Source organism: Rhodopirellula europaea 6C (assembly GCF_000338295.1).
GTDB classification, from domain to species: domain Bacteria; phylum Planctomycetota; class Planctomycetia; order Pirellulales; family Pirellulaceae; genus Rhodopirellula; species Rhodopirellula europaea.
Window position 1 is genome coordinate 1 of record NZ_ANMO01000130.1, and the last position, 53,496, is coordinate 53,496.

38 protein-coding genes and 1 pseudogene are annotated in these 53,496 nt (G+C 55.3%); 20 read left to right on the forward strand and 19 right to left on the reverse strand.

The window, feature by feature from the left end; all coding sequences use genetic code 11:
• Positions 1–185 precede the first annotated feature (185 nt).
• The 4 genes from RE6C_RS14510 to RE6C_RS14530 all read right to left on the reverse strand — a co-directional run bounded on the left by RE6C_RS14510 (position 186) and on the right by RE6C_RS14530 (position 5,409).
• On the reverse strand, positions 186–1,877 hold the full coding sequence (locus tag RE6C_RS14510) for a Kelch repeat-containing protein (RefSeq protein ID WP_008657689.1): 1,692 nt from the start codon (positions 1,875–1,877) through the stop codon (positions 186–188).
• Between the two features lie 117 nt (positions 1,878–1,994).
• Positions 1,995–2,477, reverse strand: a complete 483-nt coding sequence (locus tag RE6C_RS14515; protein ID WP_008657690.1) for a hypothetical protein — start codon at positions 2,475–2,477, stop codon at positions 1,995–1,997.
• The gene (locus RE6C_RS14520; RefSeq protein WP_008657691.1) at positions 2,474–3,454 is read right to left on the reverse strand and encodes a DUF1559 domain-containing protein; all 981 of its coding nucleotides are present in this window, start codon (positions 3,452–3,454) and stop codon (positions 2,474–2,476) included. The genes RE6C_RS14515 and RE6C_RS14520 overlap by 4 nt, the downstream gene beginning before the upstream one ends.
• Before the next feature lie 1,058 nt (positions 3,455–4,512).
• Positions 4,513–5,409 carry a fumarylacetoacetate hydrolase family protein gene (locus tag RE6C_RS14530; protein ID WP_008657693.1) on the reverse strand — a complete coding sequence of 299 codons (897 nt, stop codon included), beginning with the start codon at positions 5,407–5,409 and terminating at the stop codon, positions 4,513–4,515.
• A 259-nt stretch (positions 5,410–5,668) separates the two neighbouring features.
• Here RE6C_RS14530 and RE6C_RS14535 point away from each other — a divergent pair, with 259 nt between their 5' ends.
• Positions 5,669–6,487 carry a sugar phosphate isomerase/epimerase family protein gene (locus RE6C_RS14535; RefSeq protein WP_008657694.1) on the forward strand — a complete coding sequence of 273 codons (819 nt, stop codon included), beginning with the start codon at positions 5,669–5,671 and terminating at the stop codon, positions 6,485–6,487.
• A 70-nt stretch (positions 6,488–6,557) separates the two neighbouring features.
• Here the strand turns inward: RE6C_RS14535 and hemQ are convergent, their stop codons facing one another.
• The 3 genes from hemQ to RE6C_RS14550 all read right to left on the reverse strand — a co-directional run bounded on the left by hemQ (position 6,558) and on the right by RE6C_RS14550 (position 8,541).
• Complete coding sequence (gene hemQ / locus RE6C_RS14540) at positions 6,558–7,451, reverse strand: hydrogen peroxide-dependent heme synthase (protein ID WP_008657695.1); 894 nt, start codon at positions 7,449–7,451, stop codon at positions 6,558–6,560.
• 120 nt (positions 7,452–7,571) lie between these two features.
• A complete protein-coding gene (locus RE6C_RS14545) occupies positions 7,572–8,291 on the reverse strand; it encodes a hypothetical protein (protein WP_008657696.1) in 720 nt (239 codons plus the stop codon).
• A 52-nt stretch (positions 8,292–8,343) separates the two neighbouring features.
• Positions 8,344–8,541 carry a hypothetical protein gene (locus RE6C_RS14550; protein WP_008657698.1) on the reverse strand — a complete coding sequence of 66 codons (198 nt, stop codon included), beginning with the start codon at positions 8,539–8,541 and terminating at the stop codon, positions 8,344–8,346.
• Between RE6C_RS14550 and RE6C_RS14555 the strand changes: the two genes are divergently transcribed.
• Together RE6C_RS14555 and RE6C_RS14560 are read left to right on the forward strand one after the other, a co-directional pair.
• Positions 8,540–10,582, forward strand: coding sequence for an ABC transporter ATP-binding protein (locus tag RE6C_RS14555; protein WP_008657697.1), 2,043 nt, complete (start codon positions 8,540–8,542; stop codon positions 10,580–10,582). The genes RE6C_RS14550 and RE6C_RS14555 overlap by 2 nt on opposite strands.
• Positions 10,583–10,672: 90 nt before the next feature.
• Positions 10,673–12,739 carry a S46 family peptidase gene (locus RE6C_RS14560; protein WP_236618218.1) on the forward strand — a complete coding sequence of 689 codons (2,067 nt, stop codon included), beginning with the start codon at positions 10,673–10,675 and terminating at the stop codon, positions 12,737–12,739.
• 70 nt (positions 12,740–12,809) lie between these two features.
• Here the strand turns inward: RE6C_RS14560 and RE6C_RS14565 are convergent, their stop codons facing one another.
• On the reverse strand, positions 12,810–13,076 hold the full coding sequence (locus RE6C_RS14565) for a hypothetical protein (RefSeq protein WP_008657700.1): 267 nt from the start codon (positions 13,074–13,076) through the stop codon (positions 12,810–12,812).
• Between the two features lie 172 nt (positions 13,077–13,248).
• Positions 13,249–14,598: an anti-sigma factor gene (locus tag RE6C_RS14570; RefSeq protein WP_236618219.1), complete on the reverse strand. Its 1,350-nt coding sequence runs from the start codon at positions 14,596–14,598 to the stop codon at positions 13,249–13,251.
• Positions 14,599–14,836: 238 nt separating this feature from the next.
• Between RE6C_RS14570 and RE6C_RS14575 the strand changes: the two genes are divergently transcribed.
• The 3 genes from RE6C_RS14575 (at position 14,837) to RE6C_RS14585 (ending at position 18,588) form a co-directional block, all read left to right on the forward strand.
• A complete protein-coding gene (locus RE6C_RS14575; protein ID WP_008668594.1) occupies positions 14,837–15,658 on the forward strand; it encodes a class I SAM-dependent methyltransferase in 822 nt (273 codons plus the stop codon).
• Positions 15,659–15,728: 70 nt separating this feature from the next.
• Entirely contained in the window at positions 15,729–16,178 is a 450-nt protein-coding gene (locus RE6C_RS14580) for a PEGA domain-containing protein (protein WP_236615868.1), read from the forward strand.
• Positions 16,156–18,588, forward strand: a complete 2,433-nt coding sequence (locus RE6C_RS14585) for a glycosyltransferase family protein (protein WP_008657704.1) — start codon at positions 16,156–16,158, stop codon at positions 18,586–18,588. Before RE6C_RS14580 ends, RE6C_RS14585 begins: the two co-directional genes overlap by 23 nt.
• A gap of 17 nt (positions 18,589–18,605) precedes the next feature.
• On the opposite strand, the gene RE6C_RS14590 is transcribed toward RE6C_RS14585, so the two are convergent.
• Entirely contained in the window at positions 18,606–19,820 is a 1,215-nt protein-coding gene (locus RE6C_RS14590) for an HD-GYP domain-containing protein (protein ID WP_236618220.1), read from the reverse strand.
• A 247-nt stretch (positions 19,821–20,067) separates the two neighbouring features.
• Between RE6C_RS14590 and lhgO the strand changes: the two genes are divergently transcribed.
• The gene (lhgO, locus tag RE6C_RS14595; RefSeq protein WP_008657708.1) at positions 20,068–21,339 is read left to right on the forward strand and encodes an L-2-hydroxyglutarate oxidase; all 1,272 of its coding nucleotides are present in this window, start codon (positions 20,068–20,070) and stop codon (positions 21,337–21,339) included.
• Positions 21,340–21,363: 24 nt separating this feature from the next.
• Here lhgO and RE6C_RS14600 read toward each other — a convergent pair whose 3' ends face one another.
• Both RE6C_RS14600 and RE6C_RS14605 read right to left on the reverse strand, forming a co-directional pair.
• Entirely contained in the window at positions 21,364–22,470 is a 1,107-nt protein-coding gene (locus tag RE6C_RS14600) for a cobalamin synthesis protein/P47K family protein (RefSeq protein ID WP_008657709.1), read from the reverse strand.
• 150 nt (positions 22,471–22,620) lie between these two features.
• Positions 22,621–22,953 (reverse strand): ArsR/SmtB family transcription factor, encoded by a 333-nt coding sequence (locus RE6C_RS14605; protein WP_008657710.1) that lies wholly within the window; start codon positions 22,951–22,953, stop codon positions 22,621–22,623.
• A 142-nt stretch (positions 22,954–23,095) separates the two neighbouring features.
• On the opposite strand from RE6C_RS14605, the gene RE6C_RS14610 reads away from it, so the two are divergent.
• On the forward strand, positions 23,096–24,487 hold the full coding sequence (locus tag RE6C_RS14610) for an O-antigen ligase family protein (RefSeq protein ID WP_236618221.1): 1,392 nt from the start codon (positions 23,096–23,098) through the stop codon (positions 24,485–24,487).
• Here the strand turns inward: RE6C_RS14610 and RE6C_RS14615 are convergent.
• The 3 genes from RE6C_RS14615 to RE6C_RS14625 form a co-directional block, all read right to left on the reverse strand.
• Positions 24,477–25,967 carry a DUF1501 domain-containing protein gene (locus tag RE6C_RS14615; protein WP_008657712.1) on the reverse strand — a complete coding sequence of 497 codons (1,491 nt, stop codon included), beginning with the start codon at positions 25,965–25,967 and terminating at the stop codon, positions 24,477–24,479. The genes RE6C_RS14610 and RE6C_RS14615 overlap by 11 nt on opposite strands.
• A gap of 64 nt (positions 25,968–26,031) precedes the next feature.
• Positions 26,032–29,664: a PSD1 and planctomycete cytochrome C domain-containing protein gene (locus RE6C_RS14620; RefSeq protein ID WP_008657713.1), complete on the reverse strand. Its 3,633-nt coding sequence runs from the start codon at positions 29,662–29,664 to the stop codon at positions 26,032–26,034.
• Positions 29,661–30,239, reverse strand: coding sequence for a sigma-70 family RNA polymerase sigma factor (locus RE6C_RS14625; RefSeq protein WP_008657714.1), 579 nt, complete (start codon positions 30,237–30,239; stop codon positions 29,661–29,663). The genes RE6C_RS14620 and RE6C_RS14625 overlap by 4 nt, the downstream gene beginning before the upstream one ends.
• 188 nt (positions 30,240–30,427) lie before the next feature.
• On the opposite strand from RE6C_RS14625, the gene RE6C_RS14630 reads away from it, so the two are divergent.
• The 5 genes from RE6C_RS14630 to RE6C_RS14650 all read left to right on the forward strand — a co-directional run bounded on the left by RE6C_RS14630 (position 30,428) and on the right by RE6C_RS14650 (position 36,569).
• Positions 30,428–31,957 (forward strand): sialate O-acetylesterase, encoded by a 1,530-nt coding sequence (locus RE6C_RS14630; protein ID WP_039962112.1) that lies wholly within the window; start codon positions 30,428–30,430, stop codon positions 31,955–31,957.
• Between the two features lie 424 nt (positions 31,958–32,381).
• Positions 32,382–33,632 (forward strand): DUF1559 domain-containing protein, encoded by a 1,251-nt coding sequence (locus RE6C_RS14635; RefSeq protein ID WP_081605657.1) that lies wholly within the window; start codon positions 32,382–32,384, stop codon positions 33,630–33,632.
• A gap of 145 nt (positions 33,633–33,777) precedes the next feature.
• A complete protein-coding gene (locus tag RE6C_RS14640; RefSeq protein WP_008657717.1) occupies positions 33,778–33,963 on the forward strand; it encodes a hypothetical protein in 186 nt (61 codons plus the stop codon).
• Positions 33,964–33,982: 19 nt separating this feature from the next.
• Positions 33,983–35,167 (forward strand): multiheme c-type cytochrome, encoded by a 1,185-nt coding sequence (locus tag RE6C_RS14645; protein WP_039962121.1) that lies wholly within the window; start codon positions 33,983–33,985, stop codon positions 35,165–35,167.
• A complete protein-coding gene (locus RE6C_RS14650; protein WP_008657719.1) occupies positions 35,160–36,569 on the forward strand; it encodes a tetratricopeptide repeat protein in 1,410 nt (469 codons plus the stop codon). Before RE6C_RS14645 ends, RE6C_RS14650 begins: the two co-directional genes overlap by 8 nt.
• Here the strand turns inward: RE6C_RS14650 and RE6C_RS14655 are convergent.
• The 3 genes from RE6C_RS14655 to RE6C_RS14665 all read right to left on the reverse strand — a co-directional run bounded on the left by RE6C_RS14655 (position 36,470) and on the right by RE6C_RS14665 (position 40,456).
• Positions 36,470–37,972 (reverse strand): hypothetical protein, encoded by a 1,503-nt coding sequence (locus RE6C_RS14655; protein WP_008657720.1) that lies wholly within the window; start codon positions 37,970–37,972, stop codon positions 36,470–36,472. The two genes, RE6C_RS14650 and RE6C_RS14655, sit on opposite strands and share 100 nt — an antisense overlap.
• 97 nt (positions 37,973–38,069) lie before the next feature.
• Positions 38,070–38,822 (reverse strand): bacillithiol biosynthesis deacetylase BshB1, encoded by a 753-nt coding sequence (gene bshB1, locus RE6C_RS14660; protein WP_008657721.1) that lies wholly within the window; start codon positions 38,820–38,822, stop codon positions 38,070–38,072.
• A complete protein-coding gene (locus RE6C_RS14665) occupies positions 38,819–40,456 on the reverse strand; it encodes an outer membrane protein assembly factor BamB (protein WP_008657722.1) in 1,638 nt (545 codons plus the stop codon). Before RE6C_RS14665 ends, bshB1 begins: the two co-directional genes overlap by 4 nt.
• A gap of 182 nt (positions 40,457–40,638) precedes the next feature.
• Here RE6C_RS14665 and RE6C_RS14670 point away from each other — a divergent pair, with 182 nt between their 5' ends.
• The 6 genes from RE6C_RS14670 to RE6C_RS14695 all read left to right on the forward strand — a co-directional run bounded on the left by RE6C_RS14670 (position 40,639) and on the right by RE6C_RS14695 (position 51,448).
• Positions 40,639–41,493: a metallophosphoesterase gene (locus tag RE6C_RS14670; RefSeq protein ID WP_008657723.1), complete on the forward strand. Its 855-nt coding sequence runs from the start codon at positions 40,639–40,641 to the stop codon at positions 41,491–41,493.
• A 247-nt stretch (positions 41,494–41,740) separates the two neighbouring features.
• Positions 41,741–43,300 carry a circularly permuted type 2 ATP-grasp protein gene (locus RE6C_RS14675; RefSeq protein WP_008657724.1) on the forward strand — a complete coding sequence of 520 codons (1,560 nt, stop codon included), beginning with the start codon at positions 41,741–41,743 and terminating at the stop codon, positions 43,298–43,300.
• Between the two features lie 111 nt (positions 43,301–43,411).
• Positions 43,412–44,362 (forward strand): alpha-E domain-containing protein, encoded by a 951-nt coding sequence (locus RE6C_RS14680; RefSeq protein WP_037252367.1) that lies wholly within the window; start codon positions 43,412–43,414, stop codon positions 44,360–44,362.
• Positions 44,359–47,706: a transglutaminase family protein gene (locus RE6C_RS14685; RefSeq protein WP_008657726.1), complete on the forward strand. Its 3,348-nt coding sequence runs from the start codon at positions 44,359–44,361 to the stop codon at positions 47,704–47,706. Before RE6C_RS14680 ends, RE6C_RS14685 begins: the two co-directional genes overlap by 4 nt.
• Before the next feature lie 158 nt (positions 47,707–47,864).
• Positions 47,865–50,522: a circularly permuted type 2 ATP-grasp protein gene (locus RE6C_RS14690; protein WP_008657727.1), complete on the forward strand. Its 2,658-nt coding sequence runs from the start codon at positions 47,865–47,867 to the stop codon at positions 50,520–50,522.
• A 5-nt stretch (positions 50,523–50,527) separates the two neighbouring features.
• A complete protein-coding gene (locus RE6C_RS14695; protein WP_039962114.1) occupies positions 50,528–51,448 on the forward strand; it encodes a transglutaminase family protein in 921 nt (306 codons plus the stop codon).
• Between the two features lie 759 nt (positions 51,449–52,207).
• Here the strand turns inward: RE6C_RS14695 and RE6C_RS14700 are convergent.
• Entirely contained in the window at positions 52,208–52,585 is a 378-nt protein-coding gene (locus RE6C_RS14700; protein ID WP_008657729.1) for a hypothetical protein, read from the reverse strand.
• A gap of 150 nt (positions 52,586–52,735) precedes the next feature.
• Between RE6C_RS14700 and RE6C_RS33715 the strand changes: the two are divergent.
• A pseudogene (locus tag RE6C_RS33715) lies at positions 52,736–52,925 on the forward strand (IS91 family transposase); the annotation flags it as partial.
• Positions 52,926–53,496 lie beyond the last annotated feature (571 nt).

Consider the following 53,496-nt stretch of genomic DNA (forward strand, 5'->3'; position numbering starts at 1 on the left):
CCGAGCATGGGAAACGGCGTGCACTGCCCTCCCCGGAATTCTCGCTGAACGCTCGAATCCCGACCCTCCCCAACTGCGTTCAGGAGGGTGATTTCAACCTCGCGAGCACGGCTCTTGAAAACTGCACGACCTCGGTTGAGAACTGGGATGGCGGAGGTGTTTGAGCCGATCGTTGGTCGCTCAGGTCACTTCGAATCGCCGATTTGAATGGCGTCGATGGAGGTGAATTTACCCTCCTGCATGTTGGCTCCACCGAGCATCACCAAACGGTCGTCTGCGGTTGGCAGCATGCGGTGAAAGAACCGGGCCGGTTCGACTTGGGCGACCGTTTCCCAGGCCTCTCCATCGGCTGCCAATCGGTGAACAAATCCGTCCAAGGTGGTGACGTACAGACGACCGCCAGCGGCGAAAGCGGAGGATCCAAATCCGGCCATTCCGGATCCGGGAAGGGCGGGGCCGAGTGCCCAGGTTTTGGCCGACGGGTCGTAGACATCGACTCGGGTGGTCGGGCCACCTTCGGATCGCATGCCACCAACCACGAACAGTTTGCCGTCGTGAGCGGCGACGCTGATCGCACGTCGTTGGAAGGGCGGCGTGGCGACGGATTGCCATCCCGAATCGGGGTCGGCCAGGTCCAGCGACCATGCGGTTTGATGCCAAGTGCTGTCTTCGCTTTCGCCGTTCAGTCTCCATCCACCGAAGACATAAACGGTGTCACCGAGGACCGCCGCGTCCAATGAGGAACGACCTTCGGGCAGAGCGGGAAGATCGGTCCAGGATTTTGTCTTGGGATCAAAGCTGGCGACGGCGGGTTGCGATCGCAGGTCGTGCTCTTCACCGATGTCGTTGACGGCCGCGAAGCCACCGATCCGAATCAGTCGGTCGCCATGTGCGACCAAAGCCAAACCTTGCAAACGCGGACCGGTCGCAACCGTTTCCCATTTCGCGTCGGGGTCGGTGGTGTCCAACGCCCATAGTCGGTTGGATTGTTCTTCGGTCGAATAGGAGTGAGCGCTGCCGGTGTGTCCGCCGTAGGCGTAGATGGTTCCGTCGACGAAGGCGGCACCAAAACTGGTCAGCTCCTCAGGCAGATCGGCGAGACCAGATGGTTGGATCGACACGTCGCTGTCGGCGATCACCTTCGGAGACTCGGTTTGCTTTTTGGGCTGAGCTGCGTCCGATGAGATTCGGAACGATGCGGTCAGGTAGTCGGCGGTGCTGGAGTACGCTTCGCCGCCGAGTTCCCCTTTGGCGTTCTTGTCGGTGATGCCAGCCATGACCGAGTTGAGTCCGGGCTCGATGATGTCCGACGAAAACGACACGCGGCCGTTGCTGTTGGTCGTTTCCGTTCCGGCTTCGTGGCCGTCTTCGCAGAATAATTTGACTTCCGTTTCGGGCAGAGGTTGCCCGTTACGCAACAACTGAACTTCGATGTCGCCATTCTTTGCCGATGTGATCACGGTTTGCAAAGCAGCCCCGGGCCGAGGATCGCTGGGCCAAGCTTTCGCGTCATCCTGTGGCAAGTGTTCGACGTGGTAGGTCAGCTTCATTCCGTGGTACAGACCGTAGGTGACCGAGCCAGCGATCTCGTCTCCTTCCGGAATCGGTTGCGGACTCTGGATGCCAACCAAGTCCTTTGTTTCGACCGGTTTCATGTCAATCGTTTTGCCAGCCGCCGATGCGTTGGTGCTGTGCAACTGAATTTGCTGAACCGCTTCGGGCATGGGGTAAGTGCGATCGTCGGTTGATTCACCGAACCACATGACCGCGTGCCCGTCGGAATCGGAGGCGAGCCAAGGGAAGTGAGCTGAGGCAGAAGAGGTTCCGCCAATGAACAGAGCCAAAGCGAGCAGTTGTCGTCTCTTAGAAATTTTCATGATGATGAATTGCTACGGAGGGATTTGATTTGTCTGGGAAAGAGTCGCTCGGTAGGGCGACTCGACAGTTGGCGTGGATGACGCGGCCGAAATCGGCACGCGTCGTTGTTCACGTTTTCAACGTTTGGTCAGTTCGAACGTCAACGGTTGAACGTTGGCTGCGTTAATCGTTGCTCTCAGTTGACCGGTGCTTCGATAGCGAGCCGGAATGGTTCGAGCGTTCAGTGGATCTCGATCACCGTTCTGCATGGCAGCCAACGCTTCGTTCATTTCAGGTTCCAAGGGAGTGACAATCACGTGATGTTCACCCGGCGAGGGACCGTTGGTCGAATCGAAAGCAAAGCGTCCCTCTGAAATCATGGTAACGCTGTCGTGAAGCCCCGGTTCGGTTTTGACGGGCGTGAACCGGATCATCGCACTGGGCAGCGGTTTGCCGCCGAGTGTGACTTCGCCTGCGACGGCCACGTGTTCTGATTCAGGTGCCTGAGAACATCCAGCCGAAAGAATCACGATCAATGCAACGCTGAACGACCACGGTGTTTTCAGTCCACTCGTGATTGTTCGAATCGACTTGGAAACATCAGCGTGAAGCATGATCATGGAGCTGCCTCAACAACTTCACGACCGTTGCGGGTGGCCAACGCGTTCAGCAATTCGCGATCGAGAGATTCCGACGTGAATCGAACACTGCCGTCTCCGAACAAAAAGTAGACACCGCCTTTGTGCATGCTTTGGAATCCGCCATTGTTGGCGGCGTTGTGAACGTTGAGTTCCTTTTGGCTGGTCCCGAGCGAAACCTTCGGGTAGCCAAGCACCCAACGGGCCGTTCCCCACTTCACCGTTCCTGCAACACTGGCCGGGCTGGTCCACAAATAGTCGGCCATGTCATAGGTCGTTTCGCCGTACGCGATCGTGTTGCTGCTGCCATCGATTAAGTCGCGAAAACCGGTGGCTGGGTTGTCGTATCCGTAGGCGGTCCAGTTCAAACCAAACATCCCATCGGCTTTGGGCATGTAAGCGGCGGTGCCTTCGCACGCGAGATAGCTAGACGGTCCACCGGTCTCGTTCAGGTCTCTGTCCGGAACGCTTCGAGGCAGGACCATCGATGGGCACAGGTACGTCGCGATCGTTTGTGCGGCGACTTCTTGGTTGATGGGATCGGAATACGAACGGCTGAAGTCAAATTGCTGATACGTGTTGGCTTCTTCCAGAAACGGCAGGGCGGCAGTCAATGGTCCAAGGAAGTTGCTCAGCCGCGAACCTTCGGGGAACTTTTTGAAAGTGCCGTGGTAGTTGTGCAGCGCCAATCCAATCTGCTTGAGATTGTTACTGCAGCTCATCCGACGAGCGGCGGCACGGGCCGATTGAACGGCGGGCAACAACAATCCGACCAACACACCGATGATGGCGATGACCACCAAAAGTTCGACCAACGTGAATGCTCGTCGCCGCGAGCTTTGGGCGGGCGAGATTGTTGGGACTGATCCGCCAAGATCAGTGGAAGGGGATGCAAACGCGGAAGTACGGGCGCGGAAGCGCGCAGAAATAGGCATGGTTTTCTCCAGCCAGAAAGTCACGGAACGGGAAACGTCCCGGGTGCGGGACGGATCGAGCGTGGCTGGCTAGAGAGCGAAAAAGCTCGTCGCTTGCTGCGTCGTCGATGCTGATATTGCGAATCAGTTGCAATAATTATGCTCGTTCTAACGGTTGTTGCAACCGTGGTTGAGGAGAAAAGTCGTTTGAACCCTCCTGAAGAAGGGTTTGTTGATGTAGTGGCAGCCCACTTGGGTGGTTATTTAGTTTGGGCGGCGACGGTGCTGCATTCATGCACGACCCCAGTTCAGGGGGTTCTGCGAGTGGTTCAGTGCAGGGTGCTTGGTCCCCGGAGGCCGCCTCCTGGAGGCAGTTTGACCCGGAGTCCCGAGGCGGTACGAGTCGTAAGTCGTTAAATACAAATCATTTATCGTCGAAAACCCGACGGGGAGGTCGAGCCAGGCGGTGCAGTTTTCCGATACCACTTTTCAGCAGATTTCCACATGGCGTAGCTCTCCCGGACCGAAGTTGGGGGAGAGGGTGAGCGACGCCGTTCAGGCGTACGCGAGGGTGAGTGCCGGGCATGGGATCTTGCACACAACCTTTCCCGGCGTGTGGATGTTGCCTCTCATGGAAATCCGATGCGTCAGCGAGGATTGAGTCAAGTGCGTTCCCTCGCTGACGCGTTTTGAAGTTGCGCTTTTGCATTCGGTTTTGTTGGCCAACGGCCATCCTCATCGAAGCCAGGGGCATCGCCCCTGGGATTGAGAACCAAGAGGACTGGTTGGCCAACGGCCAACATCAACCCACACGTTTTGAATTGAATTTGGCCGTTGGCCAAAATGGGGCCGTGTTTTTCTGCTCCAGGGGCGATGCCCCTGGCTATGTTGAACGAGGCCGTTGGCCATTAGAGGAAAAAGCGCATCTTCAAAACTGACGCGTGGGGGTTACCAAAACCAATCACCTTCCCAAAGGGAAGGTGAAGTAAAACTGCACGGCCTCCGGGATGGTCGAGCATCGGATCCAGCGCCTAACCCTCCCCGTACCGAAGCGGGCCGACCCTTCCAGAGGGAAGGTGTAGAAAACTCTCGGTCCTTCAATATCAGGCTTCAGCTTGGCAGGTGTTTTCCAGGCGACCGATGCCGTCGATTTCGACCACGCAGCGATCACCGGGGGCCAGATATCGTTGCGGTGTTCGTGCATCACCCACTCCTGATGGAGTTCCCGTGAAAATCAGGTCGCCGGGCTTCAGCGTCATGAATTTCGATAGGTGTGTGATCAACGCGGGGATGTCGAAGATCAGTTGATCCGTTTTGCTCTCCTGCAGTGTTTCACCATTGATGTGCAAGCGAATCGGGAGATCGCCTGGATCAGAGATCTCGTCGGCGGTGACGACGGCGGGGCCGAGTGGAGCAAACGTGTCAAATGATTTCCCCACCAACCATTGCCCGCCGGGACGCCCCTTTTGCCAATCTCGCGAAGATACGTCGTGGCCGACCGCGTATCCAAAGACCGCGTCCATCGCTTCGCTGGCATCCACGTGACGCGTGGTTTTCCCGATGACCACGACCAATTCGGCTTCGTAGTCAACTTTGTCGCTGATCTTGGGCAGCACGATGTCTTGTCCGTGTCCGACCAGTGCTGAATTGAATTTGCTGAACACGACCGGCAGCGATGGTTTCTCGGCTCCCGTTTCAATCGCGTGATCGAGATAGTTCAAACCGATGCAAAGAATTTTTTCAGGGCAGGCAACCGGCGGAAGCAATTGCTCAGGAGCATCGGTCCACTGCGATTCGGTGGGCGTGGGGAGTTGATCGAAGTCTGATTTGCCGAGCGAAAAAAGGGTGTTGCCTTGCAACCATTTTTGTTCGACCCCCGCACCCATCAAATCGCCAATGGGACAAACCTTGGGACGCGGAGCCAGTTGGGTTTCAGGTTCTTTTCGAATCGCCAAACGTGTGGCACCGGAAGAATCAACGTAACGGCAAAAAGCGACCATGAGGGGAACCAATCGAAATGGCAGTGAGGCGGGGACAGTGGACTCGAGAAGTCAAAACAGACGACCGGATGAATCGTTGATTTGCTAGCAAATCTTTTCTTTTGCAAGCAATAACATAACGATCCACTCAATTGTTGGGGGAAGCCAGCAGAGGCCCAAACGAATCTTTACACTGCGACCACGCGTCGGCATACTCCGATCCCCGCGGCTGCGTTGGAGCTCCAGCGGGCGAGTTCGATCCTCTCTTTTCCCACCGTCTATGAACACCTTGGCGATCAACCAATTGTCGACTCTTCGATGGGAATTCGAGCAAGACGCTCAAGCGTATTCCGACCGAGGTTTCGAAGGCATTGGCTTGTTTCGACCGAAGCTTGATGACCTGGGAATCGATCGAGCCGTGGAGTTGCTGGCCGAAACGAACTTGCGAGTCACTTCGCTCAGTTGGGTCGGTGGATTCACCGGCAGCGATGGTCGAGGATTTGACGACGCCGTTCGCGATGCGATGAGCGCCGTTCGTGACGCCGCGGAATTGCGAGCCGAAACGCTGATCGTGTTGGCTGGTGGTCGCAACAATCACATTCGCAAGCATGCTCGCCGGACGCTTTGCGATGCCTTGTCTCACCTCGCGATCATCGCCGAGGAGTTTGGCGTGAAGCTTTCTTTGGAACCGATTCACGCCGGATGTGGCATGGAATGGTCCTTCGTCAATGATTTGGAATCGACCCTCGAGATTCTCGATATGGTCGACAGTCCCAACCTAGGAATCGTGCTGGATACCTATCACGTCGGCATGGATGACCGAGTGCTCGATATGTTGCCGCACGTCGTTCCTTTCATGCATTTGATGCAGTTGGGCGACGGTCGACACAGTCCACTCGGCGAGATGAATCGTTGCCTTCTGGGTGAAGGCTGCGTGCCGATTCAGTCGCTGGTTCACCGAGTCTTGGAACTGGGATACTCCGGACCGATCGAAGTGGAGTTGATCGGCGAAGACGTCGAACCGCTCAGCTACGAATCCGTGCTTGATCACACGCGATCGTACCTGGACCAATACGTTGGTCCTGTGAAATCAAGCTGATCCATCCACCGGAATGCTCACGCATCTCGTTGGAGAATGGGGCCTCAATGACGGTTTCTGATTTTCTGAATCACAGCAAACGGCAATGGTCCAAAATCGCGTCGGCATCCGCTTTGTAGCCGACGTAGAAGGGCCCGAACTCGGCGTACTTCGCGCTCGCTTGATCGAATCGCATCTTGTAGACGATGTCTTTGAGATACTGAGGGTTGCGACCCCACAAGGTCACCATCCATTCCCAATCATCCAGTCCAACGCCGACTGAGATCAACTGGCTGACCTTGCCCGCGAAAGCCATTCCGCTTTGGGCGTGTTCGGCCATCATTTGGTTACGAGCACTGAATGGTTCCATGAACCAGTTGGCACCCGGCACTCGGCTCTTGTTCATCGGATAGAAACACGCCGACGGCCAATCAGGAATCTCAGGTTGCAAGCGATTGCGATTCATCATCGGCAAACGTCGTTCGTAGGCAGCCACTTTCGCGGCCAACTCGGGTGAGTCTGGCGTGTTGCCTTCTTTGATCAATCGTTGACGATACTCTTCGATCGAAGGAACGTATTCGCTCACTTCGCTGACGGAGACGAACGACCACGCGGGTTCAATCAACCGACCAATTCCCGGTGCCATGATCGCTTGGTGGATGCCATCGACTTTGGCGGGATCGGGATCCATCACCATGATGCCGAAGTCGCAATCGTGGCCGCTGATCCAATACGACGCCAAGCGTTCGGGAACCGCATCGCCGGTGGGGTTCAGGGCCGCGAGGAATTGTTCGCGATGATTTGGTGCAATCGATCCATCAAACATTTCACGACGGAATCGATAGAAGTAGTGGCCGCAGTGCCAACCTTCTTCTGGAACGACACTTGGTTCGGGCAAAGGAGCATGCCCGGGCCGGCCGACTCCTGGAGGAGGACCGCCAGCAGAGGGTGCGGATGGACGTGACTGCGATGGATCAGATGTCATGGAGGTCGATCGAGTGGGTGTTTTTTTGGAGGACGTCGAGACGAAGCGGCGGGTTCAGAATCAGAACCTTCCATCCTCGAGCCACCCAGTGTAGATCTCGATCGTTGATTTTGCAGCGCGTTATCGCAGCGACCACTGCAAAGAACGGTCTTGGTAACCGTGTTGCCGGGACCAATGTCGTTTTCCTTCGGCACCAAAATAGCCATACGAATAGGGCGTTTTCCAGCGAGGTTGGACGGTGGCGGCGGGAATGGTTGGGCGCGTCTGAGGATTTTTGACCCAGTGTTCACCGACGCCCAGTCGACCCGGGCCCTTCGCACCGGGATCGTTTTCGACTCCGGGAGGATGGGTCAAAGGAGCCATCGTTGCTTTGGCTTTTTGGTGAGCGTGCTGCAGGTGAGGGTGCACGGATCCGGCGGATTGTTGGTGCCCGTGTTGTGAGTGACCGGAAGATCGATTCGGGGCGTAGCCATTTGCTGGCACGGAACCGTGGTTTCGAGCGTTTTTCGGTGCCGCGGGGGCCTGGATGATCACGTGAGGAACCTGGGCCGGCGGATTGAAACCAGGCACTCCGTCCCAATAGTCCGCCAAACCAACTTCTTGGTGAGGAGCTCCATCGACGTAAGTCTCGGAAGACACAATGGTTTCGCCGCTCTGAAGAGGCAACTGAACTGGCTGAGGCAGCTGTGCCCGAGCCGAATTCGCCATCAACGCGAACATTCCTGCCAGGAGCAGGGTTTTCGGCGTTGCGAGCCATGCCGAGGCTTGTTCCCCACGGAGCGATTGGTTCGAAGCATGAAAATTCCCGCCAAGCAGTCGGCGAATCGGGTGGTTCAACATGAGATGGCAGGTGTTGGAGGGACCGATGGGCGGGGACGGACATGTCCGCTTATCACAGAGCCGAATTGGCTGGCTCTAGCGAGAAACCTTCGACGGTATCCGCTACCAAACTCAAACCGCCAATCACAAGAGGCGAATCACCCTGGCGAGAAAATCGAGCGGCTTGGTACAAGCGATCTTTGGTAGCCGTCAATCGTTTGCTGCCGTGAGTCCAGAAGACCCATTTTCCGCTCGCTTGATTTACTTCCATGAAGAGTTTTCGCCGAGTTCTGCGATTATCGCTGCGACGTCGTATGTCCTTGCTGGGCATCTTGTTGTCGTCGTTGGTGATTGCTGCTTTGTGGGGCGCGAACATCGGCACGCTGTACCCGATGGTGGAGGTCGTTTTCAAAGGAGACGATCTGCCGTCATATGTCGATGAACGACTGGCCGAGGCACGCGTCACGGTCGAAGAACAACGCGTCGAACTCATTCAGCTGAATGACGAGCTCGACGAGCTTCAACAACGAGCGAAGACAGCAACCGACGCCGACACCCAGGCTGCGTTGCAACAAGAAATCAATACAACGACGTTTGAAATTTCCTCCGCCGAGTTGGCACAAACTGCGACCAAGAAATCTGCGGAGTGGTTGTCTTGGGCCCAGCCTTGGATTGACCAATCGGCTCCACGAGGTGCGTTTCCGACTTTGGTATTCATCGTCGTGATGTTGGTTGGTGGGACCGCGATCAAGTTGGTCGCCCTGACCATCAACCTGATGCTCGTTCAATACGTCGCCGAAGGCACGGTGATGGAACTGCGAGAAAAGTACTTTCGCAAATCCTTGCACTTGGACCTCGATCACTTTGGCCAAAACGGCTCTGCCAATCTGACCAGTCGGCTCACCAACGATGTCGCTCACATCGCCGTTGGAGTCAGCACGCTGCTCGGGCGACTGATTCGCGAACCTCTGAAGATGGCGGTTTGTTTGTTTGGAGCCGCGACGGTTTGCTGGCGTTTGTTGTTGTTGGTGATGATCGTTTCGCCACTGATGGCGTTTGTGATGCAACACCTCAGCCGAGCGATTCGTCGTGCCAGCCGCCGAGCGATGGAAGAGATGAGCAGCCTTTATGGAATGCTCAATGACGCCTTCGGTGGTATTCACGTCGTCAAATCATTCAACACACAAGCCTACGAACGAGCCCGTTTTCGCGCTCGCGTGCAGGCCTATTTTCGCCGCTCGATGAAGGTGGCTTTGTACAACACACTCGCTCGCAGCAGCAGCGAATTGCTAGGTCTGACGATGGTCGGACTGGCAATCTTGGCGGGTGGTTATTTGGTGATCAACCAACAAACTCACTTGCTGGGCATTCGCATGAGCGCACGTCCGCTGGATGTTGGCCAAGTCCTGTTGTTCTTTGGTTTGTTGATTGGTGCATCTGATCCAGCTCGCAAGTTGTCCGATGTTTGGACGTCGCTTCAGCGTGGTATCGCCGCATCGAATCGCGTTTACGAAATCATCGACGAACCGATTCGAGTGACCGAGCCAACCAACCCGGTTCACCTAGATCGTCCTCATCGATCGATCGAGTTCAAGGGTGTCCACTTCCAGTATCCCTCCGGACCGATGGTGCTGCGTGGTATTGATCTCACCATTCAACATGGCGAGACGATCGCGTTGATCGGTCCCAACGGTTGCGGCAAAAGCACCTTGATCAACTTGTTGTGTCGTTTCGACGATCCACACCAGGGCGAAGTCTGCTTTGACGATGTGGCGATCAATCGTCTGCCCACGCGTGATCTGCGGCGACGCATTGCATTGGTCAATCAACGGACGGTGCTGTTCGATGACACGATCGAAAACAATATTCGCTACGGCAGTCCCAGCGCCGATGCTCACGACGTCGTTCGCGCCGCCAAGCTGGCTTTCGCAGATGACTTCATTCGCCGGAAAACACCCGACGGCTATCAAACGCTGCTCGGATCCGGTGGCGTTCGATTGTCCGGCGGACAGATGCAACGAATCGCACTCGCACGAGCTTTCTTGCGGGATCCCGACATCCTGATTCTGGATGAAGCGACCAGTCAAATCGATATCGAAAGTGAACAGCTGATTCACCGCGCCTTGGAAACGTTCCTGGAAGATCGCACGGGAATCATGATCACCCACCGAGCCAGCACGCTCGCGATGGCCGATCGAGTCGCGGTTTTGGATCTTGGACAAGTTGCCGATGTGGGAACGCATCACCAATTGCTTGCTAGCAATTCATTCTATCGCAGCCTCTGTCACAGTGATCTGACCGACGCGGCTTGATCAGGCCCGACGACCGGTTGCATGCGACCGTCGCAACGGCTGAACTGGAGATTCAGGATTCTGTCCCTTCGTGTTTCTGGTTTATCCATCATGTTTGCACACGTGCGCCGTTGGTTCTTGTCGGGAAGTTGCATGGTTTTCGCTTTGGCTGGTCTGTCCAGCAATTCGCATGCTGATGAAGGCATGTATTTGTTCAACGATGTTCCTCGCGAATTGCTGCGAGACCGACATCAGTTCGAACCGTCCGAAGAATGGCTGAAGCATCTGCAGCTCTCTTCGGTTCGGTTTAACTCCGGTGGTTCCGGATCGTTTGTGTCCTCCAACGGTTTGGTGCTGACCAACCACCATGTCGCCAGCGACACGTTGGCCAAACTCAGTTCCAAAGAACGCAATCTGATCGACGATGGGTTCTTGGCGAAAAGCTTTGACGAGGAACTCAAGGCACCTGATCTAGAACTGAATCAACTGATCTCGATCGAAGACGTGACCGATCGAGTCAACGAGCAGATCACCGAAGCCGCGGACGCCGAGGAAGCCGCCAAACAACGGCAGGCCGTGATCGCGACGATCGAGAAAGAATCGCTCGATGAAACCGGTTTGCGAAGCGATGTGGTGACACTGTTTGGTGGAGCGAAGTATCACCTGTATCGCTACAAGAAATACACCGATGTGCGATTGGTATGGGCTCCCGAGACCGCTGCCGCATTCTTCGGTGGCGACGCGGACAACTTTGAATACCCTCGCTACAACCTCGACGCGACGTTGATGCGTGTCTACGAGGATGGCGAACCTGCCAAGCTGGAACATTTCCTGAAATGGAACGATCAACCTGCCAAGGATGGAGACTTGGTCTTTGTCAGCGGTCATCCTGGTCGCACGCAGCGGATCTTTACTGTCGAGGCGCTGGAGTACCTTCGCGACAAACGATTGCCTCATGTGTTGGATTTGCTTCGTCGCAAAGAGGTGCTGCTACAGCAATATCGCTTGGAAGGCAAAGAAGCGGCTCGCCGTGGACGCGACGAGTTGTTTGGAATCCAAAACGCTCGCAAGGCTTACTCAGGCATGTTGGCTGGACTTCAGGACCCGCAAACGTTTGTGTCCAAAAGAGGGCGCCAGGATCGTCTGCTGACTGCACTTTCGAAGTCGCCGGAGCATTCGGGGCTGGCGGACGCTTGGAAAGAAGTCGCGGAAGTGCAGAAGGAAAAGGCTGAGTTGCTCGACCACTCGGTATCGCTTCGCAGTGAGCTTTTCCAGCTCGCTCTTCGAATTCTGATTTTGTCAGAAGAAGATCGCAAACCCAATGAAGAACGTTTGCCCGGATACACCGATTCGGGACGCGAATCGCTGATGGCTCAATTGCTTTCACCGGCGCCGATCTACGACGATTTGGAAATGGTGAAGTTGGCCGACGAGATCGCTTTGTTGCTCGAAAGCCGCGGCATGAACGACTCGATCGTTCAGGAAGTCCTGGCGGGACGTTCGCCCAAACAAGTCGCCAGCGAACTGGTGTCCGGGACGAAAATCAAAGACGTTGAGACGCGCAAGGCGTTGATCGAGGGTGGGTTGGACGCCGTCTTGGCGTCGAAAGATCCGATGATCCGAATGGCTCGAGTGATCGCACCTGAGTATCGTCGAATCGACAAGATGAACGAACAACTCAGCGAACGTGAAAAGCAGGCTTACGCGGAGATCACCGAAGCGACGACTGTAATCGAAGGCACCGGAGGCTATCCCGATGCAACGTTCACACTACGTTTGGCGTTCGGTGTGGTTTCTGGTTACGAAGAACGCGGCGAACAGATTGAGCCGACCACGAATTTCGCAGGTGCGTTCACCCACGCGAAGGAACATGAAGGGCAAGAAGATTTTGACCTTCCTGAATCTTGGATGTCCGCGAAAGACAAGATCGACTTGGATACCCAGCTCAACTTTGTCTGCACCGCTGACATCATCGGTGGAAACAGTGGTTCACCGGTGGTCGATCGAGATGGAGCCTTGGTGGGACTGATCTTTGATGGAAATATCCAAAGCCTGACCAGCGACTACCTTTACACCGACGTCCTGAGCCGAGCGGTGAGTGTGTCCGGCGTCGCGATTCCCGAAGCCTTGCGTTCGATCTACCAAGCCAATGACTTGGCCGATCAACTCGGGAACTGAGCCGTTTCGGCCAAAAGATTTTCGACTGGTGGACAGAAGATCCACCAGTCACTCAATGGTCGGTTCTCAATCAGTCCGTTTTGGCTTCGATCAAGTCACCGGTTTGCTCAGCGACTTCGCCGGCTGCTTCGCGAATCTCCTCATTCTGATCTTCGAGCTCTTCCAATTCGTCGGACGAGATCGCACCGTCAACCTGAGCTTCGTTGAGCTCTTCTCGGCCTTCTTGCACTTCTTCGTTGTAGTTGTCGACCGACATATCGTACTGGGCTTCGTCGCATCCGATTGCGGTCAAGCAAGTAGCGAAAGCGGCGGTCAATGCGAATGATTTCCAAGGCATGATGAACCTCTCTGAGTGGGAGCGTGAGAATTGAATGACGCGCTCGATGAATCAAACCATCGACATTGACGCGTCAGACTCTTCCACGGTCGCACATTTCATGCCAGAAATTTGACGCCTCAAACAGGCACCTGCAGGCGTTTCGTTGTTTCCGCTTTGAAAACCAAGCGTCTCAGCGAACGATGACCAGGACTTCGGTGATGAAATCGCTGCCAGTGCTGGCGGCTTCGGGTGTACCCAGAGCAAAATCAATTCGATTGGTGAATGATTCGGCTTCGACGGGCATGAAGTCGCGGTTGCTCAGTGCCATGCCGAGTCGTTGCAAAGAACGCTTGTCTTTGGCATTCAAGTCATAAGCAACGGCACTCGAAGGAGCCACGTCTTCATCTTGTTGCCACGCGATGCCGGAGACTGCATTGCCCATCGCCATCGACATACCGACGGATTCAATCGAGTCTTCGTCAGCGAGCAGTTCGAGGAACAAGCGATCCAATTGTTTCGCTGGACCTCGTAGCAACAGGATTTGGTAACGAGTATTTTCGTCGAGGGTGACGGATTCACGCGTCGCTTCGATCAAACGTTCACTGACGAGTTGTTTGCTCGATGCCGCTAAACCAGCCGTCGTCATCGCTTTACGAACTGGATCGCTATCCAATGCAAAGTGGTTACGGGCACCAGGATCACGGACCTCTGGTTTCAGCTGAACGTCGTAGATCAACACCGCACCGGAGAGCGACTGAACTTTGCTGTTATTTCCAGCAGCTACGGTCGCCGACATGTCGACGGGAGCAGCGTTCAGCTTGGGCGTTGTTTCGGTATTCGTTGCCGAAGCAATGGAGTTTGGCTCGGGACGGTTCGGTCCGTTGTTGGTGGATGCCTCCAGGTCTGCGACCGAATTCGTGGTCGCTGATGTGTCTTCAGCGAGCATATTGCCAACGGGCAAATTGTCGGCAGATTGGTCCGTCGAACTATCATTCGCCGCGATGGTATCCACGGCGGGAGCACTCCGCGAATCCAAGTCATTGACTGGATCGACTTCAACATTGGCCGGATCGGCTTGCGCGACCACGGTGGAAGGATCACCAATTGGAGTGTTCGGATCGGTATCGCTCAAACGGTTCTGCAGCGAGGCAACCAACAATCCTGCTGCGGCCAAGCCGGCGATCGCAGCCACCCAAGTTCTTCGGCCATTGCGACTGGATTGAGGAATCACCGATTCGACGGGAACCGAAACGGGAAGTTTTCGCAGCGGGTGATCGGACGACAAATCATCGTCGATGGCTCGTTGCTGCGCCGCAGCGACAACGCGGGACGCGAAATCGGATGGCAAGCTCGATGAGGTGCTTGTGCTTTCGTGCAACGACCGCAACATTTGACGATCGAATTCCGCATCGGTGAGTCGCTGGGCTAAGTCAGCGTCCATGCGCAACTGCTCGGCGAGCCATTGCGATTGATCATCGCTCAAACGACCATCCAAATGGTCGCTGATCAGCTGATCGATCTGTTCGGGTTTTAAAGACATGATGCTGTTCTTTTGCAGCGAAAGCGAGGTTTGAAACGTATCGAACCAACGCGACGCGTCCATGCGTAGGGGTACAGTGTGAACAAGCCGGCCGCCAGAGCGGTGCATCGGGTTGTCAAGGTGTCAGATGGCGGATGAACTCACAAAGTTCCCAAATTAGCTTGAAAACGTTCCGTCTGGGGTACCCACCATCGATCGCGAGACCATTTTAGGTGCCAATCGCAAGGCTTATCAGCGAATGACGGCCGCCGGATCTCCGCTGTGCCAGATCGTTTCGGACGAGGAATTAGCCAATCCTTTGCAGACGGTCGACGCTGCAGGTTGGCTGGGCGGGGACATTTCTGGGAAAAAAGTTTTGTGTCTCGCCGCGGGTGGGGGTCGGCAGAGCTGCTTGTACGCGGCTGCTGGAGCCCGTGTCACGGTGGTGGATCTCTCACCTGCCATGCTGGAACAGGACCGCATTGCGGCTCGCCAGCGGGGTCACCAGGTCGAACTGATCGAGGGTTCGATGGATGATTTGTCGATGTTGCCCGCCGGGGGTTTTGACATCGTGATCCATCCCGTCAGCACCTGTTATGTGCCCTCGGTGATGGTCGTTTACGCCCAAGTCGCTCGGGTGATTCGTGGCGGTGGTATCTATATCAGTCAGCACAAATCGCCGGTGAGCCTGCAAACGTCGACCCAGCCACGGGCTGCTGCGAACGGTTCGCCTCGATACACGGTGGAACATGCGTACTACCGCAACGGTTCATCGTCCAAGTCTGGTCCGAACACTCCCGTGCCTCCGCCCGCCGCGAATCCGGTGGCCGCTCGATTGAGAGAACCCGGTGCGGTGGAGTTCTTGCATCGGTGGGAAGAATTGATCGGCGGGATGTGCCGCTCCGGATTTGTGATCGAGGAGCTGGCCGAACCAATGCATGCGAAACCTGACGCCGAACCAGGCAGCTTTGCCGAGCGAGCTCGCTTCATCCCGCCTTATGTCCGGATCAAAGCCCGTCGACGAAACGACCAAACGGCAACCGCCGCGACGACTCAGCGACTTTGGATTCCCGAAAACTGATCTAGCCGAGTCGCCACGGCAATTGATAGTTCCAAAGCTTCCCATTTCTTTGAGTTTGGAAACCATTCAGTTGCACGCTTTGGCAAACCGCATCGAGCCGTTCTGTTCGCAGGCGAAAATGTTGGCGATGATCACGCTGCTGATTCTCGTCTGCTCGGGCTGTGTGCGTCGCCGAATGACGGTGCGGACCAGCCCTCCGGGCGCAACGGTCTCGATCGACAACCAATTGATTGGAACCTCTCCAGCATCAACTGATTTCATTTACTATGGCACGCGTGAGGTTCGTGTAGAACGCGAGGGCTATCGCACAGAAGTCGTGCTACGGAGAATGAAGCCGCCGTGGTATCAATTGCCGGTTTTGGACTTTGTGAGCGAAACGCTTTGGCCAGGTGAAATTCGCGACGAGCGGATCATCGATATCGAATTGGTGCCTCAAGTGATCGAACCCTCCGAGGATGTCCTGAATCGTGCCGAAGCCCTCCGCAATCAATCGCGAAGTGGCATCATCCCTGCAGGCTGATTCGACCGATCCTTCGTGGATGAAGTGGGGCGGGCCTTTCATCGGTCCAATTTGCATCGTGGTTCTGATGGCCACGGTTTGGACGGGCCGCGACCGTCTCGCTTTTCGCGACGTCAGTCATTTCTACACGCCGCTGTATCAATACGTCGGCGAGCGATGTGCTGAGCGACCGCTGACGTATTTCTGGTCCGCGATGTGGAACCCACTGGACCAAACGGGAATGCCGTTGGCCGGCGAGACAACGACCGCGGTCTACTACCCGGTTCGGCATTTGGTTTACCTGATCGCGTCATTGGTCGATCACTCACCGACCGAATTGGCATCGCCCAACGAGTTGCCTGAAGATGCTTCATTGGCATTGGCTTGGTATGTGACGCTGCATTTGGTCTTGGCATCTTTGGCAGCCTACTGGGCCGCCCGGCGACTTGGATCGCAACCGGCGTTCTCCGCCATCGCCTCGCTGGTGTACCCGTTGTCCGGCAGCGTGTTGTTTCTCACGACCAACCCGCCGTTTCTGGTCGGCGCCGCATGGTTGCCGTTTGCTCTGCTGCCGTTGGTTCATGCCAAGGAGCATGGTTGGAAGCTTCCGTCGTTTGCCTTGGCCTTGATGGTTTTGGGCGGTGATCCTCAGACCGCACTTCATGTCGGAATCATTGCCGGACTGTGGTTGATCTTCGACGTGATTCGAAAATTGCGTGACCGCGATGCAGGGCAATCCTTCTGGTCGCGTTCGCTTCGTATGGTGGGCATCGCGGCGATGGCTGCTGCTTTAGCGGCACCTCAGATTGTCGCTTCGATCAATTGGGCCCGTCACAGCGGTCGCGTTTGGTCGAAACTGGATGCATCGCAATCGTTCGCTTTTTCGGTCGCTCCGTGGCGATGGTTGGAGTTGGCGATGCCATCCTTGTTTGGTTCGCCATGGCCGGTGAACCATCGTTGGGATCGTCCGGTGTTTGCTGGCGGAACGGTCAGTCCCATTGATGCGTTATGGACGCCCAGTCTGTACATCGGCATGTCGACGTTGGTCCTGGTCTCGATCGGCTTGGTCGGAAGATACCGCGGTCACATTCGCGGCACCGGTTTGTGGTGTTGCGTGCTGCTGGCATCCGGATTGGCCGCGATGGGTTGGTACGGACCATGGCACGCACCGTATCAGTGGCTGATCGATTGGGTACCGGGTTACGACGCGTTTCGGTATCCGGCGAAGTGGTTGCCTTTTGTCTCACTCGCTTTGGCGATGTTGGCGGCACAGGGTGGACAACATCTCTTTCGTGGATGGTTTCGCGAATCGTCCGATTTGAATGAGTCGTTGAACGGTCCGCGAACAAAGCGTCGAGCAGTCCAGGTTTGGTTGTTGATGACATTTGGATTAGCGGTTGCCAGTGTCGCCGTTTGGTTCGCGATGGCATCGATGAGTTCAGCCCCGGTGGACGTGGTGTGGGGACCGTTCCAAACCGAGGTCGCTTGGTACAGATGGTTGGGCAGTACCGCTCATGTTTGGATTCTCGTCACGATCATTCTCGCGATGAGCGTCGCGTGGAAACGCCCGGTCGATCAGCAGAAACTGGCTTGGGCATGGGTCGCTTTGATCGCGTGTGACTTGATGGTCGCTCATTGGAATTTGGTCCCGACCATCAACCGGAAAGCTGAACGTGTCGCCTGGCACGAACTCGATCATTCCCCATCCAACGCACTCGATTCAACTCGTTGGATTCGAACGGCGGGCGAAGGTGAATATCCCGCGAAGTGGGCGACCACATCAGACCAGCAACGATTGTTGGACATGGAAGTTCATGATCGCCGACGTTGGTATGGTCGTTGGCACATGGTCGAGGACGAGGCGGTATTCAACAGCGTCGTCTCGATCCGGCCTTGGGCGATCGATCAGTTTTGGGACGCGGCCGGCCAGCAGTCCACACCAATCAATTGGCAACAAACGGCGTCATGGTTAGGCGTGGGTGGATCGCGAACTTCGAAAGGGCGGAGTCATCGCTGGCCGACTCGTGGTCTGCGATATCATCGCCACGATCAAGTTATGACGGAGGCCGAAATTTCTTGGCCGAAGCGAATCGAGATGGCATCGGAGGCTGGAGACCAAGTCGGCGTGATCTCGGTTGGCTCGTTGGCCATGGCCGAAGGAAGGCCAGAAGACACCTTTGTGTCGCGACGGGTTTACCAGGACGGTGGCTGGCGAGCGGAATTGCGGTCGCAAGATTCCGCGATCGAACCAGTGCCACTGACGGTGTTTTCAGCCGATGGTGTGGCGCAAGGCGTGTGGTGTCCGCCCGGAACTTGGACGATTCGTTGGATCTACGAACCCCGGGGGCACAGGGGTGCGGTGATCGTTTGGATGTCGGGATGGTTGATGTTGCTGGCGGTCTCGATTTGGTCGGTTACTCGAACGAAGTGAATGACCGAATCCACGGTTCATTCTTCGTCGAAGAACAATTCGTCAGCCGGATTCCAGCGGATGTTTTTCATCGCGTCGATTGAAAGTCGGCCTTGATTGCGTTGAGGGTCGCAAGTTGGCTGAACCACTTCATCGGGGTTTTCCTGCATGTCGAAACGTTCGCCATCGGAAAGTTGCAACACGGGGCACGCATATCCTTCGACTGGTCGGCGGATCACGTCCGCCCATTTGCCGTTTGTCAGTTCGACTCGGCTGCCCAGTGGAAACAACGACTTTGTTCGTAACAAGGCATGAATGACCTGAGGGTCAAAGCTTCCATAGCGAGCTTGATGCAGGATGAATCCCAACGCATCGTGTGGCACCAACGCTTTTCGAAAACCTGTTCCGAGTGTCAAACGAAGGTACGTATCGCAGACGTTGAGAATGCGAGCGTAGATGTGAATCCGTTTGCCTTCCAAACCAAACGGGTAACCAGCACCGTTGTACTGTTCGTGGACTTGTTCGATTGCCAACAAGACTGAATGAGGGATGTCAGAAACTTCACGAAGACTGTTCGCCGAGACGACCGGATGTTTGCGATACTCCCATGTTTCTTCTTCTGAAAACGCACCTCGCCCAGGGACGCTGAAGGCGGGATCCATGGAATACAAACCAATGTCATGCAGTAAACCAGCCATGCCGATTTCCAATACGGAGGGTCCATCCAAATCAAGTTCGGTTCCGATGGCCATGCCCAACACGCCCAGCTTCACGCTGCGGTCGGTTAGTGACATTTCGGTGTTGCAGGCGACAACTTCGCCGACAGTTTGATCGTGGTCGTCCACCATGGCCGAAGCGAATGCGCCCGATAGGTCAGACAACGCCTCGACGGTTTGCATCTTGCGTTCGGTCAGTGCCAAACGAATTTCTTCGAACTTGCTACGAGCCATTTTGACATGGCCTTGCAGTGTCCGTCGTCGTGTTAGGTCAATGGGTTCGTGATGACGATTGACCAAAGCGTCTTTCAACGGCACTCCCTTGATCCATTTTGTTGGATCGCGTCCAGTGGTATGCGACGCTTCTTTTTCTCGCGTGGTTCTTGGCTTTGCCCTGACCGCACCAGTGTTGCCGCGGTTGCTCAGTACATCGGCTTCCTCAGCATTGACGGTCAGTTCTTCGATGCCGCGTTCTCGCAGACCATCGATCACTTCATTGGTGATGCGGGTGCCGGTGCCGAGTAGCAATCGGCCCATTTCGTCATTGATCGGTGTACGACAAATCGCACCGACCTGAAGATCGTCGATGGGAACAAGAACAGTGTTCGCACTGTCGTTCGCATTAGAAGTAGTTGAAATCATATTGTGCCCAGTTCATATTTTGCTCCGGCGCGGAGTACGATCGAACGAGTCCGAAATCAATGCTGCCCGTGCATGCGGTCCCACCCGATACTCCAAACTTAGGTTTCAAAGTGAGCTTAGGCATGAGTCTTTCGCGAAATTTATGAAACACTACTCGAATCCAGCCCTCGATTTGGCGGTCATCGGCGGAGGAATCGTCGGCCTGGCCACCGCGATGACGTGGTTGCAAACCCATCCAGGTCAGCGTGTGACGGTGCTGGAAACGGAGGCTCGGGTCGGCCAACACCAGAGCGGGCACAACTCGGGTGTCATCCATTCAGGGATCTACTATCAGCCCGGAAGTGAGAAAGCTTTGTTGTGCCGGGAGGGCAAAACCAAACTCGAAGCATTCTGCGAAAAACACGGGATTCGCTGGGAAAAATGCGGAAAAGTCGTCGTCGCAACGGATCCTAGCGAACTGAATTCGTTGGAACGAATCATCGAGCGAGCGGACCTCAACGGAGTGGAATTTCGACGGATCACAACCGACCAATTACGGCAACTCGAGCCTTCTGTTGCGGGTGTTGATGCGATCGTGGTTCCCGAAACGGGCATCGTGGATTACCGGTCGGTTTGCGACGCTTATCGGCATTGCATCGAAGAGATGGGTGGCAGCGTCCAATTGGGTTTTCAGGTCCAACACTTGGACGCGGATGACTCCGGCGTTCGTATGGCTGGTGTTGATCACAATCAATCAAGCGGGAAGTTTGATATCCGAGCCCGATCGGCGATTGTGTGCGCGGGGCTGCACAGCGACACGCTGGTTCGGCAAAGTGAATCCGATGCCTCCCGTTCAGATACAGAATCATTGTCAGAGGAAGTTCGAATCATTCCATTTCGGGGCGAATACTATGAGCTGCGGCCTGAACGGCGTGGTTTGTGTCGCAATTTGATCTACCCGGTTCCGGATCCCGCGTTCCCATTCCTTGGTGTGCACTTCACTCGGATGATCGATGGAAACGTCGAGTGTGGTCCCAATGCGGTGCTGGCTCTCGCCCGAGAGGGTTACCGATGGCGTGACATCGATGTTCGATATTTGCAACGAACGTTGGGGTACAGCGGCTTTCGTCGGTTGATCCAGAAGCATTGGCGGAAAGGCCTCGGCGAAATGAATCGTTCGCTACGAAAGTCCGCCTTTGTCACGGCACTTCAGAAGCTTATCCCTGAACTGCGTGCCTCGGACTTGATCCCCGCTCGAGCAGGTGTGCGGGCTCAAGCCGTGCGGGCCAACGGCGAATTGGTCGATGACTTCTTGTTCCGATCGACGCCCAATGTCACTCACGTGTTGAACGCACCCAGCCCCGCGGCGACGGCATCGCTGGCGATCGCGCGTCGGGTCATCGAACAGCATCAGAACCAAAATCCTAATTCCTAAAATATCGGTTTTGATCGCGGTTGCTCACACGCTGCGGTAGGTCGGTTCTGGACGACCGGGACGGAAGCTGTCCAGTTGGGTTGTTTCGGTGTCAGCGTTCAGTCGAGTAGCCAGCAATTCAATGACTTGCTCGACCTCTTGAGTCAACGATTCCGGCGCCAGGCGAACTCGAGCGTTGATGATCGCTTTCGCGGTTGAAGTGTTCGTGCCAGAAGCAATCGACAAAACAGTTTGTGAATCGCTGTCGATCAAGTTGGCAACGCTAACCGGTTCGTCATCGGTTGCGTTGGCACTGCAGAGCACTTTCAAGTGTCCGGGTTCGGCACCCAGTGACAGCAAACGTTGTCGCAGTTCATCGACCAATCCCACGCTGAGTTCATCGAGTGCAAACGCGTGCTCACTGTTGAAGTTCACCGTTGCATTGAGCCAACCAAGTTCGGCTTCGCCATCGGCGTACACGTCGTAATCAACTTCCATCATTGATTCACGATGTGCCGCGTTGCCCTGAAACGCTTCGTACAAGACATCCAAGTTCTCGCCGGTTTTGGCAGACAACGGGATGACTTTGCGACCTGGGTACTGCTCGTTCAGCTGCTCCTTCAATGCTTGAACGTCTTCGTCGGACAATTCATCGATGCGGTTGAGCAGGATGATCTCGGACTCTTCAAGTTGCTTGCGAAAGATGTATTCGGCTTTCTCGGAAAATCCTCCGCCAACACCCGACAGAATCTTCTTTCCATGATTGGGTTTTAAAACCACGGCATAGGGACGATGCACAAACTTTTCGCCGAGACGTTCCATCATCGGGACCGCGATCGTCGCGATCAGGTCCGTGCAGCTTCCAACCGGCTCTGCGAGAACAACATCGGGGCGTTGTCGGTTTTCGAACTCTTCCATCGCGTCGGTCAATCCGTCGAAGTTGCAGCAGAAACATGATCCGGCAACTTCGTTGACTTCCAATCCTTGGCTCTTAAGCAACTGCGTGTCGACCAAACCAGTGGCTTGATCATTGGTCACGATGCAAACGTGTTTGCCTTCGGCTCGCAGTTGTTTGGCTAGTCGTGCGATGAGCGTGGTTTTGCCGGCTCCCAAGAAACCTCCGATCATGATGAATTCAATGGGCTGGAGCATTGTGAGTCTCAACGGTTGAAGATGAACGGGAACCACGACGGAACGCCGTTAGAGGCAATTCCGCGACTCGGACATTCTGACGATCGTCAGAACGTCAGTCAATCAGCTACCACGTCGCTCGTCGGTTGAGCCGCTGGCCGCTGGGGCTCCTCACGAAGGGTTCATCGGACCCATGTCGAGTTTGCAGCATCCCAGATTCAACGCGGACTGCTTTGCTTTTCCGCGACTGGGAAGCATGCCTTCCTTCAGCGAGTAATAGATGAATTTCCCTTCCCGCTCGGTTTGCACCAAATCGGCGTGAAAGAGGACTCGCAAGTGATGAGAGACGGTGCCGATTTCCTGTTCGACCAAAATCGCGAGATCCGAAACGCTCAGCGGACCGGATTGCAAAGCTCGTACGATTTGCAAACGCAAAGGGTCGCCCAGAGCCTTCAGGTAGACCGCGCACTGCGATTCATTCGGTTCGGAAGATGTCGAGGTCATGGCCGGATTGTAGAGAAACAGATTGCGACACGGCAATCGGCGTCCGCAATATCGCCTCATTGCGGGGCATTCAGACGAACGGAGTCTGTTTCTGTCGTCACACGATCATGGCAATTGTCCCCTGTCGAACTAGAGTGAGTTCATGTCCCCCCCGGCCGGAACGTCGCTCTTGGAAGAACCCGACGACCAAGACTTTGACGAACAAATTGACGAACCGATGCCATCACCGGATCCACAACGCGGTGCTTTGGAAGGATTGTTCGCGCTGGCGTGTCCGCTGCTTTTGACCCTTGCGGTGGCACTGAATCCTTTGGATCAATCCGACTCGACTCCGGCTGGTTCCGCGGGTGCTGGTTTGACGATGGAGGTGGCCTTGAAGTTGCTGTTGTCCGCCGCGGTTGGTTCAGTTGCTTTGTTGGGTTGGGTTCTTTGTCCGGCTGTTCGCAAGCGTCTGATGAAATTCCCGGGTTGGATTTTGGTGGCTCTGGGTGGCGTGTTTGTCGTGACCAGTGCGGTGGCGTTTGGTCCCGCCGCAACCGTGTCTCGCGCCGCCGCGATGATCAGTTGTGTGTACATCGTCTTCATCGCGGTGACGTTGCAGTTCTTGACGCTACGACAAACGCTTCAGTGCGTGCTGCTCGGATTGGTGCTGCATCTGATCACGGCATGGTGTCTGTATCTCGGCGGTGGCGAGACAGCGGTCTATCAAGAAGAACTGGGGCAGTCTCTCATCATCGAGCGCATGGGCAGCACGGCGCACCCCAACTCGCTCGGACGCATTGGTGCATTGGCGATTCTGGTTTGCTTGGGACTTTGGCGAACAAGAAAACGTCCGCTCACTCCCAGCATGATTGCGATGATGGGATTCGTTTTCGTGATCTCAGTCGCGACGATGTTTGAATCCATGAGTCGGACCGCGGTGGTTTCTTGCGCAGCATCCGTGTTGGCCGTGATGATTGATCGGCTAGCCAATCGTCGTGGAGTGGCAATTGGTTTGTGCATTGTGATGGGGATTTGTTTGTTGGTGCTGACGGTTGGGTTGTTGTCGGAAGGTTCCGATGTCGGTAGCCGAGCGGTCGCGGTGGGTACCAAGACCGGTGACGTCGACGAACTCACATCCGCTACGGGACGAACCGAAATTTGGGCGGAAGCGATCCGCTACATCGCTCAACGACCGCTGACCGGATGGGGCCTGAATAGCGCGCCGTTGTTGCTGGAAGACTTCTCGCATCACACGCACAATTTGTTGCTGCATGCGATGTTTTCGGCGGGTATTTTGGCTGGTATCTGTGTTGCCGCACTCATCGCATGGACGGTGTACCACGCGGTGACGGTTGCCGATCCATTGTTCCGTGGAATTGCGGCCTACATTTGTGTCTCGGGTTTGTTCGAAGACACCGCGTTTGAAACGTTCCCCTTCGCGTCGACCCTGTTATGGTTGCTGGTGTTGCTCGCCGCATCGGTTGAAATGCCGCGATCAGACGATCCGGACGATGTATCGCTAGTTCATTTGGCCCGCGATCTCACGCGATGAGATCCCGAATGACGTGAGCTTCTTCCACTCCGGTGAGTCGCTGACTGAGGCCTCGGAATTTGAACGTGAACCGTTCATGATCGATTCCTAGTAGGTTCAATACAGTTGCATTGAGGTCACGGATGTGGACTGGGTTTTCAACAATGTTGTACGAGAACTCATCCGTCGTTCCATAGTCGAAACCGGACTTCACGCCGCCGCCGGCCATCCAAGTCGTGAAGCAACGACCATGATGGTCACGACCTGAACTTGGGTTTTCGAGCTGGCCTTGGCTGTAGACGGTGCGACCAAATTCGCCGCCCCATATCACCAGTGTGTCATCCAGCATGCCCAATCGCTTTAGGTCTTGAACCAAGGCCGCCGAGGCTTGATCGACGTCTTTGCATTGACGTGGCAACTGGTTTCGAATCGAGATGTGTTGATCCCATCCACGATGGAACAATTGAATGAAACGCACGCCGCGTTCGGCCATGCGTCGAGCCAGCAAACAATTCGCGGCGTATGAACCGGGACGCCGTGCGTCTTCGCCATAAAGCTCAAAAGTGGATTCCGGTTCGTCGGACACATCGGTCAGTTCAGGCACCGACGTCTGCATGCGGTAAGCCATTTCATAGGCCTCGATGCGGGCCAGTGTTTCCGGATCGCCCGTGGCTTCCGAATGCATTTGGTTCATCCGCCCGAGCGTGTCCATGAGTTGTCGGCGTGAGTCTCGCGAAACGCCATTCGGGTTCTTGAGATAGAGCACCGGGTTCGCACCGGGACGAAGCATCACACCTTGATGGCTGGAAGGCAGATATCCGCTGCCCCACAACCGCGAAAATAGGGGTTGGCCGGGGTTCTTTCCGCTGCCTTGGCTGAGTAACACCATGTAGGCGGGGAAGTCTTCATTCTCAGATCCCAACCCGTAACTCAGCCACGCTCCCATCGACGCGTGTCCCATTTGCTGTGACCCGGTGTTGATGTAGGTCACCGCGGGATCGTGGTTGATCGCTTCGGTCCACATCGATCGAACGATTGAGATATCGTCGGTGATCTCTTGCAGGTGCGGCAACAAATTGCCAACCCAAGTCCCGTGCTGGCCACAACGTTTGCCACCCCACAATGGTTTGACGACGGGAAACTGACTCTGTCGAGATGTCATCCCGGTCAGTCGTTGCCCGCCGCGAACGGAATCAGGCAAGTCGGTGCCGTGGAGTTGTTCCAGTTCGTCTTTGTGATCGAACAGATCGATATGACTTGGACCGCCGGATTGAAACAGGTAAATGACCCGTTTGGCTTTTGGGGCAAAGTGTGGCAATCCCGATACCAGACTTGATGGGCTTTGGTCCGCTGATGCAGCCGCATTGGGATTGGCCTCAGCCGCCAGAAGCTTTCCGAGTGCCATCGCACCGAGACCCGCCGCCGAGCTGCCAAACAGCGATCGGCGAGTCATCATTTGCGATTGTCGCAATCCGAGTTCGTGAATCAATGATTGGTTCATGAGAAGATGCGTTTCGATGTGGTGGACGGTTGATGGATGACGGCGTGAACGTTGGTTGACTCGATCAAAGTCGGGTCAGCGTCTCGCTCAAATTCAGCAGCAGCGTTGCGACTTGCATCCATGCCGCGTGCTCGACGGGGTCCAAGGTTGCCGAACGTGGTGATTCGCCAACCGAGACGGCGGCCAGGGCGTCTTCGGGTGACTCGGCAAAGCGTTCTCGTTCGGTCTGCAACAACGACAAAACGGCGTCACGTTCTTCGTCGTTGGGGATTCGACCAACGACGACTGTGAAAGCCTCATCGATTCGATTGGCATCCGAAACGGACTTTTCGTTTGACGCGGATTCGATCAATAAGCGTTCGGCCAAAGCGCGAGCGGCTTCGGCGAACTGGGGATCGTTCAGAGTCACCAAGGCTTGGATGGGCGTGTTCGTCGCTCCACGATCCATCGTGCAAAGTTCACGACTGGGTGCATCGAAGGCTGCCATCGCCGGATGAGGACTGGTCCGTTTCACGATGGTGTAGAGGCTGCGTCGATACAGCTTCTCACCGTGATCTTGCACAAAGACTTGTTTGGTCGCCGGCGTGCTGCCGAAGTGGCTGACTTCTTTCCAAAGTGCCGGCGGTTGATACGGCTGCAAACTTGGGCCGCCCACGCGAGGCACCAACAGATCGCTGACCGCGAGAGCTTGGTCGCGAATGAACTCGGCCGGCAAACGGAACCGCGGACCGCGTGCGAGCAAACGATTCTTGGGGTCGAGTTCGATCTGTTCCGGTGTGGCAGAAGATTGCTGACGATAGGTCGCGCTGCTGACCATTTCGCGAATCAACTGTTGTTGTTTCCAGTCGATCTCAACGAAGTGTGTCGCGAGATAGTCCAGCAATTCCGGGTGACTGGGGTACTCGCCTTGCGAACCAAAGTCCGCTGATGTGGCGACCAACCCGGTACCGAAGAACAACGACCAAATACGATTGACCGCGACGCGAGAGGTGAGTGGGTGATCGGGACTTATCAGCCAACGAGCCAAGTCCAATCGGTCCACTTTGTCATTTTCATCGGCAAGTCCAGGTAGCACCCTGGGTGTCGTTGGAGTGACCCGATCCGTGGGCGAATCGTATTGGCCTCGGTCGAGCACAAATGTTTCGCGAGGTTTCTTGGCCGTGTTCATCACCATGGTCGAGAAAGTTCCGGTCAACACATCACGACGTTCTTCGAGGTTGCTGATCCGGGTTCGCAACGGTTGGAGCTGATCGCTCGTTTGACGAAACTTTTCGAGGACCGTTTGTCGTGTGGTGTCGTTCCATTCGTCGGACGGAGTTTGAATGGCATCGACTATCGAATCACTCCAGCGACTGTCGGTGTCATTGCCAGCGAACGGTTGGATTTGCCATTCGTACGGAAGTGATTTCCCCTGGCCAAAGACCAACAGCACGCTCAGATACGGTGTCGTTTGAGGATCAATCGGTTGATCGAAAGTCACTGTGAGATGTTGTTCTGATTGGCCGGTGGCAGGTTGCCACCAACGTTCATTGCTTTCGTCCCGGATTGATTCCGCTGCGTGTCCTTCAGCTTGAGTGCTCGCGGTGACTTTGTGGAATGAGAGCTGACGGTGGTAATCAACTTGGTCCGCCGGTTGTTGCGTTGCCGAGATCAACACGGTGGTGACCTTGGGGACCCCCTCGTCAAAGGGCGTGAGGACCATCGGTGGTTCAGTTGGCTCGGCTGCGTCTTCTTTGTTTGCTTCTTGTGCGGGTTTGGCTGGACCGGGTCGCGGGTGGAAGGAGACACGAAGGCCGGTGATCGGTGATCCATCGGTCAACTCATCCGCCGACAACCGCAACGAATGACTCATCCCACTCAATCCGCCGCTGGGTTGAGCGAGCTTCACCGTGCCGTTTGCATCAAACTCCATCGCACCGCGAAGGTTCGGCGAGGAAACATCCAGCAGTTCGATCGGCACATACCGAAACTGGTCACCGCGTGATGCTTCTTCCTGACGTTGCGATTCCAACCACGCTTCCAAACCTGCCGTGGTTTCCGCCAGTTGCGCACGTAGCTGCTCCAGTTCTGATTCAAGTTGCGGCAACTCGTCAGTTTGCAGCACCGTTTTGGCCATGACGTTTGGAGCCGCATTGCGACCCGAATTTCCGTCTAACCCGTTGTCTTGTATTTCGTTGAAAAACGCGAAGAACTGATAGTATTCACGTTGTGAGATCGGGTCGTATTTGTGGTCATGGCATTGGGCACAACCCATCGTCAAACCCAGGAATACTTCACTGGTTGTTTTCACCCGATCCGCGACATAGTTGGTGAGGTTTTCCTCCGGGATCGTGCCGCCTTCGTGCGTGATCATGTGGTTGCGATTGAAACCCGTCGCGATCAGTTGTGACTCGGTTGGATTGGGAAGCAGATCTCCCGCGAGTTGTTCCGTCAAAAACTGATCGAATGGCATGTTGTCGTTGTAGGCCTGGATCACCCAGTCACGCCACAACCACATGTGACGACCGCCGTCGATCGAATAGCCGTTGGTGTCGGCGTAGCGAGCTTGATCGAGCCAAGGAAGGGCCATTCGTTCGCCATGATGTGGCGAGCTCAATAACCGGGTGATCGTTTCTTGATAGGCGGACTCGCCGTGCTGTTGGTAGTCGCGGACGAATGCGTTGACTTCTTCGGGCGTCGGCGGCAAACCGGTTAAGTCAAAGCTCAGTCGACGAATCAGCGTTCTCGGATCAGCTTCTGGGGAGGGTGCCAGATTGGCCTCGACCAAACGTTGAGCCACGAAAAAATCGATGTCATTGCGTGCCCAGCTCTTTTCGGATTGTTCCTCGGTAAAATCAACCGTTGGAACTTCCGGCATCGTCGGCGAGATGAATGCCCAGTGGCCTTCATAGGCGGCACCTTCTTCGATCCAACGCTTCAGCAGCGTCTTTTGCTCCTGCGTCAAAGCGAGATGAGATTCCGGTGGCGGCATCAACATGTCCGGATCGTCACTGATGATGCGCTGCCAAGCCTCGCTGTCTTCCACGTTGCCAGGCACAATCGGTTGGTAACCACCAAGATCCGTCGTCGCACCTTCCAGAGTGTCGAGCCTCAAGTCAGCACGGCGTCCATGTTCGTCTGGGCCATGACAATGGAAGCAGGTTTCCGAAAGGATCGGACGAATGTCACGATTGAACTTCAGCTTGCGATCGCTGGCGGAGTCAATCTCGGGAATTGATGCCACGGTCAACGCCGGATGGTTCATCGAACCGGAGGAGTTAATGACTTTCCATGGATTCGGCGGACGTCGATTCGGTGAGCGTTCCGGATCGGGACTGTTGGCTGTTTGTGTCGTTGCTTGATCGACCTGAGTCGACGAGGTTGCAGTTTCGTCGACCATCGCCAAGCCAGAACGACCCGATGTGGGCCAGGTCTGCAACCAAATCAAATTGCCAATCACCAGCGCGCACGCGGCGACACTCCAAACAAGAAACGAGTGCATGGCGGAGGTGGATGTTGTGTCCGGCAAATTCACCAATGGTTTGGTTGAGGGTTGCCGTGAAACCAAGGCTTCATCCAGTTCGCAAAGATCGAGGTAGTGATCCAAGGCTTCCGTGTCTGACGCCAAATGCTCACGCAACTCGATGGCTTGATCGTCTGTCAGCTCATTCGCCAAGTGGGCAGCAAGCAGTTGATCGATTGGTTCCCGGGAACTCATTGGATTTCCGCCGTTTGGTGAGAAATGGGAGGATCGGAGAGAACGTCAGCTTCCGAGTGGTCACCGCATTGTTGAACGCAGCGGATCAAACTTTGGCGAGCCCGGTGAAGAGCTTGCCCGATCGCATTGGCTTTCCGCCCGGTCGTTTCGGCTAAGTCGTTCAGCGTCTTGCCCTCCAAGTAAAAATGCTCGACCAATTCGCGTTGATGATCGGGCAATTGTTGCAAGCAGTGATTCAGTCGTTGCCAATCGCTTTCGCGTCGATGTTGTTCCATCCGCTCACGATGACGTCGTTCGATGATCTCGTGCAGACGTTCATCAAAGAGCATCACGGATGATGACGTGGCAAGTTTGCGGATTTGATTTCGATGATGGTTGATGGCAATTTGACTCAACCATGCAACGAAGTTGGTTCCTTCTTCAAACGCGTTTTGCTTTTCCATCGCGGTGACGTTCGCTGATTGCAGCACGTCCTGCGCAGCGTGCACCGATCCGGTGAGCCTGATCAAATAACCAAGCACAGGACGTTGGGCCTGCTGAAGCAGGTCTTCAAATGCCTTGCACGAACGAGTCAAACCGTTGGGTCTCCACCAATGAGATGTAAGGAGCACGCTTCGTTTTACTCGGAAATTTCGAACTTTTGTGAAATCGGTCCCACGCCCAACCGTGGTGGGGAAGCGATTATGCTGCTGCAGACGATCCCACCTTCCCTTCCTACCTCGGAGAATCCTTCACCATGAAAGTGTCCCTTTCCACCCGGTTATTGCTTGCCGGAGCCGCAATCGCGAGCTGTTTAACGAGTCCGATAGGCTCAACCGCACAAGCCGAATTGATGATGCCAGCGATCTTTGGCGATTCGATGGTTGTGCAACGAAACGAGCCCGTGCACATTTGGGGTTGGACTCAACCCGGTCAAGAAGTCAGCGTTCAACTGGGTGATCGATCAGCGAAAGGAAAAGCCAACGACGAAGGCCGATTCGACATCTCGGTTCCCTCTCTTCCCGCGGGCGGACCCTACGACCTGACTGTCAAAGCCGATGAAACAAAGACGTTCACCGATGTTTTGGTCGGCGAAGTGTGGATTTGCTCCGGACAATCCAACATGGCTTGGGCGGTGCAAAGTGCCAACGATGCCGATCTGGAATCACTCTCAGCCGATTACCCCGAGATCCGTTTGATCTCGGTTCCACAAGTTGGCACGCAAGAACCCCAACGCGACTTCAAAGGCAAATGGACGGCCGCCGCTCCCGATACCGTCAAGGACTTTTCCGCCGTTGGATACTTCTTCGGGCGACAACTTCATCAAACGTTGGACGTGCCCGTTGGCTTGATTGACAACGCTTGGGGTGGATCCGCCGCGGAAGCTTGGATTCCTCGCGATGTTTTGGAAGCCGACGGCAAGTACGAATCGATGCTGTCCGGTTGGGACAAACGCATGGCCAATTACGACTTCGACGCGATGGTCAAATCATGGGAGGAAAGGCATCGCAAGTGGGTAGCCGATGGTCGGAAGGGCAACGCACCTCGGCGACCACGTGATGAATCGGCCGGCAACCATCGTCCCGCCAACATTTACAACGGTGTGTTGCTGCCGACGATTGGCTACACGATTCGCGGTTCGATTTGGTATCAGGGCGAGTCAAACGCGGGTCGAGCTTACGAGTATCGCGATTTGTTCCCGTTGATGATTCAAACGTGGCGAGACAAGTGGGGCCAAGGCGACTTCCCGTTCTACTGGGTGCAACTGGCCGACTTTCGATCAGAAGTCGACGAGCCTACCGACAGCAGTTGGGCAGAACTTCGCGAAGCTCAAACGATGACGATGTCGCGATTGCCAAACACCGGTGAAGCCGTGATTTTGAACTTGGGCGAATCAGCTGACATTCACCCGAAGAACAAACAAGACGTGGCCAAACGATTGGCTCGATGGGCGCTTGCCAAGGACTATGGCTACGACATTCCTTATCGAAGCCCAACCTATCGTGATGTGAAGTTCGAAGACAACAAAGCGATCGTCAAGTTCGATCACGTCGGTGGTGGATTGGACACGTTTGATGTTCCCCAGCTGATTGGATTCACCATCGCTGGCGAAGACCAAAAGTTTGTTCACGCGAATGCAAAGATTGTGAACAAGGACACCATCGAAGTGTCAGCCGAGTCGGTCTCGAATCCGGTCGCCGTGCGATATGCCTGGGCCGACAATCCAGTCTGCAACGTGCAGAGCAAAGAAGGTCTGCCAATGACTCCGTTCCGAACGGACGACTGGCCAGGCGTCACGCAACCGAAGGAATGATGGAAGTCATTCATCAATGATCGATCGTCGACAACCGCCCGTGCAGAATGCCCGGGCGGTTGTTTTTTGGTGGGTCCGGCACGCTTCAGGTCAGTGCATGCCTCCGTAGAAACCCTCCGTACGGTAGTTCACCAGTGGTCAAACAGGTGGATTTTCCCTTGTTTGTAACAGGGTTGTCCACCGCGAGGGAAATATCGAAGGCGAATCCATTAAGGGAAGATAAGGTGCCTTTAACGTTTCCTGGAGGGTCCAGGAGACACTCTGGCACTTGACAATAATTCTCATTTTTCGCCATAAACAACTCATAAATTGCTTGAAAACGCTCAACTTGCACCCTTAGGATCTCTATACGTTTGCACGGGGGGTGGAGATATTCACCGACCGTCTTTTCGAATTCATTTCGCAAGAAAGAAACGAGAGAACGATGATTGGGCACAGAAAACATTCATTGAGAAGGGCGTTCACGCTGGTGGAGTTATTGGTGGTGATCGCCATCATTGGGGTCCTGGTCGGTTTGTTGTTGCCGGCGGTTCAGGCGGCTCGCGAAGCAGCGCGACGCATGAGTTGCAGCAACAATTTCAAGCAGCTCGGGCTGGGAATTCACAATTACCACTCTGCATTTAACCAGTTGCCACCTCATGGTGGCGGGACAGGTGCAGGACTTGAAACTCCACCGGCTTGGTGGCGTGCGAGCAACACGGCAAATCGGAAGAGTCTAAGCGTAATGGTCGCTTTGACTCCGTATTTTGAACAGCAAGGATTGTGGGAACAAATTTCGAATCGCAGTTATGAAACTGTGACCGGTGCGGCACCACCGGCACCACTTGGCTACTGGCCCGCGATGGGACCAAGTCCCAAAGCCTATTCGACCAATCCAGGCTACATCCCCTGGCAAACGGAGATCGCCATGTTGCGTTGTCCAAGCGACCCAGGAAGAGGTTTGCCAGGACGCGGGCGAACCAACTACGGTCCATGCTTGGGCGACTCGCCACAGATCCAAATGCAACAGCATTACAATTTGGCAACATTTCTGCCCAGCATGAACAATGGAAATGTCGTCAGGGCAAAAGCCGCCCACCGTGGCTACTTTGCTCCTTACTCCTCTTTCAAATTTCGCGACGTGCTGGACGGTTTGTCCAACACAATTGCTATGGGAGAGATTGTTTCCAACCTGGGTGACAGAGCGATTAACGGATCGTTGTCATGGAACGGAGGCGGAGCGGACAATGACGTGACGAACAATCCACTGCACTGCGTGGAATCGAATGAGATCGATCCGGAACGGCCTCGTTTCTGGTGCCCCAATGGAGCAAGCCATTGCTCGCCGCCGGTATCGGTCGTCAATGCCGAAACCAATGGCCGGGGGATGAGTTGGGCATCGGCATTTCGGTTGTCGATATCTGGAGTCTTCACGGTACGTCCCCCCAATAGTGAATTGTGCATTGGTCACTGGGCCGACCATCCTGGCACCTTCTCTCCTAGCAGTCATCACCAAGGTGGTTGCCACATTCTGATGGGCGACGGTGCGGTGAAGTTCATCAGCGATTCAATTGAAGCCGGAAACCAAAACGCGCCCATGATCAGCTCCACCAATCAACCGGGTTCTGCCAGTCCCTACGGTGTTTGGGGAGCACTGGGTAGCAAAGCGGGCAAGGAAACTATTTCCGAATTCTGACTTGCAAGCTGATCACATCACGCGTGTAAATCTGCACGCACATTCTTGATCGAGTCACGGTTGAACATTGTGGCTCGATGAGTCTTTCACTGAGGTGAACAGGCTCACTCTTTGTTTCAACTTATTCTATTTTATTCAGGTACATATGATGACGAAAAACATGTTGGCTCTGTTCTTCTCTAGTTGTTTGCTAATCGGCGGAGTGGTTGGCTGTGACGACTCGGGTAGTACTGTAATTGCTCCTCCCATAGAAGAATCCACAACGGAAGTTCCCGGCGGCGAAATGAGCGAAGAGGAGTACGCCAAGGAACTCGAGAAGTCCATGCGTTGATGCGACAGGGTTGATGAGCATGCACATCAGTCGGCGGCGAATCGGATGGAAGGCTGGTAGCCTTTTCGCATTGGCCGTTGGCTGGGTGGTTCAATCCACAAGTGTGCCAACAACGTCGGGTGACAGCCCGAGAGAAATCGACCAATTGAACGTGGCAGCTTTGCCCACATTTGTGGGCAAAGCCGTTTGTGCAGAGTGTCATCGCAGCAACTTTGAAATGCATCGAGCATCGGGGCACGCTTCCACGTTTACTCTCACGAGTGAACCAGTCGTTTCGAATTTGTTCGATGGAAAGACGGTTGATGCGGGCGAGCTCCACGGCTTGTTCCACTATCGATCCTCAGAAGAAGGGTTATTGGTGCTCCGTGCTTTGGATGAATCGGTCGATAAAATGGTACCGATGAAGTTTCCGTATGCGTTGGGGTCAGGTCGCAACGCGATTACTTTGTTTTCAATCTTACGAGAGGAAGCGAAGACATCCTCTATCATGGAACATCGTGTTTCGTGGTATCCGGGCCGAGAGGGTGAACCGTCGAATCATCGAGTCACGGACTCACGACAAACCGGTCGCTTTGGATTGACGCCGGGGCACACGAACTCGGAACCTCTGGACGCAATAGATTGTTTCGGTGAGAGGATTCGTGGGGAAAAAATGGATTCGTGCATCGAATGTCACACGACTTCGGGGAAGATTGTGGATCACGAATTGACGGATCTGATCCCAAATGTGGACTGCGAAAAATGCCATGGTCCAGGCAGTGAACATGTTCGCCTGGCTCGGCGAATGGACAATCCTCCCGCTTTTTCTGTTGGCCGTTCAGATTGGGACGGCGAATCTGAGATTCAACTGTGCGGGTCTTGTCATCGCCTTCCTCGGCACGTGTCTCCGAAGGAGCTGCGTGACTACTCCAGCGAGTTGTTGCGATTGCAGCCAATCGGATTGCTGCGCAGTGAATGCTATATCAAATCCGGCCGTTCATTAACTTGTTCGACTTGCCACAACCCACATCAAGACGCTCATTTGAAGTCGACAGCAGACTACGATCAAGATTGTCGAACGTGTCACCAACCACATGTCGAGTCACAAGTGGCTTGCTCGGTTTCAACTGATGGCGGCTGCGTGAAGTGCCATATGCCACCTATCTCGGTGGAGCAGGACATGGTGTTCCACGACCACTGGATTCGAGTTCGCGAAAATGAGTGATCGACATCGACGGACGTTGCGCCGGTCGTTGACGCTGGTTGCTATTGCAGCGATCTCCTCGCAAATTTCATGTGATGCGAGATTGGAACCGAACTCGCCTTCGGAATTAACGGAGGTCCATTCAGAGGTCCAGCAAACAGAATCGACCGCCGAAGTCTTCAGCGACGATCGACCGGACCTATCCGTGCCTCGACCGGATTTTGTTGAACCCGCGATGTCAGTCGATGTCACTGCGTCGCGGGAGCTGGCGGAACAGGCGCTCGCCGATGGACGGATCGAGGAAGCCTACGATCATGCACGCGCCGCCTACCGACATGGCGGCGATGATCCATTAGTGATGTTCGTCATGGCTCGGGTCTTGGGCGAGCGGCATCGATTCGAGGAAGCCATTGCGATCTTGGATTCGGTTGCCTTGCGTGATCCCCAAGCGAGGTTACCCACCCTCGGTCAAACGGCGCAGTGGATGGTTCTAAAAGGAGATTGGAACCAAGCTGAAAAACGGTACAAGGCGATCCTGGATGAGGTGCCTGGCATCGCGATGGTGCATGAGGAAATCGCCCAGCTGTATCTTCGCCAAGGTCGTCGCCATGATGCCGCGTCCCACATCCGACAGCTTTGTCAGTCGGGCACCGTGAAGGAGCACTGGATGCTTGAATTACTTTCAATCTCGGATGCCCCATTCCCGATGAACGGCAGCGAAGAAGATGAACCCATTGGTGTTCTAGGAACAGCACAGGATTTAGTAGCGAATGACTCGCGTAAGGAAGCGATCAAGACGTTGATCAATTCGTCGGGAGAACCATCGGATCTGGAAAAGTCTTTGCTTGGTCGATTGCTGGCTTTGGAAGAAGACCAAGAGGCTCTGACACAGTGGTCCGAAGAAATGGTTCTCACCAATGAATCCAACGCGGACGCTTGGTTTGCGACCGCGAGCCTGCATCAGATGCGAGGTGAGCACGCAAAGGCGGTGACTTGTTTTTGCGAAGCCATTTTGCGTGACGCAACCGATGATGTCGGGTATCAGCGTTTGAGTCAGTCATTGCAAGAACTAGCCATGGATGTGGAAGCCAAACGTGTCTCGGAACGAGCCAAGTTGATCCACCGAACCAAAATGATTGGAGATCAAATCAGGCAGTCAGCGGACGGAAAATACAAACCGGTCGTCGAACTGGTCGGGTTGCTTGAGCAATTGCATCGACGGGATGAATCATTGGCTTGGAATTCGATCGCCGTCGCCAATTCGGGCCGTCCAAAGAACGAAGTCCAACAAGCGATCTTGGAAATCAATGAACAACGCTTGCGTCACTTGGAATCGGAATCGTTTGAGATCGATCCTTCTTTCGTAATATGTGGGTTGGACCTAAATGACTTTCCAAACGTGGCAGATTGGTTGATGTCTTGACGTTTCAACCATGCTCGCCAGTTGCTGGCGTATGTTTGGAGGAATTGGTCGGTGGTGGCTGCGTCCCAGGCTTGGCGATTCCAGGAGGCGGAGATGCAGATCTGGCCCCAATTGATGCAGATGCCCAGAGCGATATTGGTTCCCTCCCGTGCTGGGGGCGATCCGAGCGCGTTTCGAAGGTAAGCATCGCCGATCTGGAGTTGTCCATCCGATTCTGGAAAGAACTTCTTCATTCCTCGCGAAAGATCACCGGTGTAGGTGAGCACGCTGGTGGTCATGTGACGACTTTTATCGATCACCCACCGCATGAAACGTGGGTGTTGAACCGCCGCAGCCAAACCATCCAGAAAATCCATGTGCACGCGGGTTTCCTTGATTGCCACCACTTCGTCCGCGACGCTTGAAACGAGTTGCTCAATATCCTGGCATTGGTCTTTGCGTCGTCCTAAGAAAGCGAAGCTGAGCCGATTGGTTGCGGGCAGATTCAAGTCTCTTCGAGATCGCAAATCGACCGGCATCATCACTCGGTAGCGAATCGCTTTGCCTCCGCCGTGGGTTTGTTCCCATTGCTCAAAGGTTTGGAACAGCATCGCGATGGCAAGGTCGTTGACTCGGATGGACGCGTTGCTGCAAGCTCTCTCAATCGAGGCTGATTCTTCCTTGCTGAACAGAACATGTCGCAAGGGTTGGCCGATTGCCTGCGACTCAATCTCTTTCTGGGTTGATGCAGAGCCAAACCCTCGGGGTTTGGAAAGAACGGCGGGACGTTGGAAGTGGAAGTAGTAGGCATTCCGAATTCGATCCCAAGTCGTCAACGAACGTTTGGGCGGTTTGGAAAGCAACTCGGAGAAGTCGTTTCGATCGCGAAGACGTTCTGGATTGGGCGCGGAACGCGAAGATTTTCGAGAGGTTTTTCCGCATTCTGGATCGCCCGTTGCCCGCGCGTAACGCGTGAGGGTCCCAACAAGGACTTGCCGCATTCCCACGCCATCGCCACAAGCATGATGCAGTTGGACATAGAGGCGACTGCCGGTTTCCTCGGGAACGTACCAGAAGCGACATCCCGACTCACGAAACAAATCGAAGGGTTGAGTCTGGGGATTGTCAGCGGGGCCGGTGGTCAATGGCAGGTCATCGTTGGTCAGTACCTGCGGTGCCAGATCTGGATCAAAATGCCAAAAAAATCGCTCGCCTTCACGCACCAGTTTGCAAGCGAGCAACGGGTGATCTTTCACCGTCTCGTCCAACGCGTTCTGCAAGACGGGTAGCTGCAACGGCGTCGAGAATTGCAGCTCGATCAACATGGCGATCGGACAAGACTCTTTTTCATCCAGGACGAAAAAGGTTTCCAGTGGCGTCAGCGGCAAAGGAAACAGCGGCTCGTCTGATTCCTGTGCAGGCATTTTGGAAACTCAAGCGTCAAAGAAAAGGGAGCGCGTCGCTCTCGAGAACAGGCTAATCCGCCGATGACAAAATGCAATTTGGGAACGACACGGGCTCTCAGAGCAAGTCTCGCAAACTGGTCATCGCAAGAGGTTCTTTGGTTGCAAACGGCTCGCCGTACTGGCGATCGATCAAACGACCCCAGTAAGCCGCATCGTCTCGGAATCGATCGGTCAGGCTTGGAGGGCCCGGGTCGCGACCGGTGATGAACTGGCTTTCGTAAGCACGAATCGATTCGAGTTTGCGGTCCCACTGTTCAGAGATATCGACGATCCAGCTGGGTTGCACCGCCAAACGCAGGTGAATGCAAAAGTAATAGTAAATCCGCTGGGGATGATGCCGCGGACCCGGCATCGCCGTTTTGCTGAGTTTGGAATGAAACCGTGCCGCTTCGACCAGCTGAGTCGCAGCAACGTGATCTGGATGAGCGTCTTCGTGGTAGGGTGCGAACAACCATCGCGGTCGCAAACACCGAACGAAAGAAGCAATGTGTTCTCGAGCGGGTAGGGTGGCTTCGACGGCTCGGTTGGTTAACCCGGCGTTGCCCCGCCAAGTCAACTTCGTGATCTCCGTTGCTCGGGCCGTTTCACGCTTTCGGATCTCGAGGCTGCCATGGGGTGTCGGTTCGCCACTGGTCAGGTCCAACACTCCGACTCGCATGCCTTCGTCGATCATTCGCATGATCGTTCCACCCATGCCCAACTCCGCATCGTCGGGATGAGGGGCGACGACCAAAAAATCGAGTGGTTCGATCTTGTCGGGATCAGGATAGGGATCAGAGTCCGTGAACACGGAGGAAGTGACGGTCATCGTTGAGGTAGCTCCAATGCAATGGCTTGATGAGCGTTGCGTACGAGAATGAGGTTGTCGACCACGGTAGGGATGTTCCACGTCTTGTGTTGCAAAGCTGGAATGCGGATCAACTCTCGGTAGTCATCGGGATCGGCGGCAACCAGCACGACCTCTCCTTCTTCTCCTTGCACCACCAAGACGTCTTCGACCAAAACGGCTTGCCCTTGTCCGAGCCGATCTCGACGTGATTGCTCCCACAGTCGCTCGCCGGATTCAATGTCAACCGCTTGCAAGGCACCGTTGCTCAATCCGTAAGCGACACCGTTTCGAACCAAAGTGTGATTGAATTTGGTTTTCAAAACTCGTGACGAATGCCAAAGCTCCTCGGCAATGAACGTCTCCTTCTCGGAGGAGGCATCGTCGGCGTTCGTCGCGTTGTCGACCCGAGTGACTTGAATCAACGAGCTTCCACCACCGTAGCCCTTGCCGATCAGAAATTGATTTTCACCGGCTGGCATTGCCGCGGCGCAGTTGGCACCCGAGTTGGATTTGCCTTCCCAGGGGAACGACCAAAGGACTTCGCCCGATTCAATGTCATGTCCGGTGATGTCGGCTTCGTTGACAGATACGATTTGTCGTTTGCCGCCAAGGGTCATGGTCATCGCCGAAGCATAACTGATTTGCTGGTCACCGCTTCGCCAAACGGTTTCGCCGGTTGCCGGATCCAAAGCGATCAACGAACGTCCTTCATCCGACGCCGATGCGGGACCACCGAGCGGGAGCACGCAGAGGTTGTCGACAATCAATGGTGAACCAGAGCGACCCCATGAGATCGCTTGTTCCGATTCTTCGATGGTCCACCCTGCGATTTCAATCAGGTCACGTTTCCAAAGGACTTCGCCATCGGTCAATTGCAAGCACCAAACGGTTCCCGTGGCACCCTGGGCGTAGACTCTGCCGGGTGACAATTCGGTCGCCGGAATAATCGCGGGTGTCGAACGTGGGCCACCTCCGCCGAGTGCCTGAAAGTGAATCGCCTCATGTTCGACCAACCACAGCAATTGCCCATCCGAAAGTCGATAGGCGGTGACGCACTCCATTTCACCACGTTGTTCCAAGGTCACCGCGATGCCGTCAGCGACCGCAAACGATGACCATCCTTCGCCGATGCCGATGTCCCATCGCCGAGTGATTTCGTCGACTGAGTTTGGAATCTCAAATTCGCGTTCTGGCATCACTCCCGTGCGATCGTTTCCCAGAAACTCCAACCATGAACCTTCTTCGGTTGAGCTCTGTGCTTCCACCGCGAGCTCACCTGAGTCGGATTCGGCCAATGGGGTGACTTTCAAAGCAGGGGTCTTGTTGTTTCCGAACCGCCACGAGAACCGAGGAACCATTTCGCCCGAAAAACTTTCGAACCGGAGAAGCGTGCCCCCTGCGACAATGAGTGCCAAACAAGAAGCCGGAACCAGCCACGCTTTCGCGGCGGCTGAACTGGCTCGTTGCAGTTGATACAACACGAATAGCAACGCGATTCCGCCGGCCGCCAGGCTTTGCAGCAGAGCTTTTTGATAGTCGGTTTCGTGGGCTCGGGACTGAATCATCCCGACGACGATGATGCCTGCGATCAGGGCGACCAAAGCCTTCAGCACATGGCGGCGGACGGCGGTTACTTTAGTAGGCACGGTTTTCGCGGGTTCGAAACCTGTTGGTTCAGAATCCGAGGGTGTCGAATCGGGAGGAGTCACGGTCATGGTCGACCAAACACTGCGAGAGAGAAATGTTGAAGCGTAGGAAAAAACAACTATCGGAGAACGGTAACACGCCGCCCAGGTTGGCGGAATTAGTTCCCGAGTCTGATCCTACCGATCCGCTTCAACTGGCGTTCATCTCGGATCTGCATCTGTTCAGTTCACGCTGCAATTATGAGCGGCATGAAGCGACAATTCGGCGGGCGGTGGAGGCCTCGGACGTCTGCGTTTGGGGCGGAGATCTGTTCGACTTTTGCTGGAGTCGGATCGGTGGCGGCGATGTGTCTCGCAATGCCGCGATCGATTGGTTGGAAGCCTGGCGAGCCGAATTTCCGGAGAAGACGTTCGTTTATCTCACCGGCAATCACGACGCCCAAGCGGCTTTTCGCGAGTCGCTGGATCAGTGGGCTCGTCCGCACACTCAGCCCGAAAACTTGTCACCGAGCGATACCAATGGGGACAACTCGGACTCGACGGGGGCAGCTCAGCACGTTCGGCTGCCGATGCGACCGGGTTCCGTCTATGTGGGATTGGATGCGATTCGTCTGGCCGACACATTGATGGTCCACGGCGACGTGATCGAGGGTGGTCGCAATTCTGTCGGACTGGATCAATATCGAAACCGTTGGGCTCACGAACCAGCCACCTCGCCGGCCAATCTACAAAACGGTTTGTACGACGCTGCGGTGACCGCGCGATTGCATTTGGCCGCGGCGGGAGTGGCACATCGTCGCCGGTCGACTTGTTTGCGCTTGCTTCACTGGGCGAGGCAACAACCTGATTGGATGCACCACAACATTGGCCAAGTCGTGTTTGGTCACACCCATCGGTGCCTCCGTGGTGTCCATGTCGCTGGAATCGACTTTTACAACGCCGGCGCCGCGGTCAAACACGTGAAATTTGAACCCGTGGTTCTGCCGTTTTCGGTCAGTGTTTGAGTGACTCATACGTTCGTTTATGGCATTCACCGCACTGCTAATGCTTCACGGAGGAAATCTAACCTTCCTTCGAGAACGTCACAGTCAAGTCGTTTCATTGTCACCATTAGTTGAGATACACTGCAGCGTATCAGTCAGAGGCGGACTGGCCGTGAACCCCCGCCGATTTTTCGGTGGTTGAGAGGGATGAGTGTCGTCGTGTTTACTCTGTAGGCCGGTTTCGCGAACGCGACCGGTAGATTGCTCCATGCAAAATCACCCACAACAAACTCAGTCGCCGCTGGCTCAGGCGCAAGCCGGTCAGTCGCAGAACGGACAAATGCAATCCCAATCGGGAACGGTTCCGTGTTTGCCCGGCTACGAAACCGGATCTTTCTTTGACGAAGTGGTGGATCAAGACTCGTTTGCGCGGCCCGATGCGGTCGCGTTGGTGGATCTGATCAATCGTTTGCCACCGGGTGAATTGAATCGTCGACAGTTGGCGATCGAACGGTCGCTGTACCAGATGGGCATCACGTTCACGGTTTACAGTGACTCAGCGGGCACCGAGAAAATCATGCCCTTTGACATCGTTCCGCGAATCATCTCACCGGATGTTTGGACGCATATCGACACTGGTTTGAAACAGCGTATTCGGGCGCTGAACCGTTTTTTGTCGGACATCTACAACGAACGAAAGATTATCGAAGACGGCATCATCCCGGCATCGATCGTGGATTCGTGCCCGGCATACTTGCCTCAGTGCAAAGGTCTGCGTCCGCCGCATGATGTTTGGTGCCATATCACCGGGACCGACTTGGTTCGCGACAACGACGGGAACGTCTTTGTTCTGGAAGACAACCTGCGATGCCCGTCCGGCGTTTCGTACGTGTTGCAGAATCGCTCGGTGATGAAGCGGAACTTCCCGCAAGCCTTCACGGCATCGATGGTCCGCCCGGTCAGTGATTATCCCGCGCGGCTGTATCAGATGCTTCGCCGGATGGCACCGAGCCATATTGCCGATCCAAATGTGGTCGTGCTGACACCGGGTGTCTACAACAGCGCCTACTACGAACACTCCTATCTGGCACACCAGATGGGCGTCGAGTTGGTGGAAGGACGTGACCTGTTGGTCAAAGACGATCGTGTCTACATGCGAACGACCGATGGACTTCAAGCGGTGGATGTGATCTATCGACGTGTGGATGACACTTTCCTCGACCCAAAAGTGTTCAATCCGAAATCGGTCTTGGGAGTTCCCGGGTTGATGTCGGCTTATCGTGCCGGCAATGTGGCACTCGCAAATGCACCGGGCACCGGTGTTGCTGATGACAAGGTTGTCTACGCCTACGTGCCGGAGATGATTCAGTATTACTTGGGTGAAGAACCAATTCTTTCGAACGTGCCGACATACCTGTGCGATCGCGAAGAAGACCGCGCCTATGTGCTGGATCACTTGGACGAATTGGTTGTCAAAGCGGCTGGTGAATCGGGTGGCTATGGCATCTTGATCGGGCCGCATGCCACGCCAGAAGAACGTCAAGAATTCGCGGCGAAGATCATCGACAATCCACGCAATTACATCGCCCAACCGACGCTGCAATTGTCTCGGGTTCCGACAATGGTGGACGATCACCTTGAAGGACGTCATGTCGATTTGCGTCCGTACATTCTTTGCGATGGCCCAGACGATGTGTGGGTTTTGCCCGGCGGTCTGACACGAGTGGCACTCAAAAAGGGTTGCCTCGTCGTAAATTCATCCCAAGGTGGCGGTAGCAAAGACACTTGGGTGGTCGCACAGGCTGGTGAAACCATCGCGCGGGTCTAGAACCGTTCGCAGGGTTTGTTTGGCCGCGATGGCTACTCTGCATTGATCCGCTTTCGCCATTTTCAATTCAATCGCGCAGTCGCTTTTCTTTTCATCGCTGACACCACTGATATGCTTTCACGCGTTGCTGAATCCGTTTACTGGATGAGTCGCCAAGTGGAGCGTGCTGAGAATATCGCACGCTTCTTGGAGGTCACTCTGAACTTGATCTTGGATCAACCTGAGAACTTGGTTGATCCTTGGAGTCCGTTGGTGCAGGTCACCGCTGATGAGGAGTGGTTCGAAGAGAAATATGGCAAGCCTGACAGTCGCAACGTCGTTCAGTTCCTCGCGTTCGACGATGAGTATCCCAACAGCATGGTTTCCTGCTTGCGAGCGGCTCGCGAAAATGCTCGGGGCGTTCGTGAGACCTTGTCTTCGGAAGCGTTTGAACAACTCAACCAGTTTTATCACTTCGTTGGTGACGCTTCGCCCGCGGCGGCGATGGATCCGACCAGCCAGTTTTTTGATGACGTTCGAAAGCAAACGCTGCTTTGGAGCGGTGTGTTTGCCAGCACCATGGCCCAGGACAGTGGATGGCACTTCGCGAACTTAGGCCGCATGCTTGAGCGAGCCGACAAGACGTCTCGAATTTTGGATGTGAAGTACTTCAATCTGCTGCCGAACTTGGCAGACGTTGGCACGGCGGTCGACGATTTGCAGTGGTCAGCATTGTTGCTGGCGATCAGCGGGTTCGAAGCCTATCGTCGCGATCACCATCAAATTGAAATTGAAAAGGTCGTTGATTTCTTTCTCTTCAATCGCAGCTTTCCAAGATCGATTCACCACTGCATCGCATCAGCGAACTGGTCGCTCGGAGAAATCGAGCAGGCTTCCTCCAGCAATATGAATCGTACGGCGGGCCCCATTCTCGACGAACTGCAACATCGTTTAGCTCACACTCAAGTCGAAGAAGCGCTAGCGGGCGGCATGCACCAATTTGTTGATTCGGTTCAATCCGAAATCAATCGAATTGGTGAAGCTCTTGGACAAGACTATTTTCAAATTTCGGTGAATTCATGACGATCCGCGTCGCGCTACATCACAAGACGTCGTACAAATACGAACGACCGATCATGGTCGGTGCTCAACAAGTCCGATTGCGTCCGGCCTATCATGGTCGAACACCAATTGTGTCGTACAACTTGGCGATCTCCCCCGAAGACCATTTTTGCAACTGGCAACAGGATCCCTTTGCCAATCCGGTTGCGCGGTTGGTTTTTGAAAAGCCAACAGACCACTTCACCGTTTGCGTGGATTTGGTGGCGGATATGACCGTCATCAACCCGTTTGAGTTTTTCGTTGACGATTCGGCTCAGGAATGGCCATTCGAATACGACGATCAAGTCAAACGGCAACTGGCCAGCTATTTGGCGCCGGTGGAGACGACGCCCAAGTTCGAAAAATGGATCGAAACGCTGCCGAAGAAGTCGGAGCGAATCATCGATTTCTTGGTCGACGTCAATCGAGCGGCCCAATCGAAGATCGATTACAAAATCCGTTTGGAACCAGGTGTCCAAACACCCGAAGAAACGCTGACTCTGTGCAGCGGTTCGTGCCGTGACTCAGCTTGGTTGTTGGTCAACGCGTTTCGTCACATGGGGATGGCATCCCGTTTTGTGTCCGGGTATTTGATTCAGTTGACCGCTGATCAAGAATCCTTGGACGGACCCAATGGACCGGCGGAGGACTTCTGCGATTTGCACGCCTGGACCGAGGTCTATCTGCCAGGTGCCGGATGGGTTGGGTTGGATCCGACCAGTGGCTTGATGGCCGGCGAAGGTCACATCCCGTTGGCTTGCACGCCGACATTCACTGACGCGGCACCGATCATCGGTGGGCATGAACCGTGCGAAGTGGAATTTGAACACGAGATGACGGTCACTCGGGTCCATGAAGATCCACGCGTGACCAAACCGTACGCGGAATCCACTTGGCAAGAAATCTTGCAGGCCGGCCGAACGATTGATGAACAGTTGGAATCAGCTGATGTTCGGTTGACGATGGGTGGCGAACCGACCTTCGTTTCGATCGACAACATGGATGATCCGCAATGGAACACCGATGCGGTTGGTGAAGAGAAACGAGTGCTCAGCAATGTTTTGCTGACTCGTCTGCGGGATCGTTGGGCACCGGGAAGTTTGCTGCACTACGGTCAAGGCAAATGGTATCCCGGCGAGTCGCTTCCTCGATGGGCGTTGACTTGTTTGTGGCGGCGCGATGGGCAACCGATTTGGCAGGACGATCAATGGATCGCCGATGAGGGGAAAGACTACGGTCACACTCACAGCGACGCGGAACGTTTTGTGAAAACGCTGGCGCGCGAGCTGAATGTCAGTGCCCGGATGACGTTCCCGGTTCACGAAGACGTCTTTCACTACTTGTGGCGAGAGAACCGTTTGCCGATCGATGTGGACCCGGAGGATCCGAAGCTGGAGGATCCCAATGAACGTGCGATGATGATGCGAACGTTCAACGCTGGGCTTGGGTCGCCCGTTGGATATGTGCTTCCGGTTCGCCGAGCATGGTGGCAGGCTCGCCCGGGTTGGATCAGCGGCCGATGGCCTGTTCGAAGCGAACGTGTGTATTTGATTCCCGGTGATTCGCCGATCGGTTTGCGATTGCCTCTGGATCGTTTGCCCGTTGCTTCCGCATCCGAGGCCCCGTTCTATACCACGCCGATGGATCCGACGGCTCCGCACGGACCGTTGCCACCGCCCGAGATGCCTCGGGGGAATGAACAAGACCCGCGAGGCAATCGACGCGTTGATTCGCCCGACGAGTCACGAGAACGGATTCACCCTCAAGTCTTGGATGAAGAAGACGACGACAATCTGCCGACCAGCGAAGACGTGGTGCAAACGGCGCTTTGCGTGGAGTGTCGGTACGGACGATTGTATGTCTTCATGCCGCCGACTCAGCGGATCGAGGACTACTTGGATTTGGTCACCGCCGTTGAGCAAACCTGTGCTTCGACCAAATTGCCGGTCATCATCGAAGGCTATCTGCCGCCCGCTGACGATCGAATCGAGTTGTTCAAGGTTACTCCTGACCCAGGTGTGATCGAAGTCAACACGCAGCCGACCGCATCGTGGGACGATTTGGTTGAATTGACTGAATCGCTGTATCACGAAGCTCGCAAATCACGGCTGGGAACCGAGAAGTTTGACTTGGACGGTTACCACACCGGGACCGGTGGAGGAAACCACATCGTATTGGGTGGACGATCGACGAACGAAAGCCCGTTCTTGCGACGGCCCGATTTGTTGGCCAGCTTCATTCGGTTTTGGAACAATCACCCGTCGCTGTCTTACATGTTCAGCAGTCGGTTCATTGGCCCGACCAGTCAAGCACCTCGAATGGATGAGGCGCGACAAGACGCGGCGTATGAAATGGACATCGCGCTGAGTCAGTTGCCTCCGACCGAAACGGATGTTCCGCCGTGGTTGGTGGACCGATTGTTCCGTGACCTGATGGTCGATTTGACGGGCAACACTCACCGTGCCGAAATCTGCGTCGACAAGCTGTACTCGCCTGACAGTTCAACCGGACGTTTGGGCTTGGTCGAGCTGCGTGGCTTTGAAATGCCACCGCACGAACAAATGAGTCTGGCTCAGTTGTTGTTGATTCGCTCGTGCGTGGCCGCGTTTTGGCAGCAACCTTACGATCGTCCGATTCAACATTGGGGCACACGTCTTCACGATCAGTTTTTGCTGCCCCACTTTGCTTGGCAGGACCTCACGCAATTGGTCGGCGAACTTAACGCCAAGGGGTCACCGATATCCGCGGATTGGTTCGCGGTGCATCATGAGTTTCGGTTCCCATTGATTGGCGAAATGGTCCTCGATGGAATGCGAGTGGAACTTCGCAGTGCCATTGAACCGTGGTACGTGATGGGTGAAGAACCGGGGTCGAGCGGAACGACTCGATTCGTTGATTCATCACTGGAACGATTGCAGGTGTTGGTGGAAGGTTTGGAACCGGATCGCCACGCGTTGATCGTGGCGGGACGTGAGGTTCCGTTGCATGCCACCGGTGTTGCCGGTCAGTACGTGGCGGGAATCCGCTATCGAGCCTGGCAACCGCCTCGCTGCTTGCATCCAACCATCGGTGTTCACACGCCGTTGCAATTCGATTTGGTGAATCGTGCGGCTCGCCGTTCGATCGGGGGCTGCACTTACCACACCGTGCACCCGGGTGGGCTCAGTCACGAACGGTTCCCCGTCAATCCGAAGGAAGCAGAGTCGCGACGTGCATCGCGATTCCGTGAATTCACGCTGTCGGGAGGCGAAATCGTGATGCCTGGACTGCCATCGCGAACCGGGTACGAACCCTTCCCTGTCACGATGGATTTGCGGCGCAGCTAGAAATCCACGATTGCCTCTCCCACGTAGGGGGTGGCCGAGGCGGCTGAGATGCATTTGCTCGCCCGGTCATTCGTCGAATCCTTGGGCTCGGTTACAATGGCGCTTCAATGCTACACCGCGACGAAGAAGTTTGACCCAGATGGTATTTCCTCGGGTCGATGCTGTTGCCAACTCAGATCGAATCAAAGGTGAACGTGCCGACTCCCACCGCGACAGCTCATTCCAACGATTTGCCATCGGGATCGCCGCCTGGGCTCTCATTGGCAGACTATGCCTCGATGGCGGAACGCTTTGACGAATGCCGTTTACCCGATGGTGCATTGCGTCCATGTTGGAAGAGCATTGCCAATGAGGTCACGAGTCTCGGCAAGTCAGGGCTGAACGACCGTGAATCGCAGATTGAACAATTGATTCGTGAGAACGGATCGACGTTTCAGATCGACACCGGTGAAGGCACGCAGACTCGCCCTTGGCAATTGGCGACCGTGCCGATTGCCATCGCGGAGCAAGACTGGAATCGGTTGGCCACCGGGTTGGCTCAACGGACCCGTGTTCTGGAAGCCATCCTGGCTGATTTGCTTGGACCCCAACGGCTGATTCGTGAACGCGTTTTGCCGCCTGAGTTGTTGTGGGACAACCCTCGATTCCTTCGCGTTTATCACAACCTTCCGGTGTCCGCTGGTCATCGGTTGCATCTGGTCGGTTTCGATGTCGCGCGTGCCAGCGATGGTGCATGGTGGGTCACCGGTGATCGCACCCGAGCGCCGAGCGGATTGGGTTATCTGCTTGAGAACCGGATTGTTCATGGACGCATCTTTCCGCATCTCAGTCGCACCGCCAACGTGCGTCGGCTGGCATCATTCTTCGGATCAATGCGGCGCCATTTTCGAACGCTTGCTCCTCGTCAAAAAGACAATCCGCGAGTTGCTTTGCTGACTCCCGGCCACGGCAGCTATCGCGATTTCGAAGACGCTTACCTCGCTCGGTATTTGGGATACACCTTGGTCCAAGGCCGCGACTTGGCGGTTCGGGGCGAACGGCTGCATTTGAAAACATTAGGCGGATTGCTTCCGATCGAAGTGCTTTGGCGGCATGTCTCCGATCGAAAGTGCGATCCATTGGAATTGGATCCTCATTCAACCGAAGGCGTCACCGGATTGCTGCGGTGCAAACGTGGCGGTGAATTGGCGGTTGTGAATTCGATCGGAACCGCGATCGCCGAAATGCCTGCATTGATCCCATTCTTGCCGGCGGCGGCAAAGTTGTTGTTGGGTGAGACGTTGCAATTGCCCAGCGTGGCAACGTATTGGTGCGGAGCCGAAAAGGAACGCCAGTATGTTTTGGAACATCTCGATGAATTGGTTCTGCGAGATGCGTTCGCGGTCAGCGACACGCGTCCGGTGATGCCGGTTCGATGCACCGCCGAAGAGAAGGACGCTTTGGTGCGTCGCATCAAAGCCCAACCCAATCGATTTGTTGGGCAACATCGGTTGTCTCACAGCGTCACGCCGGTGTGGCATGGTGAGCGATTCGAACCTTGGCACGTTTCACTTCGGACGTTTGTGCTGCAAACCAAAAACAACATCGAAGTGTTGCCGGGTGCACTTGCGCGTGTCAGTCCGAAAGAAGATCTGCTAAGCAACTCGCCAACTCAGGGGCAATTGACGCAGGATTGTTGGATCGTCAGCGACAAACCAGTCGATCACGAAACCACGTTGCTTTCCAATGACGATCACACGATTGTTCTGCGACGCAGCGGAGCTGAATTGCCCAGCCGCGTTGCCGAGCATCTTTTTTGGTTGGGACGCTACGTCGAGCGTTGTGAGTCCATCGCCAGATTGCTGCGAACGACGTTGGCTCGGCTGGTGGGCGAAGATGAACTCAACGATTTGCCCGAGATGACGAGGTTGGTGGCTGCTTTGGCGGCCGTTGGACAACTCGAACCTGACTACGCGATTGAGGGCCTCGACGGGGCCATGCCTCAATTGGATAGCGTGTTGCCGTCCAGCGTCTTTGACACCGCCAATCCGCGAGCATTGCAAAACTCGGTTGCCAGCGCACTGCACAATGCGACGGCCGTTCGCGACCGAATCTCGCTGGATGCCTATCGAATTTTCCAAAGCATTCACGCGGATATCTCCGGCTCGCGAAGACCGACGACGGTCAACGTTTCGCGGGCGATGGAGCGGCTCAACCGTTTGATCACCCACTTGATGGCGTTTAGCGGATTGACCGCGGAGAGTCTGACAAGAACACACGGTTGGCGTTTCGTTTTGCTGGGACGCCGCTTGGAACGCGCTGATCAAACCGCTGAGTTGTTGCTTGCAACGATGGTTCGGCCAGTCGCCGATGAAGTTGGATTGTGCGAGAGCATTTTGGATGCGACCGACAGCTTGATGACCTATCGGTCGCGTTACCTTTCATTGGTTCGTCCCGCACCCGCGATTGACCTAATGGTCACGGATGAAACCAACCCGAGATCGCTGCGTTTTCAGCTCAACGACATTCAACAATTGCTCAGCGATCTACCGACGGAACCAGGGCGTGTCGCGTTGGGTGCGGACGAACGATTGGCTCGTGAACTTCAGCACCCATTGCTGATTGCGGACGTCGGGACTCTCACCGAAGTCAACGCATCGGGGAATCGGGTGGAACTGCAGCGGTTGCTGGAATTGGTTCAAGCGAAAATTCCTCAGCTGGCAAACGCAATCGCTGGTCGATACCTCATTCATACCGCACCCGAGCAGACTTTGACTGGCGATCGCGAACAATCGCTGGATGAATCCTTGATGCCTCCCGAAGCAACGCAAAGGTGAATTCAATGCCTCGGTCGGTCACTTACGACATCGTTCATGAGACGAAGTACACATACAGCGAACCCGTTGCGGTTTGTTTGAACCAGCTTCGCATGCGCCCGCAGACACGGTCACCGTCGGTGGTTTGCAACCAGTGCACCGTCACCATTGAACCGGTGCCAGCCAAAGTGGATACGCACCCGGACTACTTCGGTAACGTTGTCGACTCATTTGCGATTGAGTCACATCATGAATCGTTGGTTGTCAAAGTCGCCAGTCAGGTGCAGGTCAATGCGATCAATCCCTTTGAGTCGCCAAACATTCCGACGGTAGCAGAAGTGGTCCATGCAATCCGAACCGGACAGACCGAAGCTGATCTCTTCGCCAAGGAATATGTGTTCGCATCTCCTCGCATTCCCTTGGCGGGCCACTTCGCCGAATACGCCAAAACGATCGTGAACGAGGGCTCATCGATCTTGGACGCGGTGCTTCAGCTGACCAAACACATCCACGATGACTTCCGATACGATTCGACCGCCACGGACGTCAGCACGACAACCCAGTCCGCGTTTGAACTCAAAGCAGGGGTGTGTCAGGATTTCTCACACGTTCAAATCGCCTGCTTGCGCAGCCTTGGGTTGCCCGCCCGATATGTCAGCGGCTATCTGCGAACGTTGCCTCCGCCCGGAAAACCTCGTTTGATAGGCAACGACGAATCCCACGCTTGGATCAGCGTCTACGCGGGAGAAGCTCTGGGATGGATCGACTTTGACCCAACCAATGCTTGTCAGATCGGAGTCGATCATATCCCCGTCTGTGTTGGTCGGGACTATGACGACATCAGCCCCATGCGGGGCATCGTGCTGGGCGGCGGCCACACGACCCTTGCCGTCAAGGTGGACGTCGCACCGGTCGAACTGCCAACAGAGGTGGGACCACCTGCCTGAGGCACGTTGGACGCCTCTCGCCTCAACGCCTCTTTGCCCATTCGTTATTGGCACCCAGCAACGTCCACAAGGATCTTGTCCATTGCGTGAACACCGCTGCTGTGGGAACGATCAATTGATCGACACGCAAATCTGCCGTGCGTAGAGGTCGTGCAGTTTTTTTGATGCCGCTTTTCGGCAGATTGACACACGGCGTACCTCTCCCGAAACGCAGTTTGGGGACAGGTCGAGCGACGCCGTTCAGGCGTACGCGAGGGTGAGGGCCGAGCATGGGAAAAGGCCCGCACTACCCTCCCCGGAAATCTCGCTGAACGCTCGCATTCCGACACTCCCCAACTGCGTTCAGGAGGATGATTTCAACCTTGCGAGCACGGCACTTCAAAACTGCACGACCTCCGTATTGGAGACTATTGGGAAGACGAGCCGGCTTCACCGCGTTTCCACACTTTCGCCCCGGATGGGGCAATCATCCGTAGCTCGGGACGGAAGCCCCGAGACCGATGGCAGAACCCAGCAGGCCGCCCCGGACGGGGCCGTCGTGGTAACGGTTTGGGCGGTTCATCGTTCCGGGGCCTGACGACCCCGGCAATGGATGTGCCGGCCCTTCGGGCTTTATCGAGCCGAACGATGGTGCTCGGCACCATCCGACGATCCATCAGCAAGAATGCGTCCGAAGCTCTCCGGTGCAGCGATTTGGTTAAAAGAACTCCGTCCCCCTTTATCGTCCCCGGCAACTTGACCCCCAACACACGCCACAAGTCAACGCGTCAAACGGTCTTGAAATTCCAACAGGCTGTCTGTGAAACGCAGTGCATACTCAAACTTCTTGACGGACTCCAATTTCGAGATTCGCAAGTAGGCCGAATAGGCATCAAAATCGGCGCACTTCGAGAGCGAGTCCAGATCAACCTGTCCGGTCTCATTGTATCGATCAACGTAGTCGAGTAGTCGATCCCGATGAATCGATTCCCAGAATGCAATGAACTCAGGGTCCGATGTTCCACCGCTTTGATTTGACAAAACATTCACCCGATGACCGCCCCGGCTTTCTCGAGCCTCCATGTACTCAGGCATCCAAATCGCCAGGCATGCCAAGATGGTGACGGCGCCAACAAATCCAATCAATTGTTTCATCATTCTGCTCGCTTCGGGTCAAGTTTGTTCTGATCCTAAAACGATAGGTCGTGTTTTCGGCCGATTCCACCAAATGGGGGAATTTCGTGTCACCCATCCAGACACCGACGCAATGTCGTTACTCGAGGCGATGAGCGGCGATAGCGCGGAGAAGTCGAAGAGGTGAAGTGGCTCTCTGTGGGTCGGACCTTCCGGTTGGGTAGCGGCCATACACCGCAAGCTGAGCCGCTGACCGCTCCGATGAGGTGCTAACCCCAAGAGTGTGATCGAGGTCAGCTACATCTCGCTGTCCTCACAGGGCATCCGCCCTGAACACGGACCGATGTACTACGACATTGGGTAGCGCATGAATCAGGAAGGTGAAATGACGATCCAAATCGGATCGTCCTCGGGAGGGAGAACGGAAAAACGCTGGCAGGCACCATCCGACGATCCGGTAGCAAGAATGCTACTGCAGAGCTCCGGTGCAGACCAATGGTAGAACTAACTCCGTCCCCTTTTCGCAGCTGACGAGGCCGATCCGATTGAATCTTCGCGGAGGAATGGTGAAGCCTCCCTATACGACGGAGATCACCTCGTGCGTTTTGGAGGCTTTCTGAAAAGGGAGCCGGCTTCATCGGGTTTCCCTTTCGCCCCGGATGGGGCGATCGTCCGTAGCTCGGAGCGGAAGCCCCGAGGCCGATGGCAGAACCCAGCAGGTCGCCCCGGACGGGGCAGTCGTGGGGACTACCGAATTACTCCGGTGCACAAGTATGGTTAAACGACCTTCGTCCCCTTTGATTGCTCCGTCTAGGATCCGAGCACATGGCCAACCACCGAAGAGTCGCACTTGGAACGAACCAGAACCTTCACCGGAGGGCAGGAATCAGACGCAAAGTTCCAAGGAGAACAGGCGGGCCGTTCGGCGTTCATCA

Excerpts from the sequence above, each read along its gene's own strand:
- RE6C_RS14535 (WP_008657694.1), top strand. The coding sequence starts at position 5,669 with ATGAACACCTTGGCGATCAACCAATTGTCGACTCTTCGATGGGAATTC.
- RE6C_RS14635 (WP_081605657.1), top strand. The coding sequence starts at position 32,382 with ATGATTGGGCACAGAAAACATTCATTGAGAAGGGCGTTCACGCTGGTG.
- RE6C_RS14620 (WP_008657713.1), bottom strand. The coding sequence starts at position 29,664 with ATGAGTTCCCGGGAACCAATCGATCAACTGCTTGCTGCCCACTTGGCG.
- RE6C_RS14570 (WP_236618219.1), bottom strand. The coding sequence starts at position 14,598 with ATGTCTTTAAAACCCGAACAGATCGATCAGCTGATCAGCGACCATTTG.
- RE6C_RS14555 (WP_008657697.1), top strand. The coding sequence starts at position 8,540 with ATGAAGAGTTTTCGCCGAGTTCTGCGATTATCGCTGCGACGTCGTATG.
- RE6C_RS14695 (WP_039962114.1), top strand. The coding sequence starts at position 50,528 with ATGCCTCGGTCGGTCACTTACGACATCGTTCATGAGACGAAGTACACA.
- RE6C_RS14690 (WP_008657727.1), top strand. The coding sequence starts at position 47,865 with ATGCTGTTGCCAACTCAGATCGAATCAAAGGTGAACGTGCCGACTCCC.
- RE6C_RS14550 (WP_008657698.1), bottom strand. The coding sequence starts at position 8,541 with ATGGAAGTAAATCAAGCGAGCGGAAAATGGGTCTTCTGGACTCACGGC.
- hemQ (WP_008657695.1), bottom strand. The coding sequence starts at position 7,451 with ATGACATCTGATCCATCGCAGTCACGTCCATCCGCACCCTCTGCTGGC.
- RE6C_RS14655 (WP_008657720.1), bottom strand. The coding sequence starts at position 37,972 with ATGCCTGCACAGGAATCAGACGAGCCGCTGTTTCCTTTGCCGCTGACG.
- RE6C_RS14605 (WP_008657710.1), bottom strand. The coding sequence starts at position 22,953 with ATGACCTCGACATCTTCCGAACCGAATGAATCGCAGTGCGCGGTCTAC.
- RE6C_RS14560 (WP_236618218.1), top strand. The coding sequence starts at position 10,673 with ATGTTTGCACACGTGCGCCGTTGGTTCTTGTCGGGAAGTTGCATGGTT.
- RE6C_RS14700 (WP_008657729.1), bottom strand. The coding sequence starts at position 52,585 with ATGATGAAACAATTGATTGGATTTGTTGGCGCCGTCACCATCTTGGCA.
- RE6C_RS14645 (WP_039962121.1), top strand. The coding sequence starts at position 33,983 with ATGCACATCAGTCGGCGGCGAATCGGATGGAAGGCTGGTAGCCTTTTC.
- RE6C_RS14575 (WP_008668594.1), top strand. The coding sequence starts at position 14,837 with ATGACGGCCGCCGGATCTCCGCTGTGCCAGATCGTTTCGGACGAGGAA.
- RE6C_RS14530 (WP_008657693.1), bottom strand. The coding sequence starts at position 5,409 with ATGGTCGCTTTTTGCCGTTACGTTGATTCTTCCGGTGCCACACGTTTG.
- RE6C_RS14685 (WP_008657726.1), top strand. The coding sequence starts at position 44,359 with ATGACGATCCGCGTCGCGCTACATCACAAGACGTCGTACAAATACGAA.
- RE6C_RS14675 (WP_008657724.1), top strand. The coding sequence starts at position 41,741 with ATGCAAAATCACCCACAACAAACTCAGTCGCCGCTGGCTCAGGCGCAA.
- RE6C_RS14615 (WP_008657712.1), bottom strand. The coding sequence starts at position 25,967 with ATGAACCAATCATTGATTCACGAACTCGGATTGCGACAATCGCAAATG.
- bshB1 (WP_008657721.1), bottom strand. The coding sequence starts at position 38,822 with ATGACCGTCACTTCCTCCGTGTTCACGGACTCTGATCCCTATCCTGAT.
- RE6C_RS14610 (WP_236618221.1), top strand. The coding sequence starts at position 23,096 with ATGTCCCCCCCGGCCGGAACGTCGCTCTTGGAAGAACCCGACGACCAA.
- RE6C_RS14640 (WP_008657717.1), top strand. The coding sequence starts at position 33,778 with ATGATGACGAAAAACATGTTGGCTCTGTTCTTCTCTAGTTGTTTGCTA.
- RE6C_RS14680 (WP_037252367.1), top strand. The coding sequence starts at position 43,412 with ATGCTTTCACGCGTTGCTGAATCCGTTTACTGGATGAGTCGCCAAGTG.
- RE6C_RS14545 (WP_008657696.1), bottom strand. The coding sequence starts at position 8,291 with ATGTTGAACCACCCGATTCGCCGACTGCTTGGCGGGAATTTTCATGCT.
- lhgO (WP_008657708.1), top strand. The coding sequence starts at position 20,068 with ATGAAACACTACTCGAATCCAGCCCTCGATTTGGCGGTCATCGGCGGA.
- RE6C_RS14565 (WP_008657700.1), bottom strand. The coding sequence starts at position 13,076 with ATGCCTTGGAAATCATTCGCATTGACCGCCGCTTTCGCTACTTGCTTG.
- RE6C_RS14650 (WP_008657719.1), top strand. The coding sequence starts at position 35,160 with ATGAGTGATCGACATCGACGGACGTTGCGCCGGTCGTTGACGCTGGTT.
- RE6C_RS14510 (WP_008657689.1), bottom strand. The coding sequence starts at position 1,877 with ATGAAAATTTCTAAGAGACGACAACTGCTCGCTTTGGCTCTGTTCATT.
- RE6C_RS14590 (WP_236618220.1), bottom strand. The coding sequence starts at position 19,820 with ATGGGCCGATTGCTACTCGGCACCGGCACCCGCATCACCAATGAAGTG.
- RE6C_RS14515 (WP_008657690.1), bottom strand. The coding sequence starts at position 2,477 with ATGATCATGCTTCACGCTGATGTTTCCAAGTCGATTCGAACAATCACG.
- RE6C_RS14600 (WP_008657709.1), bottom strand. The coding sequence starts at position 22,470 with ATGCTCCAGCCCATTGAATTCATCATGATCGGAGGTTTCTTGGGAGCC.